Here is a 57,671-nt window from a genome sequence, read left to right on the forward strand (position 1 = left end):
AAAATTCACACCATTCAGTTGAAACTGATTGAAATCAGTGGAAATGATTAACGTTGAAAACTCAAGAAAACCATGATATTAAAGCTTATTGAAACTTACATAAAAGTATGTTTTTGAAAGCTGGTCTTAAAAAAGCCCGTAAAGCAAGTCAATTTTCTAAACGTTAATATTTACCGATATTTACAATTTGGACATCTCGCACATTTTGCGGGGTGTTTTTTTGAAAAATTTACACCAGTCATGTTTAGAATGACTTTAGATAAGTGTTGCGTCTGTCTGTCTTTTGACACGAATAGCACGTCAGACACAATACAATAGAAGTGAGATGCTTATGACCTACCGGACATTTTTAGAATTGGTCGAAATTAGAACCAAGTTAGCCAGTTTATTTCCATTTATCATAGGCGTTTTATTTGCCATGACTTATTTTGGTGAGGTTCAGTGGTTAAATACCTTTATCTTTTTCATCGGGATGACGATTTTTGATATGGTAACAACGATGATTAACAACTATATGGACTTCAAAAAAGCTAAATCCAAAACCTATCAAATGACAGAAAACATCATTGGGCAATCAGGCATCCCACTCAAGCTTGTGCGTCATCTCATTTTTATCATGCTCTTGATGACGATGGGCATTGGCATTTATTTAACCAGTCAAAATGGCTGGGTATTCATGTTAATAGGAGGGATTTGCTGTTTAGTTGGTGTTTTCTATACTTGGGGGCCTATTCCACTCTCAAGAATGCCTTTAGGTGAGATATTTAGCGGGCTGTCAATGGGACTAGGTATTTTTATCTTAACGATTTTGACCAATGTCACGCATCACCCACCGATCTATCTACAGCTTAATTTTAGCAGTGGACTATTTCAGCTTGAGGGCAACATTTACGCGCTTGTGGCGATCGTTTTAGCGTCATTGCCCCTGATCAGCTCAATTTCTAATATCATGTTGGCTAACAATTTAAGAGATTTAACGATGGATATCGAAAATCACCGTTATACCCTAATCTACTATATCGGACGTCCAACGGGTGTAATCCTCTTTGAATTTCTTGCTTTGCTTGGTTATGGGAGTATTATTATTGGCTTACTGGCGGGTATTTATCATTGGCCAATTTTAGTAACCTTGGTTTCATTTCCGATTGTTTTGAAAAATACGCAAGCATTTGAGCAGACATTGCCGCATCCCAAATGCTTTCAATATGCGATTAAAAATTTAGTGACTTTTAATACGCTATATGCGCTGGGATTGGCTCTTAGTCTGCACGTTACTGATGTGAACTTCTAATATTCGTACGCCCAAGTCGGTTTTTACTAAAAATACTTGACATCTTTAACTTGCTTTGGTTTAATGACTTAATAAGTAGGAAAATTGTATTTTGTAGTGAGAATCCACAGGATAACTGGAATAGAGGATAACAATGCTTACATCTCGAAAAAAAATGAATGCTGTTGAACTAGAATTTCTGAATATGCTGTATGATTACTGTCTTAATCCTCATTTAACAGAACGTGAAAGAAAGATTGGACTTATGGCTAAACAGGATTTGGAAAAGGGAAGATACTCTGTAGCTGTCCTTAATCAAGTTGTTTCAAGTTTGCAGCAAGAGGCGATCATGCATCATTTAACAGCTGATGCGTCTATTTTTTATAAAAAATTAAATCCAATCATGGATAAACTCGTCCCTATTGGGACAAATCGAGGTTCTATGATGCTTAATCGTAGTTATTTAGACTAGATATCAAGTCATAGAGAAGTGATGAGAACTCATCGTAGGAGTTAACTCGAGTTATATATTTTTAGGCTAGCAATTTTACAACAAAAAAGAGGATGGGATAAAAGTCCTCAAAAAATTAGGCTATAAGCAATCTTCAATATTAATTGAAATTGCCGATAGCCTATTTTTGTATAGCTTTTTATACATTGTCAAGCAGCATAATCATGTTGTAATAAACAGTACGAAATTGGTGAAAAAATTGCTGATTATTTACCAAATCGGCATTCTTTTGCCAAAACAATGCGAAATCGGTAAATTATTTGCTAATTCTATATCAAATTGGTATTCCTTCTGCAAAACCATAAGAAAAAAGAGAAAAGCAAACTGGCAGTTTTGACATCATTGTCTAGTTTGCTTTTCTCTTATAGTGACTGAGGATTTTTGTCCCAGCCTCATTTTTTTGTGTTAAGCACGATAAAACTCAGGCAAGATAAACTTATCCTGATCTTCAAATTGTAACGCGAGTTGGAGCATCAAAATTTCGGAGTTTTTTCTGCCCCAAAGTTGAATGCCTTGTGGTAGATTGGTTTCAGTTTCTAGGTAAACTGGAAGTGAGAGTGCAGGTTGTCCGGTTAGATTGCTGATGAAAGTATAGGGTGAAAAAGTTAGGAAGGTTTCAAAAGCTTGTTCGATGATGTCAATCTGTTCTGGAAAGTCATATCGGCTAATGTCTGTCATTTTCTCTAATAGCTCAGGGGTGATGAAAGTTTCCCCAATTTTAGGTGCTGTCTTTGCTGTTGTAGGTGTCAATAAAAAATCATAGTGTTTAAAAACCTTGTCGTCAAAAGTCGCGCAAGTAGCATCCCACGCGTTCAAGACTTGAACATAAGAGGCGGCATCTGCTTTTCTGCCAGCCTCTAGGAGGGCATAGGTTAAGGGTTCGACGTCTTCCAGACTGATTTTTCTGCCTTGCGCTGTCTCCCAGGGTTTGAGCATGGTGTAGGTTTCAGCTGCGTTCATCTGGTAGTAGGTTTGAATCAGGGGGCGGGCATCTAGCGGGAAGGCGATTTCCGTGAGCTGATGGCCTTGTGCTTTCAGGAAGTCGACGGTTTTTTGGAGGGCTGCTTTCGCCGTGTCGGAGATGTCAATGCCGGCGATTGGCGAGGCTGTCGAAAATGCGATGTTTAGTGGCTTGTCGCTTGCGGTCAAATGATGCAGGGTGTTTTGGTCTAGCAAGGGTGCTTGATAGGGGTCGGTTTCTTGTTGTCGCTGCATTTCCGCTAAAAAGCTAGCTGTATCACGAACGGAGATTGTCAAAGCGCCTGAGGTGGATGCGCCTTGCCAACTTCGGTAGTTGTTGGGTCCTTGCGGCATGAGGCCTCGTGTCATTTTTAAGCCGATGAGTCCAGAAAATGAGGCGGGGATTCGGATAGAACCGCCACCGTCTGATGCTCCTGCCATGGGGAAAATACCTGAGGCTACAGCAGTGGCTGCGCCACCAGAAGAACCGCCAGAGTAGTAGGCGCTGTTCCAAACGTTGCGTGTGTTGCCATAAAGTTCGGCATCTGAGATGTTTTTAAAGCCAAATTCAGGTGCATTTGTTTGACCAAAGGGGGTTAAGCCAGCTGCTAGCAAGGCTTTGACGTAGTTATCGTCTGAGTGGGCTATGTTGTCTTTGAAAAGTTTAGAGCAAGCAGTTGCAGGGAGATTTGCGTGGTCTTGTCCCAACATTTTTAGAGGGAAAGGGAGACCTGAAAAGTAACCATTTTGGGTTTGGGGGAGGTCTTTTTTGGCTTGATTTATATCATAAGCGACGAGGGCATTGTATTGTGGATTGAGGTTTTCGATTTTTTTCTCGGCTAATATTAATAACTCAATTGGGGTGGTTTCGCCTTTACGAATTTGTTCTGCCCAATAGGTCGCATCTTTAATTTTCGTCATCTTTCATCTCTTTCTCCTTGGGTGTAAAATCACCACCTAAGTATTTTTCTGAAAGTTTGCTCATGGTGCCGTCTTTTTTGAGTTTGATTAAGATGGTATCAACTTTTTTCTGTAAGGCTTTATCTTTTGTATCTTTGCCAAAAATGAAGTAATTAAAACCAGTATGCTTGTCTGTTTCTCCTAAATCAATAGGCGTTACTTTGAGTTGATAACCATTTTGCTGAATGATTTGAGTCAATGAAATTTGGTCATAAATGACAAAATCACTCTTGCCAGATGCTACATCCGCAACATAAGATGTCAAAGGATAGCTGGCATCCATATAGTTTAGGGTCATGGCTTGGTCAGGATGTGCTTTGTTCCATGTTTCGAGCATGGTTGCGACTTGAACACCAGGCAAGACTTCGGTTGTTTTACCTGCTAAGTCAGACAAGGTTTTGACTTTTAAGTCAGGCTTAACCGCGACGGATGTTGCTGATTTTGAAAGTGGTAGTGAGTAATTATATTTTTCCGCGCGTTCAGGTGTCCAAGATAAGGCATTGGCAGCCATTTGAAAACGGCCATTATCAACGCCAGATAAAACAGAGTTGAAGTCGATTACTTGAAATTTTATCTTGTACTCGGGAAGTTGTTTAAAAACTGCGCGTGCTAATTCAATGTCAAAGCCAGTTAATTTATCATCAACCATATAAGTGTTGGGCTTGGAATTCGCATTTGTTGCGATGGTAATTTCTTTTTGTTCAGATTTGAGGCTTTCTTTTTTGCCGCAGGCGGTTAAAACCCCAAAAGAAGTGAGAGAAAATAAAGCTAGTCCTAAAAATATTTTTTTATTCATGTCTATATCACGGGTTTTGTAAACCCTTCCTTTCTGTATAGTTTAATTTTAGCAAAAATTAAAAAACTACCAGCATGTCTTGTTTATAAATTTTGGATGTCTTTAAAATCATCAGATTATATTTGAGGCTATCACACTAATTTTATCAACCAGATGTCGAAATGCTTGTAGCAGATGAATTAAGCATCCTACGATTATGGGATGTTTTTTTGCCATAAATTGATGGCAAATTCTGTTACCATATAAGATGTGGATAAAATATTTTTAAACATGTGTATAGATTCGGCGAAGTTATTCGTTATATTTATGAAACCGATGAAAAACCGCAAACAACGACGCTCGGACAGAGCGCTAGTGTAGGTTAACTTTCAAGATTTCATGAAATAAAATCGTAGAAAGGAGGTAGCAAAACTTGAAATTAGATGGATTTGAGCAAATGTTAGTAGAACTTGCGCGCGAAGTTTCCTACAATCTGCGCAAAAATGGCGCCAGTTATGAAGATGCGGAATATATTGCGCAAGATGCTCTGGTTAAAATTATCGAAACGAGTCATGTGCTACCACCGGACACGATGAGAGCTTGGCTTTATAAGGTGGCGATTAATCAGTTTCGAGATTTATATCGGCGAAAACAACGCTATGCTGAGATTCTAGAAGTTCAGTTTGCGACCTTTGATGCACATGTTACAGCATTTGAGATGGAAAATCTGGAAGATGTTTACGTGAGTCGAGCCTTGCATTTACTCAAACCGAGATATACGGAGCTGTTACTCTTGCGATATGATGAGACATTGAGCCATGAGGAGATTGGTTTCCTCTTGGATATGAAATTAGACACGGTCAATACGACACTATACCGTGCTAGAAAAGCGTTTAAGAAAATTTATTTGGAGGTAAAAGAAAATGACGAAATTTGATGCGGATAAATTTGAAGAAGTGGTGAAAAAAAGTAAGCAGAAAAATCGGAAGAAAAGTATTTTGATGGTGGTGATTTCTGTTGTTTTGTCAATTATCTTTGTTTTGGGGATATTGTTCGGTATTTTTTGGATGAACGATCGTCATGGTTATGAAAATGCTAAATATCTTGAGGTGAAAACACGATTCATGACACCAAATGTGCAGACACGTAACTTGCCTCAATCAGATATTGGGTTATTTAACGGTAAAAATACAGCAGAAGTCCAAAAAGATGTTGATGGTTATCCATTAGAGTGGGGAGATATAACAGGGACTTATAATATTTTAAGTAAGTTAGGAAAGGTAGACATTTATAGTATGGGTGGTAAATCCTATCCAGAAGGTCGAAGAATGAACTTTTTCAATCCGAATATCACTTACAAATATATTACGGCTGATATTCAGGATAAAGCCATTAAAGAAAAAAATTATACAAAGAAAAAAGGAAAGAACGGGTCATCATGGACGAGATTTCCAGAAGATTTGTATGAAAAAATCACTTACCCGAATGATTTAGAAAATATTGTCAAAACAGAAAATCGTGTGGTTGAAGTCGGTATCTCTTTTGACAAACCCTATACTTATGAAGAAGTCCAAAAGATGTTACCTGATAATCTGACACAAGCATGGTATTGGGTGAGTGAAGGCGAGCAAGCGAGTAAGAAAACAGAACATATCCATTTGAATGATGCAGATGAGGATATATTTACCCCGACAGTGACCTTTGGCTACTCAAATAGTAGTGATTTTAAATATGGAGATCTTCAATTAGGCGACTACTGGAAAGGTGACAATGGTCTTAATACAGTTATTGAAATGCTGAAAACGGATTGTTCACTCAAAATGGAGAAGGATGAACAGAAAATTTTGGACGGTATTTTGAAGAATAACAGATTAGAGAATAAAAAAGATATGTTACTCAATGGGATTGTTTTAACAGGCAGAAGTGAAAACTTTAAACAATTAGAAGGTAAATCTTGGATACAAGCCGCCTCAGCTGGTGCGAGTGCGGAGATAGTCCCTTATATCAAACCAACGAAATAATAGCAATAGTATCTTTAATTGATAGAAATGTCCCACTTTACAAAATGAAACAGGAAAACTATTTTTGAAAAGCATCCTTTTAAAAATAGTTTTTTTATTCCCTTGACCCTAACGCAAGGTCATAGTTTATAATAGAGCTATAGTCAGGAGGAACACATGAACATCAAAGAAGTAGCCAAACTAGCTGGCATCAGTGTCCGCACCTTACACCATTACGATAAGATTGGTCTTCTGGTACCAACTCGAAATGTGTGGAATGACTACCGCGATTACTCAGACGATGATTTGGATAAACTCCAGCAAATTTGTTTTTTCAAGGCTTGTGGTTTTCCCTTGACCGAAATCCAGCACCTACTTGAAAGCTCAAATTTTGATAAAAATCAGGCATTTGAGTTGCAACGAACCTATTTATTGCACGAAAAAGACCGCATCACAACGCTTTTAGACACACTAGAGCGCTCAATGCAAGACATGAAAGGAAGTCTAAACATGACACAAGCAGAAAAATTTAAAGGTTTTGACTTTACAAAAGAAAATCCCTATGAAAAAGAAGCGATAAAACGCTTTGGAACAAAGGCTGTCGCGCAAACCAAGGAAAAAATCGACAACCTCTCTAATGATGGCAAGCAAAAAATATCTGATCAAATGAATCAGTTATTTCACGATTTGGTAAAGTTAAAGGACGAAAAACCAGCGGCTACCATTGCACAAGCAGCCATTGCCAACATGTATCATACTTTCAACGACACCTTGGGCTATCACTATACCTTAGAAGCCTTTGGAGGCCTAGGGCAAATGTATCTGCAAGACGAGCGTTTTACTGAAAACTTGAGACAGTATGGTGAGGGATTCCCAGAATTTTTAGCGGCAGCGATGACATATTACGCCCAAAAGGCTTAGCGCTAGTCTTTGCAAATTCTCCCTAGATACGCTATACTTTGAATTAAGAAAGCGTATTCAAATAGAGGGAGAAAGACAAAATGTCAATCAAATTAATCGCTACAGATATGGACGGGACTTTTTTAAATAGTCAAAAAGACTATAATCGCGAGCGTTTTGCTGACTTATATGCTGAGATGAAAAAACGCGACATCAAATTTGTCGTTGCCAGTGGCAATCAATCTTTTCAACTCAAGTCCTTTTTTCCAGACATTTCAGATGAACTGACTTTTGCAGCTGAAAATGGGGCACATATCATTAGCAGAGGAAAAGAATTATTTTCAGCAGACATGCCACGTCCTGCTTTTGAAAAGCCTTGGCTATTTTAGCAGCTGATCATCAAGGAGAAGGTATTATTTGTGGGAAAAAATCAGCCTATATTTTAGAAACAGCACCCGAAACATTTTACAACTATACCCACCAATATTATCATCGGTTGGCAATAGTGCCAGACTTATCAGCCATGTTTGAAAAAGATACGATTGTCAAAATGGCTTTCAACTTTCCAGAACATCTTGTCGATGAAAAAATAGCGCAATTAACTGGAGCCTTACAAGGTGTGTTATTCCCAGTCTCTACTGGCGAGGGTGACATTGACATTTTAGTACCAGGTGTGACTAAAGCGAGTGCCCTAGCAGATCTTGGCAATTTGTGGGACATTCAACCAGAAGAAATGGTTGCTTTTGGTGATGGCGGTAATGATCTTGAAATGTTACAATTTGTCGGTCACGGTTATGCCATGAGCAATGCCATACCAAGTATCAAAGCCATAGCAGACCAAGTCATCGACAGCAATGAAGAAGAAAGTGTCCTCACGCAAATCGAGAAAATACTTGCTACAAATTCATATCAAAAACTCTCATCCAAAAAGATGAGAGTTTTATTTGCTTATTTTTACGCTTAATCCTGTTGCTGATAAACCTGCTCGCAAACCCAAGCGGTGCGTAAGGCAGATTCGATGGTAGACGGACAGCTCCCTTGACCGTTTAATTCATCCACAATCGTCTGAATCAAATTTTGGTGCACATGTTCAATCGTGCCTACTGGAATGGCTGTTTCTTGTTCTGCTGTTTTAAGCTGAATAGGGTCGTTGGTAAAACAGCCAAAGTTAATTTCACCTTTTGAGCCTACGATTTGGATATTATCCGTAGCAGTATTTGTTATGAAACACCAATTCCCTGTACCGATGATACGATTGCCAAAAGCAAAGGATAGGGCAACATTATCTTCTGGCTCATAATAGCCTGCTTGATTCACGCTAAAGGCTGCCACTTTTTCAATGGCGCCAAAGAAAAAGTCCAGAATATCAAGTGTATGCACAGCCATATCCATAAAAATGCCACCACCAGAAATCTCAGGTTGGACGTGCCAATGCGTGCCATTGATCTCATCTTTAGCAGCCGGCCGGTAGTAGGCAACATTGACAAACCGCACATCACCGATAGTGCCAGCGTCTAATAGCGATTTGACCTCAGTAAAGCGTGGTAAAGTCCGGCGATAGTAGGCGACAAAGGCCTTAACATTTGCTTTTTTAAAGGCATCTGAAATGTCTAATGCCTCGTCATAAGTGAGTGCAATCGGCTTTTCAATATAGCAGACTTTGCCAGCAGCAGCACAACGAAGGGCATATTCCTTGTGAGAGCCAGGAGGTGTCGCGATATAGACAGCGTCCACTTTAGGGTCTGCTAGCAAATCATCGACTGAGGCGAAGACCTTCTCGACCTTGTGGCGTTTGGCGTAATCCTCTGCTTTAGCTATCGTTCGATTGGTAACGCCATATAAAACAGAATTTTTCGCCTTGTAAAAGCCAGGCCCGCTTTTCTTTTCTGTGACATCACCCGTACCAATCATGCCCCAATGTATTGTTTTCATATTAATCTTCCTTTCGGCAATTTCACGTTATGAAATCTTGAAACTGAACTTTGTAAGTGTTTTCATGTTTCATTATACCATGACAACTAAAAAAGAAAGGACCAAAAGTCATTTCTTTTTGAAGGTTTTGTAAGTATCGTAGCGTTTTCGCAAACTTTCCAAGGCACTCTTTTCAGTCTGATGTTTCGCATTTGGAAAGGCCTTGAGAATCCGTGCCCGTATCCTCTTTTGATGCGCCATGAGGGTCTCAATCTCTGTCGACAGAGTTTCAGTCAGCTCATCTTTATGAGTATCAAATTTCTCAGATGCATCTACAGCGAAATTGCCGAGATTCTCGGCCAAGGTATCACTGCCACGGCGGATCATGCGTGAGAGTTCATGCACCTGCTGTAAATCGCGGTTGAGGTGAGCGATGGCAACTACTGTGATGATGACATCAGTGAGCAAAATGAGGTAAAAAATGCTGATGATAATGGTGACCGGCAGGGTCGGCAAGTGTTCCAAAATCTTAGCGATAATCGGCTGGATGATTTTAATCAGAAAGACCCCCGCAAGGCCCCACATCAAAGAAAATTTCAGGCAAATAAAGCCACCGATATTAAAAGGTTCTTGGGAGTAATCCCACCACCTCATGTGGAACAATTTTTCTAAGACATAGCCACCGACAAGCTCTAGCAAGCTTGCGATGATGACTGATGCCAAGAAAAGTAGGGGGAGATTGTCCGCAATCGGGTTTAAAAATAGAATAAAGAGTACTGCACCAAAACCATAAATGGGACAAACTGCACCGTTTAGAAAGCCTCGATTGACAAATTTTCCAGTATTGACTGAGGCATAAACGACTTCGAGGCACCAGCCAAGAAAGGCATAGGCAGGGAAGTAGGTTAGAAAAGTTAGCACGATATGTTCAGATAACATGACTACTCCTTTATTTTTTTATTTAGCTGAATCATTAGATAATTTATAGGCTTTATCTTTATCTTAGCACATTGTCTAGAAAATTGTGTGCTAGAAAAAGTTTATGGTAAACTAAGGATAAAACCAAAACTATCTTTAGGGTCACCTGAAGGTCAAAGGAAGAAGTGAAATACGATGAAAATAAGACGTGCCCAATCAGCAGATGCCAACTCAGTTGTTGCACTCTATCAATCTTTAGTAGGAACACCCGGTTGTCCCTGGCACGAAGACTATCCAACACTTGAAAATGCCCAATCAGATATTAGTAGCAGCTCGCTCTACCTCATAGAAGATGAAACAGACAAGATTTTAGCGGTCGCATCAGCAGTAGAAGAGACAGATTTAGATGCTTTTGAGTGTTGGAATAAGCAAGTGACTAATTGGCGTAGTCTTTCGAGAGTTGCTGTGTGTCAAGCTGCCCAAGGTCGAGGGCTTGCCCAAACGCTGATTTCAGCTATTATTGATGCGTTGAGTGAAAGAGACAGTGCGGGATTACGCCTACTTGTCTCTCAGGATAATTTGTCTGCTCTAGCTTTATATAAAAAATTAGGCTTTAAACAGGTCGGTCAATGCTTTGCCTATGGTGCAGACTGGGACTGCTATGAGCTGATTTTATCGAAATAATTTAAAAAATAATAGGCTGGGAAGAAAATACTCAGTCCACCCAAAGACAAAAAATGCTTTCTTTACCAATTTGGAATTGTTTTGCCAAAAGAATTCCAAATTGGTAAAGAAATTAGCTTTTTTTTAACCAAATTCGTATTGTTTTGCCAAAACAATACGAATTTCGCATAAAGATTGAAAAGAGTCATAGCTTATTTTTAAAAGTTCTTTGTCTTAGTTTCATCTTTCTGAGCATATCGGTGCATTAATTTTGGAATTTCAGCAGAGATTTGTGTTGGTACCACGACATAGCGTTCCCGCGCCAAGTCGTCTGCAATCGCTGAATGGGCATAGACGGCAGCTAAGACCGCTTGTTCAAGAGAGACATGAAATTGACCAGCGAACCCAGCGATCATACCAGCAAGGGTATCACCCATACCGCCAGTTGCTTGATACGGGCCGCCAATGGTGAGTTGGAAAATTTGATCAGCAGTGTAAATTTCTGTCTGGAATTTTTTCAAAACAAGAATGGGGTTCGGAGTGAAGGTAGCAAGTGCTGCCAAATTTTTAGCCGGCGTCTGTTCAGCAATCTCAATCTGGCTCAAACGCTGCCATTCCATCTCGTGTGGTGTCAAAACAATCCGCGCATTTGGCAAGTCGAGCTGGTGTTCAGCCAGTAAAGTCAAGGCTGAACCATCTAGAATTAAAATCTGTTCAGTTTTGACCTTGCTTAATGTCGCAGTCAAAATCGCCAATTCCTCCCCCAGACCTGATCCGATGAGGATGACATCAGCTGACGTGATGAAAGGTGTCAAATCTTTCGCGTAGTCTGTAACCATGGCCTCGGGAAGGTGGCTGTGGAGGGCTGTAAAATTACTGGGGTGGGTCGCGACGGTGACGAGACCAGCACCGCTATTGACGGCAGCGAGGGCGTTCATGATGACGGCGCCGCCGTACTGCTCAGTGCCACCAATGATTAGAATCCGACCATAGTCGCCTTTATGTGTGGCATTAGCACGCTTGGTAATCGTTTGCTTGAGAATCTCCTGTGTCAATTTGTGCATCATCGCTTTATTCACAATTTTCACGGAACCAGGCCTTATCGCTGCCTTCGTTTTCGGTTAAAATCTTATGCATAGTCCGTTGCGCCTGTGGCACAAACATTTGAGGCTCTGGTGAGACGGGTAGCCATTTGACTTCAAGGGTTTCATCACCATCTGCCTGAATGCGCCCACCTACTAATTGCACTTCAAAGCCAATCGCGATATTTTCCTGCGCGTCACCCCAAGTATTTTTATCTGTGATATGCGTGGAAAGCCCTAAAACTCGAACGACTTCGACATCAAGACCTGTTTCTTCCTTAAATTCACGCACGACCGCCTGCATGGGCGATTCCCCGTAATCCAAGAAACCGCCAGGAAATCCCCAGCCACTATCAGGTGAATCTGCCCGACGCTCCAGTAAAATCTCCGTCCGGTCAGCGCTCCAAAGCACACCAAAAGCTGTCACGAAAATCATCCCTTGATGCCCTACCAGCGCCCGCATATCTGCAATGTAATTTTTTTCTGTCATGTCTAACGTCCTTTAAGGTTTTGAACTTCAAGCTAACTTCTTATCAACGCCTAAGTGATAAATCACTAAGGCACGTTGCCTTTGGCTTTTCCGTACGCCGCTAAAGCGACAACTGCAATGCCATAGGAAAATAGATAATTTGTGAACCTGCGCAAGCGCAGAAGTTTCACCAGCGACGAGTAATCGCAGGAGTACACCCAAATTCGTAATTTTCTACAGAAGTTTATGTCTGCGGTTACTCGCCACAGAAAAACCATGTGTGACATAGTCGCACCGCTTTCAGTATCATGTTATTGATAACATAAATCTTATCATAATTTTCGGCGATTTTGTTATAATAAAAGGATGAACTCAGAATCTTTACTCAAACCCAACGAAAGAATCGACCAGCTGGCGACGAATGACGTGAAAATCATCCAGTCTCGGGATGTTTTTTCCTATTCAGTCGATGCCGTGCTCCTCAGCCGTTTCCCCAACATCCCCAAGCGAGGGCAAATCGTTGATTTGTGCGCGGGAAATGGTGCAGTCGGCCTGTTTGCAAGCAGCAGTACAAATGCAAGCATCGTTGCAATTGAAATCCAAGAACGCTTGGCAGACATGGCCATGAGAAGTGTGCAGTTGAACGGGCTAGAGCAGCAAGTGCGCGTGATTCAGGATGATTTAGCTAATACCTTAGACCATCTCAATCCTTCCAGTACAGACTTGATTTTCTGCAATCCGCCATATTTTAAGCTAGATGAAAACTCACGAATCAATGAGAGTGAGCATTATCTGTTAGCCCGACATGAACTCGCAACCAATCTCGATGACATCTGTCGCATCAGTCAACAATTGCTCAAAACTAATGGTCATCTGGCCATGGTCCACCGACCAGATCGCTTTTTTGAAATTATTCAAACCATGACGCAATACAATCTAGTCCCGAAACGCATTCAGTTTGTCTATCCAAAAGCAGACCGAGATGCTAACATTCTACTGATTGATGCTATCAAAGACGGCAAAGCTGGTGGCGAGAAATTCCTACCACCCTTGGTTTTGCACAAGCCAGACGGCAGCTATACAGACGAGGTACATCACATCTACTATGGCTAACTATTATTTTTATGTGCTCCTGTGTGCCGACCAGTCGCTCTATGCGGGTTATACCAATGACTTAGAAAAACGAATCAAGACCCACAATGCCGGTCAAGGTGCCAAATACACCAAAGCCAGACGACCAGTCAAGCTAATTTATTCTGAAACTTTCCCAGATAAATCACAAGCCTTGAAACGGGAGTACTGGTTTAAGAAAACCTTGAGAACACGTCCAAAAAAAAATGCCTTTCTCCGTGAAAAAGGCATTGTGATAACAGAAGGATAAGTGACATCTCTATAAAATGTTATAATCAAAAACCAGCCCAAGTCACAAATGACTTGGGCTGGTTTTAAAATATTAGTAAATCAAGTCAAAGATTTCCATCGCCACAAGGTCGATGCTATCGAAATCAGAAGTTTCCTTGATTTTAGGATATTTTACGATGAAGACTTGGTTTTCACCATCAAAGCTGACAGTGATTTGAACTTCTTCGTCTTTTTCAAAGTTAAACGTGTCTTTTGGATCACCTGATGCGACAAGTTTTTCCAATCGGTTGAGAATAGCAGAGAGATGAGATTTCATTTTATACAGATTCCTTTATTATGTAAGATATTAAAACGATTCAATGAATCGTCCTAACTTTTATTATTTTAACTTTATTTTACCATATTTATTGAGAATTTTGGCGTGTTTAATCGCTTTTTTCGCAAAATAGGCGACTTTTTTAGGTGTTCTAACAACGGTTTTAACCGTTTTAGCTGGTGCTTGGCGAACGATTCGAGCTGTTCTTCGAGGGATAGATTCACCTTTTTGAGCTAGAAACTGGTCATTTGAGATGATTTTATCCAGATAGAACTCGTAGACGCGTAAAGCAAAGTTTTCTGCTGAAATTTCGTAGAGTTTTTGATCATAGCGGACTTGATCAAAGTCAGGTGTTTCTGTAATCGCGGCTAAAATAGTCGCTGCAATGGCATCATCACTAGAAAAAAGACGACCAAAGACAGGTTCGGTGATCAGACTTTTGAGATAGGCATTATCTGTCGCTAAGACTGGCGTGCCAGATGCCAACGACTCAATATAAGTCAAGCCTTGTGTCTCACTAGTTGAGGCTGAGATGAAGAAGTCCGCTGCTTTATAGTAATAAGCTGTTTGATTATTATCAACAAGACCAGTGAAAATGACGATGTCATCAAGTGCTAAGTCCTTGACCAGCTTTTTGAGTTTATCTTCATAAGGACCACTCCCGACAATCACAAGTTTGACCTTGATTTGCTCTCGTACTGTTACTAAGCTCTTGATAATTGACTGGATATTTTTTTCTTCAGCAATGCGGGATAATGACAGTAACATCGTTTCATCAGGTAGAATGCCAAGGCTTGTCCGCAATTCAGCACAATCAGCCGCTGAAATTTCAGGACGTACAAACTTATTGAGCTCAATCCCAGTTGGAATCACACGTTTTTCAAGGTTGACACCATATCGATTAACAATATCTAAGACGATTGCGCTAGGAACAATAATGCCATCCACCCCGAATAAATAACTCTTGATGATGTACTTGACCATACCTGGTCGAAGAATTTTTCCCTTAGCAATATAATGAACATAGTCTTCATACTTGGTGTGCAAGGTATGAATGACAGGAATTTTGAGTTGCCGTGCGACAAGTTTTCCTAATATGCCGACACCAAATTCGGTTTGTGTATGAATAATATCAAGATGATAGGTTTGGGCAACCTGATAGGCTGCCACGACACCTTTTAGCACAATTCGACGCTCAGCCAGTGAAATCAAAGGAATACTGCTCAACCTGATGACATTGTTCTGATCATTTTCAGGATCAGCATGCGGGTCCGTTGTCGTAAAAATAAAAACCTGATGCCCCATTTTGGTGAGCTGATTGGATAAGGTTTCGATTGATGTGGCAACGCCCGAAACCTGAGGTAAATAAGAGTCAGTAAAAAGACCAATTCTCATAAGAACTCCTTCAGAGATTGAAAACGACACATGACCCGCAGTCATGACAGTCATGGCTGAGAAGTGTTTGTCGTTAGCAGATGCCTCAAAGGCACATTAATTGTCTAAAACATATTGGTAGGCAGCGACGAGTTGCGTTGAGATGCTCTCAATTGAACGGCTCTCAGCAACACGATGTCCTGCCTCACGCTTGTCTATCTTGCCGTCTAACACATCCCTAAGGGCAGAGACAAATTCCTTATTCGTTGATACAAGAGTTGCTGCGCTATTATCAAGCCAGCCACCATAGACAGGAATATCGCGCGCGACAACATTCTGACCTGATGCGAGAGCCTCTAAGACGACGATTCCCTCAGTTTCCTCATGCGACGGGAAGAAAAAGACATCACTAGCAGTCATTGCCCCCTCATAAATATCGCCCTTGATATAGCCAGGAAACTCGACATTGGCAGGGTGGTTTTTCTTGACCAGACGTCGTACCCAACCAGGAACGGTCCAAAGGTTGGTCTCACCAAACCAAATAAAGCGCACATCAGGCATCATTTCAGCTACCTTGACGAAATCATCGATACCCTTGCGTTTAAAGTAAAGTGCCGCACACATGACGATCTTTTGCTCGGGTAATACTTGAAAATGATTTTTAAAAGCCTGCTCTTTTTCGGGAGACTGGCAATATTTGCTCAGGTCAATGCCGTTTGAGATGGCAATAACAGGGACATCCACACCATAAGAAATGATGAGCTGTTTTGAATATTCTGTTGGTGTGATAACCAAGTCAGCATGTCGATATAAAAAAGTCAGGTATTTTTTGACAAACGGTGCCAATAAATTTGAACCGATAAATGAATTTCTGAAATCTTCCTTTGTCGAATGACCGTGGTAGACAACTTTTTTGCCCATTCGTTTCGCACGAAAAAGCAGCATGATACTTTTAATGCCGTAAGTATTGATATGTGCGATGTCAAAATCCTCGTGGGGATTTGTCGTATAGTCAATGCCAGCAATGTCTAATGCTCGCTTTTGATGGTAGATGGCGCGGCCAATGCCAGATTTTCGTAAAAACTTTTCGGCTTCTAAATAGAGTAAAATTTTCATAACTTATTTCTATTATATCAGAAAATCAACGGGAAACATCATTCTTATGGCGTAAAATCAATAAAAAGCAAATATTGATGAAAAAAATGTGTTTTTTTTCAAAAAAAGGGTTGACCGATTTTCAATTTTACGATATAATTATTTATGTTGCTGAGGAAATCAGTAACAATTAATCACCTAGGTCCGTTGGTCAAGGGGTTAAGACACCGCCTTTTCACGGCGGTATCACGGGTTCGAATCCCGTACGGACTATCCCAAACTTTCGTCAGAATGGACGGAAGTTTTTTTTGTAACTTTTTATGAAAATAAGTGTATAATCATTTTCATAAAGGAGAAATGATATGTTTGGACAAAAAGAAAAAGACAAAAATGACATATTAATTGAAAATTTTGCTTGTTTATTGTCGCAAGCAATCAATGCCAAGGATGTGACACCTGAGATTAAAGAGATTTTGGTGAGACATTATATGCGTTTCCAAAAATCACATAATATCGATAGAGAGTGGGCGCAGATTTCATCAGAGCTTAGACCTTATGCCTTAAAAATGACTTTGCCGCGCTCGACAGGTGAACTTTATCTGGCTCTTAACAATCGACATTTAACTTTAAATGAAATTGTGGGCGGTCAAGCACTATTAACTGGTCTTTTGATGAAAATTTGAACAATCAAAAAAATCACGCCAAAAGCGTGATTTTTGATTGCTTATTTACTTTCGTCTGTTTTAGCAGAATCTGCTGATTCAGTATCTTTAAAATCTAACTTGTCAGAGGATGCAGCGAGCTTAATGGTCGCTGTTTTTTCTTTACCGTCGCGATAATAAGTGACTTTCATATCGTCGCCAATATTATATTTGTAAAGCGCGCTTTGAAGTTCTGTACTTGTTGTCACTTTTGTATCACCGATTTTCGTAATCACATCGTATTTTTTAAGACCTGCAGAGTTAGCTGGAAGGCCTTTTTGGACTGCAGCAATCACGACACCTGCTGTAACAGAGTCAGGAAGTTTGAGCTTATCAATATAGCGTGAGTTGATACCAGTGAGATCGACCATTTGTACCCCAAGGGCTGGGCGTTTGATTTCACCGTCTTTTTCGAGTTTGTTGATAATTTCTACAACGTCATTAGATGGAATCGCAAAGCCCATACCTTCGACAGAAACATCTTGAGAAGATGAGCCAGTTGCAGAGATTTTGCTTGAGTTGATACCGATGACTTGCCCTTCAACATTAATCAAGGCGCCGCCTGAGTTACCAGGGTTAATTGCTGCATCTGTTTGGATGGCATTAATATTGACTGTTTCATTATTATCATTTCGCATGATAACCTTGCGTGATAGGCTAGAGATGATACCTTCAGTGGCAGAGTTGGCATATTCGCTACCTAGAGGAGAACCGATAGCAATCGCAGGTTCACCGACGGTGAGTTTAGACGAGTCTCCAAATTCAGCGACTTTTGTGACTTCTTTTGATGGAATTTTAATGACCGCTAAATCACTGTAAGCATCTTTCCCGACTAGGGTGCCTTTGACTTTATCGCCATTTGAAAGCATAACTTCGAGTGAAGTTGCGCCGTCAACGACGTGGTTATTGGTCACGACATATGCGTCGTCACCGTCTTTTTTATAGATGACGCCAGAGCCTTCGCCTGCAGGTTGCTCAGTAGCGCTATCTTTGCTGTCAGATGCGCTGTCGCCAAAAAGGTCGTCTAATGAACTATTTGAGGATGCTTTTTGATAGTTAATAACAGAGACAACAGCATCTGAGACTTTGGAGATTGCTTTGGTTGTACCACTTGATACTTTATAAGACACGTTAGACACTTTGCTTGTGCCTGTTTGATTGGTAGCGGTAGGTGTAACACCAGTAAAATGGTCATAGGCGATATTCCCACCTAGCGAAACAGCACCGCCGATAATGCCAGCAGCTACTAATTTTGCAACAGTTTTCTTATTATTTTTCATATGTCACTTCCTTTATTTAATTTAGTCACTTTTAAGTTTAGTACTTACCACTTAATCATACCTTAAAATCAAGTATTTGTTAAATATTAAGTCGGTGTGTGGCGTGGGTTTGGGAAGTTATACACATTTTTGTGGAAAAACCAATAAATTTGTGAACAAGTGTGTAAAAAACCATGAGTTTTCCACAAAAATGTGGAAACTTTTGTGAAAATGTGGATAAATAAAGTTTTCACAGCCTTACATTTCTTTTCTGTTGTGGAAAAAATGATTTTGATTTTTTGGTATAATAAAACCATGAGAATTAAAATCATTAGTGTCGGAAAATTAAAAGAAAAGTATCTCACAGCTGGGATTGCAGAGTATGTCAAGCGTTTATCGCGTTTTGGTCAGGTGGAAATTGTTGAATTAGCAGATGAAAAAACGCCTGACAAAGCCTCGGAAAAGGAAAATGCACAAATTTTATCCAAAGAAGGCGACCGAATTTTGGCAAAACTCACAGACCGTGATTTTGTTTTTTCAATGGCAATTGAAGGGAAACTCATCTCATCAGAAGAGTTATCCACAAGTCTTGAGCAAGCCATGCAACAGGCCTCAACCCTTGTCTTTATCATCGGCGGCAGTCTTGGCTTGGACCCACGTGTTAAAAAACGAGCCAATGCTCTGATCAGCTTTGGCCGCATCACCTTACCTCATCAATTAATGCGGCTCGTTCTAACTGAACAAATCTACCGTGCCTTCATGATTCGAGAGGGGAGTCCTTACCATAAATGACAGACTCATTTCATACAGCCTAGCTCTCAATTGAATGGTCAAGCGATGATCTTGCGCTTATTACGACGAGTGGTAGGGACAATCAAACTTATCAGTATGAATTTAATGCTAGTAAAAAACAATTTGAGCAGGTAAAAAATGACAATCATTGAGACGTTTCTAACCCACGAAAATCCGGAAAATGCGTCAGGCATGAAGCGATACATGAAAAATCACTTTGAATTTCTGGGGATTAAAACACCCGAACGCAGAGCATTATCTAAGGATTTTTTGCGGGAAAAAGCCAAGGAAGGGTGTGTTGACTGGTCCCTTGTGGATAAGTTGTGGGCCCAAGACTATCGCGAATTTCAATATCTAGCTGGAGACTATCTAAAAAAAGTTCAAAAGTGGCTAACTTTAGCCGATTTGGATAAGCTTTATGCCTTGGCTATTCAAAAATCTTGGTGGGATTCGATTGATTTTCTGGATGAACACGTGGGCAGTATTGTGAGACGTTTTCCACAGGCTAAGGCGACCATGCTAGTCTGGTCACAAGATGATAATTTTTGGATTCGCAGACTTGCGATTGATCATCAACTAGGCTTTAAACTTGAAACGGATGCTGACTTATTAGCGACAATCATCAAAAATAACTTAGGCTCAGACGAGTTCTTCATTAATAAAGCGATTGGTTGGAGTTTGCGTGAGTATTCTAAAGTTGCACCAGACTGGGTGCGTGAGTTTATTGCCAAACATGATGCTGACCTTAGCAATTTATCGATTAGAGAAGGCTTGAAAGTTTTAAACCGTAGCCACGCTTAACCAGAGTTGAGGTGCGTTATCGGTTAAATAAGTGTAAAGTTTGATAGGATAAACTAGATTGGAGTGATGATTTGTGAAAAAGAAAGATTATCGAATTTTTGAGCGCGTGCGTGTAGCAGTGCTAATTACATTTATTAGTGGATTTTTGGATGCTTATACTTTTGTGACACAGGGCAAACGGTTTGCTGGGTTGCAAACAGGAAATTTCATCTATCTAATGAAGAATTTGGCTGAAGGCAATCTTGCAGAGGTGGCTAATTACCTACTCCCGATTTTTGCTTTTATGTTAGGTGCTATATTTACATATTTTGCGCGGAAATTTGCTGTATCGCATCAGCATTTGCGTTGGCATGCTTTGGCTGCCTTGATTATTTTTATAGGGGTCTTAATCACTGCAGTTATGGCCCAGTTTGTTGCCTCAAAATGGACGGTGCTGTCGCTTTCTTTTATTGCTGCGGTTCAGTTGGAATCTTTCAAACGAATGCGTGGGGTGCCTTATACCAATACCATGATGACCGGTAATCTGAAAAATATGTCTGTCTTCATCGTACAGGGCTTAGTTGAGCGAAAACCAGAGATTTTAAAACGTGGTGGCTATACTTTTTTAATCATCACAGGATTTTGCTTAGGCGTTTTTATCTCGACTGTTTTAGCACATCAATTTGATGAAAATGCCCTCTATGCTCTTCTGCCTATTATCTTTGGTTTTAATCTGGTGTTGTATTTTGAGAAAGTTAATGGTTTTGATTAAGAAAAAATAAGGTGATGCAATATAATGAAGTAACATCAACTGAAAAAAAAGGCATGACTTATCGAGTTGTGCCTATTTTTGAACGTTCAATCATATTTCAAACATCAGTTAATGCAAATGTATTGACAAAGTCAGATAGCGTGATAAAATAGTAACAATATCTAAACACAAAGCAAGTATTTGCTTACTTATAAATAAGAAAGAAGGAACTATTTCAATGTCAAATTGGGACACTAAATTTCTGAAAAAAGGCTACACATTCGATGACGTATTGCTCATTCCTGCTGAAAGTCATGTACTACCAAACGAGGTAAACATGAGGACACAGCTTGCCCCCAACTTGATTTTGAATATTCCCGTTATTTCAGCGGCCATGGATACAGTCACTGACAGTGCGATGGCTATTTCGATGGCGCGTCAAGGTGGTATGGGTGTAGTCCACAAAAACATGAGTGTTGCTGAGCAAGCTGATGAAGTGCGTAAAGTTAAACGCTCAGAGTCTGGTGTTATCACTGACCCGTTTTTCTTGACACCGACACACACAATTCAAGAAGCAGAAGACTTGATGTCAATGTACCGTATTTCTGGTGTGCCAATCGTTGAAACACTAGAAAACCGCAAATTGGTCGGTATTTTGACTAACCGTGATTTACGTTTTGTCGAAGATTACAACCAAGAAATCAAAAATGTCATGACATCTGAAGATTTAGTGACAGCGCAAGTCGGTACAACTTTGAAAGAGGCTGAGTCTCTTCTTCAAAAGCATAAAATTGAAAAATTACCACTTGTAGATGGTGAAGGTCGTTTGTCAGGCTTGATTACGATTAAAGACATCGAGCGTGTGATTGAGTTTCCAAATGCTGCTAAAGATGCACAAGGTCGCTTAATTGTAGCCGGTGCTGTTGGTGTCAGCTCTGATACATTTGAACGTGCTGAGGCTTTGTTCGAAGCTGGTGCTGATGCTATTGTTATCGATACAGCTCACGGTCATTCAGCAGGTGTTTTACGTAAAATCGCTGAAATCCGTGAACATTTCCCAGACCGTACTTTGATTGCTGGTAACATTGCGACATCTGAAGGTGCGCGTGCCCTTTATGAAGCAGGCGTTGACGTGGTCAAAGTCGGAATTGGACCAGGTTCAATCTGTACGACACGTGTTGTGGCAGGTGTTGGTGTGCCACAAATCACAGCTATTTATGATGCAGCAGCTGTTGCGCGTGAATATGGTAAAACAATCATCGCTGATGGTGGGATTAAGTATTCAGGCGACATCGTTAAAGCCCTTGCAGCAGGTGGTAATGCTGTCATGCTTGGCTCAATGTTAGCCGGAACAGATGAATCACCAGGCGAATTTGAAATTTACCAAGGCCGTAAATATAAAACTTACCGTGGTATGGGTAGCTTGTCAGCCATGAAAAAAGGCTCATCAGACCGTTACTTCCAAGGTGGTGTCAATGAGGCCAATAAACTTGTACCAGAAGGTATTGAAGGGCGTGTTGCTTATAAAGGCTCTGCCACAGATATCGTTTTCCAAATGATTGGTGGCTTGAAAGCCGGTATGGGTTATACAGGTGCTGCGACAATTGATGCCTTGCATGAAAATGCACAGTTTATCGAAATGTCAGGCGCTGGTTTGAAAGAAAGCCACCCACATGATGTCCAAATTACTAAAGAAGCACCTAACTATTCAGTACATTAAGCTTGTATTTGACTAAAAAACTTCTAATCCTTTCGGGTTAGAAGTTTTTTTGAGGTAAAATTCTTTATAATGTAATAAAAAAATAACATTTTTAGCATTTAAGTGTTGATAGCGCTTTCAGCAAGTGATAAGATAGAGGTAAGCAGAATAAGGGTAGTTATTATTAAGTTAAGCTAGACCAAAAATGGATGGGTGATGCTATCGTTTTTGGTCTATTTTTTTATCCGTTTAAAAAAGATGGAGTTGGGTTATGCAAATCAGTAAAATTCTGAATAATAATGTCGTTATCACTGAAAAAGACCAAGCAGAAGTTGTTGCTATGGGACGTGGACTGGCATTTGGCAAGAAGATTGGCGATAAAATTGCAGTTGAAAAGATTGAAAAATGTTATACACTGCAAGGTGATGAAAGTAGTCGCATTGACGAACTACTCGCCGAAATTCCGGATGAAATTTTTGTGATTACAGATAAAGTCATTACTTTAGCCAAGGATAAAATTCCTGGCAAGATTAATGATTCCCTTTTCTTGTCGCTAGCTGACCATATTAATGCAACCCAACTCAGAGCTAAGGAGGGTTTTGTAGTTAAGAATTTCTTGCTTTGGGACATTAAGCGTTTTTTTCCAACAGAATTTACCATTGGAAAAAAAGCAGTTGCTGATATTGCAAAGAAGTTTGGCTTACCCGACTTACTAGATACAGATGATGAGGCGGGTTTCATTGCCATGCATATCGTTAATAGCGAGCTTGGTCGAGGAGACTCTAGTGCATCAGAATTGACCAAATTAATGGAAGAGATGTTGACGATTGTCAAGTATAGTTTGCAAGTCGCGATTAATGAAGAAGATATTTTCTTTCAACGCTTTGTAACGCATCTTAAATTTTTCAGTGAACGAGTCTTGCTTGATGATGCTACGACCTTACCTAGCAGTGATGATAGTCTCTTTCAGATGATCATTGAGCGCTTTCCTGAAAGTTATGAAACGACACTCAAAATTGTCGGTTTCCTATCCAAGACGCGTGGTTATCAGGTTTCAAAAGATGAACAGACCTATATCACGATTCATCTGGCACGGATTGTGCAAAAAAATGTGTAAATATGTTAATTCAAGGCTTTGCCCTTGAAAATATAGATTGACTTGCTTGATAGTGGTTAATCGCCTAATACAGACAGAAAGAGGTCAAAATTGTCGTGTCTGAGGAAGAGACACAAGTGCTTGGGTCGTTACATTAAGTTGGCGAAACCTCCAGTATAAAATTTAAATATTTTTTGGAGGAAAAATCATGGGTAAATACGAAGAACTGGCGGAAAAAATCGTCAAAGAAGTGGGTGGCAAGGAAAATGTCAACTCGTTAACCAACTGTATCACGAGACTGCGTTTTAAATTGAAAGACGAGTCTAAGGCAAACACGGAAACTTTAAAAAACATGGATGGCGTCGTAACTGTTATGCAAGCAGGCGGGCAATATCAGGTGGTTATTGGTAACCACGTGCCTGATGTGCGTAAAGATGTGGATGCTGTCTTGGGTGTTTTAGACCCTGTAACTGATGATGGACCAAAAGGTAATCTATTTGACCGGTTTGTCGACATGGTTTCGGGTATTTTCCAACCTATCTTACCAACACTAGCAGCAGCAGCAGGTATGCTAAAAGGTGTCACGGCGATTTTGAGTTTTTCTATGGGGCCAAGCTTTGCAGCAGGCTCGACTTATGCGATTTTTAATGCCATGGGAGATGGGCTCTTTCTATTCTTACCAATCTTCCTTGGCTATACGGCTATGAAAAAATTTGGTGGCTCACCATTCTTAGGAATGATGATTGCAGCCGCTTTAGTCTATAAAGGTTTTATTGACGGCTCGGCTGCCAAACAATTCGCAGAAACGGGTGGCATGCACTTCTTCGGCATTCCATTCTCAATTCCATTAGCGGGTTATGGCTCAACAGTTATGCCAATTATCGGGTCAACGGCATTCGCTGCTTTTGTTGAAAAAACACTTAGAAAAGTCATTCCAGATGTTGTTAAGCTTTTCCTAGTACCATTTTTTACAACTTTAATCGTTGTACCATTGACTTTCTTAGTTATTGGTCCAGTCATGAATTTAGCTGCAGATTTATTAGGAAATGGTTTGCTTGCTGTTCAAAACTTTAACCCAATTATTTTTGGTGCGATTATCGGTTTCGGTTGGCAAGTTTTGGTTATGTTTGGGATGCACTGGGCGCTTATTCCGTTTGTTCTTATTGCACTTGCATCAGGTCAACCAACTTCTCTCTTGGTTGGTAGCGGTAGCGTTTCCTTTGCACAAACAGGTGCAGTGCTTGCCGTATTGTTGAAAACCAAAAACATGAAATTAAAAGAATTGTCTATCCCAGCCTTTATCTCAGGTATCTTTGGGGTGACAGAACCAGCAATTTACGGGATTACCTTACCTAAGAAAAAACCATTCTGGGCATCATGTATTGTTGGTGCTGTCACAGGTGCCATTGCTATGGGCTTAGGTATTGAAGTCTATAATAATGGTGGTTTAGGTATTTTCAGATATACGACAATGATTGCCCCAGACGGCTCAATGAAATTTGTGATTTATAGTGTTATCTTGGATGCGGCAGCTTTAGTTGCAGGTTTTGCTTTAGCATATGCTTTAGGATTTGATGATGATACAGAGACAGTAGCACTCACAAAAGAAGAGGCTAAAAAAGCAGCAACAGGTCTAAAAAATAGTAAATTAACCAAAGAAATTTTAGTGACACCTGTAGCGGGAGACGTATTACCACTCAGTGAGGCAGGAGATGCTGCTTTTGCAGAAGGCATCATGGGACATGGTGTGGTTGTCTTGCCAAGTAAAGGTGAAGTAGTAGCGCCTGCTGATGGTGTCGTGATGACTTTATTCCCTACAAAACACGCCATTGGTATATTGACAGATGCGGGTGCAGAAGTTTTAATCCATGTTGGTATTGATACCGTTCAGCTTGACGGAAAATATTTTGAGGCATTTGTCGAACAAGGTGATGTTGTGAAAAAAGGTCAGAAACTATTAGCCTTTGATATTGACGCAATTGAGGCAGCTGGTTATAGCACACAAACACCAGTCATTGTGATGAATACACCAAGTTACGAGCAAATCAATGTCACGGACCAACAAACGGTTTCAGGACAAGATATGTTGCTAGTGACAGTTTAATTGATTAGACGACTTGAGCTTTCATCTATTCGACTCTTTTACTAAACATGATGTAAATGCTTGATGAGTAGATGAGTAAAGGGGTATAGATGAAGAAATTATGTTTGAAACTAGCGATGATGGCGGTTGCCTTGACGATTATAACTGGCTGTAAAGAAAATGTATCCAGCAAAACCTCGAAAGTTGATAAAAATGCTGAGGTCACAATTTACTTGACGCGACACGGTAAAACGATGTTGAATACGACTGACCGCTCACAGGGATGGATTGATGCGCCGTTGACACCAGCTGGTGTTGAAATCGCAGAATATCTCGGTAAAGGTTTGAAAGCTGAAAAAGTGACCTTTGATGCCGTTTATTCGAGTGATAGTGGTCGTGCTGTTGAAACAGCCAACATTGCTCTTAAAAACAGTGGTCAAGAAGACTTACTGAAAAATTTAAAAACGGATAAACGGTTGCGCGAGGTTAATTTTGGTACCTATGAAGGGATGCCAAATGAAGAAATGTGGACGGCCATTGCTGAGAAACAAGGCAAGACACTCGATGCCTTTCAAGCAGGTATGGCTAAAGACGGGTTTGTTAATACGATTAAAGGTTTTGCTGACACATTGCATGAGCTAGACAAGTCTAAACTTGAGGAACTCGCTCAGAAAAATAAAGTTCCAGCAGCAGATGTCAGCTGGCAAGCAGAAGATTATCAAACAGTCATTGCGCGTTCGAAATCAGCGCTTGATGATATTGTCAAAGATGCGCAAAAAAATGGTCAGAAAAATATTCTTGTGACATCACACGGTATGACCATTGCAGCCTTGGTCTCATCACTTGATGAAAAAGCACCGGTTCCTGCTACAGGCCTTAAAAATGCAAGTGTTTCAAAAATCACTTATAAAGATGGTCAATACAAAGTAGCGACGGTCAATGACTTAACCTATGTCGAAAAAGGCAAATAACATGACAAGTAGATAGTACGCTTAGGCGTACTATTTGCACAAGTAGGTGTAAATAATCTATTAAATTAAATACAAGATAGGAGTAATATGACATTTCCAAAAGATTTTCTATGGGGCGGTGCCACGGCTGCCAATCAATTTGAAGGTGGGTACGACCAGGGCGGTAAAGGTCTGGCAGTTCCGGATTTAAAAACAGTCGGTGGTGTTAAACTTGCGCGTCGCTTTACACCAACAGTTGAACCAGGGGTTTATTATCCTAGCCACAAAGCGATTGATTTTTATCATCACTACAAAGAGGACATTAAACTTTTTGGTGAGATGAACTTTAATATCTTCCGCATGAGTATTTCATGGTCGCGTATTTTCCCTATGGGTGATGAGTTAGAACCCAATGAGGCAGGTTTAGCATTTTATGATGATGTCATTGATGAACTGATTAAAAATGGCATGACACCATTAATTACCCTATCACATTTTGAATTGCCAATGGGCATTGTAGAAAAATATAATGGCTTTTCAGATAGGCGCGTGATTGACCTATTTGTCCGCTATGCTGAAACCGTCATGACACGCTACAAATCCAAAGTTAAATACTGGATTACCTTTAATGAAATGAATTTTGGTGCCATGGACCATGGCGAGTTAACCGTTTTAGGCATGAATCCAAACGATGAAACGATCTATCCAAACGGTGCTAAAACTAACGAAAAAGTCCGTTTCCAAGCCTTACACAATGCTTTAGTTGCTAGTGCAAAAGTGGTAGAATTAGGCCATAACATTAATCCAGACTTCATGATTGGCTGTATGATTTGTCATATTACCAGCTATCCATTGACACCAAAACCAGAAGATGTCCTCAAGCGCAAAGAGTTTGACCTCTTATTTGCCAAGTTTGTCGGTGACGTGCAAACTCGTGGTGTTTATCCGGCTTACATGACAACTTACCTGAAAAACAAAGACATTTTCCCAGTTTTTGAGGCTGGCGATGCCGAAATTCTCAAAGCTGGCACAGTCGATATGTACACTTTTTCTTACTACATGACGATTTGTATCACGACAGATGAAAATGCCGATGAAACCGGCGGTAACCTCATGGGCGGCAAAGCTAACCCCTATCTCAAAGCAAGCGAGTGGGGCTGGCAAGTTGACCCAGTCGGTCTGGAATATACCTTGATTGACCTGCAAGACCGTTATAATATGCCACTGATGGTCGTAGAAAATGGTCTAGGCTTTGCAGATGAGTTGCAAGCGGACGGAACGATAGTGGATGATTACCGTATTGATTATATGCGTGACCATATCAAAGCCATGGATTCAGCCATTGAAAAAGGTGCTAATCTGATTGGTTACACGATGTGGGGGCCGATTGACCTTGTTTCAGCTGGCACAGGTGAGATGACCAAACGTTACGGTTTTATCTATGTTGATATGAATAATGACGGTAGCGGCAGCCTCAAACGCTATAAGAAAAAATCCTTCGATTGGTACAAAGAAGTGATTACAAGTAATGGGGAAAAACTTTAAAGTAGAAAAATCAGGCTAAAAAAATAATTTGATATTCAAATCTTGAAGGTTAAATAAGGGGGACAAGATGATATTTCCAAAAGGATTTTTATGGGGTGGCGCAACAGCTGCTAATCAGTTAGAAGGGGCATATAATGTAGACGGTAAAGGTCTTTCAGTTTCAGATGCGATGCCAGGAGGTAAAATTCGATGGGGCATCTTAAACTCAGAAGACTTTGATTGGTCTATTGATGAGACAAAATACACTTATCCCAATCACAAAGGCATTGACCATTATCATCGCTATAAAGAAGATATTGCCTTGTTTGCAGAAATGGGTTTTAAATGTTACCGTTTCTCGATTGCTTGGACACGCATTTTTCCACAAGGAGATGAGCTAGAGCCGAATGAAAAAGGTTTGATGTTTTATGATAATTTGATTGATGAATGTCTTAAATATGGCATTGAACCAGTTATCACGATTTCCCACTATGAGATGCCTTTACATCTCGCTAAAGAATATGGGGGTTGGAAAAATCGCAAACTAGTTGATTTTTATGAAAATTTTGCAAGCGTGGTCTTGACACGTTTTCATCAAAAAGTTAAGTATTGGATGACTTTCAATGAAATCAATAGTGCTTGTGAAATTCCAGCTTTATCTCAAGGAATGGTAGGTGCAACGGGCGGTTCTGACAAGCAAAATGTTTTCCAGGCTTGGCATCATCAATTTGTTGCAAGTTCACTTGCCGTTAAAATTGGGCATGAATTAAATCCCAACTTGAAAATTGGTTGCATGATTGTCTATGCAACAACTTATAGTTTTGATTCAAATCCGATTAACCAACTGGCAGCGATGCAGTATAATCAAGCCTTTAATTATTTTTGTACAGACGTGCAAGTTCGGGGTGAGTATCCAGCTTATACAGCACGCTTGTTTAAAGAAAATGGTGTCCAACCTCTTGAAATGGCAGAAGGTGATTTGGCATTACTCAAAGCATATCCTGTAGATTATATCGGCTTTAGCTATTATATGTCTGGCGTGCAAAATATTACATCAGAAGATAGCGAAACAGTTGAAGGTAATATTCTGGGTGGTGTTAAAAATCCATTTCTTGAGGCAAGTGATTGGGGCTGGCAAATTGACCCAATGGGCTTACGCCTTGCTTTGAATGAACTTTATGGTCGTTATCAAGTGCCACTTTTCATTGTTGAAAATGGTTTAGGTGCTTATGACACGGTTGAGGCAGATGGCACAATCAGTGATGATTATCGCATTGACTATTTAGCGAAACATATCACAGCGATGGCAAACGCGATTAAAGATGGTGTTGATTTGATGGGCTACACACCTTGGGGCTGTATTGATTTAGTCTCTGCCTCAACTGGTGAAATGGCGAAACGCTATGGCTTTATCTATGTTGAAAAACATGACGACGGTTCAGGTGACCTTTCAAGACGTCGGAAAAAATCATTTGATTGGTACAAAACAGTCATTGCGACAAATGGTGAGAAACTTTAATTCAGTTTCTCACTTAATAAAAGGAGGAAAGAAAACATGACTAAAATAGCTTTTTTTGATGTGGACGGCACATTGGTAGGAGACTCGAGCGTGCCAACACAAGCCACGATTGATACTGTTCATCGGTTTCAAGAGTTGGGCAACCTAGCATTTATCTGCACAGGACGCTCTAAACCAGAAATATTGCCAGATATTATGGCAATTGGCTTTGATGGGATTATTGGCGCTGGTGGTGGCTACATTTCCTACGTCGATGAAATCCTTCATCACCATACCATGCCAGAAAAAGCTGTTCGAGAAATTATCGATTTTTTCGATGCACACAAAATTGGTTATTATTTGGAGTCCAATAGCGGATTGTTTGGCAGCAAGTACTATAAAGATACCATTCAGGAAACGATTGAGGCGTATTGTCAGGGAGATGAAGAAAAAATAGCCCAGCTTACTACCGCGAATCAATGGTTTTATGACCTGATTGATAGTTTTGCTGCAAGCGAAATTGATTACGCTGATGTCAACAAAATTTCCTTTATTAATCGTGAAGTGGCCTATCAAGAAATCGCTGATAAATTTGGTCAACAGTTTGAAATGTTCCACATGACCGTACCATTTTTCGGCAAAGAAAGTGGTGAAATTGCGGTCAAAGGCAATGATAAGCAAACCGCAATTGAGCTTGTTCTTAACAAACTCAACATGACAAAAGCAGATACCATTTCAATTGGCGATGCCAATAACGACCTCGCCATGTTCCGCGCTTGCGGCTACAACATCGCCATGGGCAATGGCACAGACGAACTAAAAGCAGCAGCAAATGAAATCACAACAGACGTCGACCACGACGGCATTGCAGAAAGCTTTAAAAAGAATCATTATTTTGCCTAAAAGGTGTAAACGAGCGTTCAGCACCATTTGAAAATAGGCAAATACACGGTTCGACGCTTGCGTCGGTTCTGTATTTTATCTTTTTCACAAGGTGTTGCTCGTTATAAACCGGATTGCCTAAAAGGTGTAAGCGAGCGTTCAGCACCATTTGAAAATAGGAAAATACACGGTTCGACGCTCGCGTCGGTTCTGTATTTTATCTTTTTCATAAGGTGTTGCTCGTTATAAACCGGATTGCCTAAAAGGTGTAAACGAGCGCTCAGCACCATTTGAAAATAGGCATGCCTATGATAAACAATTAAAATAAATAATAAGGAGAAATAAAAAATGGGTTTTCCAAAAGGATTTTTATGGGGTGGCGCTACTGCCGCTAACCAATGTGAAGGTGGCTATGATGCAGATGGCCGTGGACTAGCTAATGTTGATGTCGTGCCACTCGGTAAGGACCGTTTTCCGATTATTACAGGGGAAATGAAACATTTAGCATTTGATGATGCGCATTTTTATCCAGCAAAAGAGGCGATTGATATGTATCATCATTTCAAAGAAGACATCAAATTGTTTGGCGAAATGGGTTTTAAAACTTACCGTTTATCAATCGCTTGGTCACGTATTTTTCCAAAGGGTGATGAAACTGAGCCAAATGAGGCGGGTCTTAAATTCTATGAAGATTTATTCAAAGAATGTCATAAATATGGGATTGAGCCATTAGTAACCATTACGCATTTTGATTGTCCGATTCATTTGATTACAGAATATGGTGGTTGGAAAAATCGCAAGCTCGTGGACTTCTACGAAAACTTGGTTCGTGTACTTTTCACACGTTACAAAGGCTTGGTTAAGTATTGGTTGACCTTTAATGAAATCAATATGATTCTTCATGCACCATTTATGGGGGCTGGCCTGACTTTTGAAGACGGTGAAGACAAAGACCTTGCTAAGTACACAGCAGCACACCATGAGTTGCTAGCCAGCGCTAAAGCGACGCAAATCGCCCACGAAATTGATCCTGAAAACAAGGTCGGCTGTATGATGGCAGGCGCGGTCTACTATCCGTATTCTTGCCGTCCGGGTGATGTCTGGGCAGCCTATGAAGATGCGCGTGACGAGTACTACTTGATTGACGTGCAGGCGCGTGGCGAATATCCGAACTACTTCTTGAAACGTTTGGCGCGTAAAGGCATCCAATTGCCGATTGAGGACGGCGATCTTGAATTCCTCAAAGCCAACACGGTCGACTTCGTATCCTTTAGTTACTACGCAACGCGCGTGTCTATCGGCGCTGATAATGATGAGGTCGAATTCACAGCATCCAACATTTTCGACTCTGTCAAAAATCCTTACCTCGAATCAAGCGAGTGGGGCTGGCAGATTGACCCTCTCGGATTCCGGACAACCTTGAATAGTCTTTATGACCGTTATCAAAAACCGCTTTTCGTGGTTGAAAATGGTCTAGGCGCAGTTGATGTGCCGGATGAAAATGGTTATGTGGCAGATGACTACCGCATTGACTATATGGCACAGCATGTGGATGCCATGCGTGATGCTATTGAGCTTGACGGTGTGGACGTGCTTGGCTATACGTCTTGGGGCTGTATTGATTTGGTGTCTGCGGGAACGGGTGAGATGAAAAAACGCTACGGTTTCATTTATGTCGACCGCGATAATGAAGGCAACGGCACGCTCAAACGGACGCCTAAGAAGTCTTTCAACTGGTACAAGCAAGTCATTGCAAGCAATGGTGCTGACACGAGTTGGGAAAAAGAATAAATCATATGGGCACCTCTAAAAACTGCTTTTGATAACTTTTGAGATAAATTTTTCTAGCGCTAGGCATTGCGACAAAGCATACTACTGTAAGGTGCGGAGCAATAACGACGCGATAGGTAAATTTAGCCAAAAGTGGCAAATCTGAGTTTTTAGAGGTGCTCATACAGCAGAAAAGTCGACCTCGGTTGGCTTTTTTGATGCAGTCAAAAGGGGGTGGGACAAAAGATCTCTAAAAAATAGGCTATGAACGATTTCCGTGTTAATCGAAAGTGGTCATAGTCTATTTTGTGCTGCTTTTTGAAAAATTGTCAAGCTACATGATGAATCACTAAAGAGAATACGAAAATGATAAAAAAGTGGAGGTTGCGTGGTTGAGCAATTCTTGAACTTATTTTTCGGTAATTTCCTACTTTTTCAGCAGCCTCAAGAAAAGAGCTGATTTTGTGTGAAATCGGTCATCTTTCTAGGAAAGATGTCGAAATTAGCAAGAAAAGAGCTGTTTTTGTGTGAAATTGGTCATCTTTCTGGGAAAGATGTCGAAATTAGCAAGGAAAGAGCTGTTTTTGTGTGAAATCGGTCATCTTTCTGGGAAAGATGTCGAAATTAGCAATAAAAGAGCTGTTTTTGTGTGAAATCGGTCATCTTTCTAGGAAAGATGTCGAAATTAGCAATAAAAGAGCTGTTTTTGTGTAAAATTGGTCATCTTTCTAGGAAAGATGTCGAAATTAGCAAGGAAAGAGCTGATTTTGTGTGAAATTGGTAAAATAATGAAACTGGACATTTCAAATTGAGTCGTTATCTCAAACCATTCAAAAAAATCGAGGTTAAATCATCGGTCATGCTAAAAAGTTTGTCTGGGGTATCGCTAAAGATTTTCATGCCTTCGTTGTAGATGCGGAAGATGCTTAGAATCGTTTCATCATTATAGCGTGGATTGATAAAGTTATCTGCACGCCCTTTTTTGACCAAGGCTAGAATGAGTTGGTCGGATTTATCTTGGGCAACTTGGTCATAAAAATTAGGGTCAGAGGCGTAGAGGGTCATGATATTTTGGTTGAGCGTGCCTGAATTTTTTTGCATCTCGGTCAACTCAAACTGGGTCAAGCGACGATAGGCAGCCTCGAAAGATAAATCTGACTGGACAATCGCCTCATACTGGTCATAAATCGTTTGAAAATGATCAAAAATGACTTTTTTAATCAAGGCTTGCTTAGTCTCATAATAATTAAAAATCGTGACTTTGGAAACGCCAGCAGTTTTTGAAATATCAGTCACAGCAATCTTTTTAATCGGCAAAGTACTGAGCAGGTCAAAAGTCACCTGCTCGATTTTCGCCATTTTATCTAATTTGTTTTTGGTATAGCCATTCATAGTTTTATCATAGAACTTTTGAACTCATTTGTCAATGAAAGTACAAAATCAGTTGACAATTAACAGTAAAAGCGTAAAATATGAACTATACAGCATAGGAGAGTTCAAAATGTCAGAAATTATTAAAATTGAAAATCTAAAGAAATCCTTTGGCAAGTTTCAGGCTCTGAAAGATGTTACCTTTACCGTTAATGCCGGTGAAGTCGTTGGTTTTCTTGGGCCTAATGGTGCAGGAAAGTCAACGACAATCAGAACCCTACTTGGTTTACTGAAAAGAGATGGCGGTACCGTCACAATTTTTAATCAAGATGTGTTCACCGCAGCTGATACTATTCACGAAAAAATCGCCTACGTCCCAGGTGAAACCAATGTCTGGGATAATATGCGAGGCGGCGATATTTTAGCTCTTTTTGCCAAACTTCGCAAAAATGTCAACCTTGATAAACAGGCTGAGCTCATCAAAGCCTTTCATTTTGATGTTAACAAAAAAGCCAAAGCCTATTCTAAAGGTAACAAGCAGAAAATCGCTCTGATTTCTGCGCTTGCGACCGAGGCAGACCTCTATATCTTTGATGAACCCACGAGCGGGCTTGACCCGCTCATGGAAAATGTCTTTCAAAATGAAGTCAAACGCTTGAAAAAAGCCGGTAAGGCGATTCTACTCTCCTCGCATATCTTATCAGAAGTTGAAAAACTGGCTGATACCATTGTCATCATTAAAAATGGCGAAATTATCGAGCGCGGCAGTTTGCAAGAGTTGAAGTCGATTACTCAGTCTAAAATGTCGGTGACAACAAAGTCTGAACTTACGGGCTTACGTGAGTTTTCAAGCGTGAGTCAACTTCAAATCTCTGGCAATACGGCGACGTTCCTACTTGATGATGCAGGAGTTGCAGCGGTCATGAGCTATCTAGCTACGCAAGAAATTATCAAAATCGCCACCCAAAAACCGACGCTTGATGAATTGTTCATGGATAAGTATGAAGGCGGTGAGCAGGCATGACAAATTTTGCGCTCATTTTCAGAAATTTAATCAAAAAAGACTGGAAAAAACTGAGTGTTACCCTGCTTGGTCTAGTCTATTTTGCTATTTTTTATGCGCCAATGATGACAAATATTTATAGCACCAAGACCGAACTCCTGGCAATATTTGAGACCTTGAAAAATCCAGCCATGATTGCCCTCGTTGGCCCAACCGAGGCGACGACACAAACCGTGACCCTCGCCAGTTTTTATTTTCAGGAAATGACCCTATTTACAGCGCTAATTTTTATCATCGTAGGCATTCTGCACGTCCTATCCAGAACGCGGGCAGAGGAAGAAGAAGGCCTGAGCGAACTCGTCCTCAGCTTTCCAGTCGGCAAATTGACACAGCCAGTCGCCGTCTTGTTAGAAATGACAGGCTTTTATCTGACAAGCGCCCTACTCATCACAGCAGGCTTAACCATTCTGACCCAAAAAATCGCAGGCTTTTCCCTTGCGACAAACGCAGTTTACGGCTTTTCCCTCGCCCTGAGCGGCCTACTCTTTTCAGCCTTAGCCTTGCTCGCAGCCCAACTCTTTGCCACAGCCAGCGCCGCCAGAAACGCAACATTCAGCCTAGTTTACGCCCTCTACATCGCCCGCGCCTTCACCGATTTATCCAACCACACACTGTCTCGCCTCAACCCCCTCGCCTGGGTTTATCTAAGCAGCCCTTCCGTTGGGAACCATTGGCTTTATCTGCTAGCAACGCTGCTTTTGGTAGGGTGTCTAAGCCTCATCACTCTGAATTTACAGACCCGTCGTGACATATCAGGTAGCATTTTCAGCGAGAAGGAAAAACCCCACCGCGCCAGTCGATTTTACAGCAGCACACTAGGATTCGTTGCCAAAAATGCGCAAGGCCAGCTGATGATTTGGGGGCTAGGTCTGCTGCTGATGGGCGCGACCTACGGCTCGATTTTTGGTGATATTGATAAGTTCGTCGAGACCAATGCGACGATTAAGGCCATGTTTGTCGAGAATCCCAAGTTTAATCTGGCGGCGCAGTTCATGGGCACGATTTTGATGATTCTCGTCGTTTTAGCCACCGTGACGGTTATCAGTTTGATTGGTCGCCTCGGCAAAGATGAACGCCTAGGTCGCTTGGACTTGCTGTTGCTGAAAACCTCGCGCACCAAGCTCCTTTGGTCGACTTGGTGCCTCGCCGTTTTAGTCGGCATTATCGTCGCAGAACTTGGTGGCATAGGCCTTTATCTGGCATCCGCCGCCGTCATGGCGCACCCAATCGCAGTCACCACCGTCATGAGCGCCACCACAGCCTACCTGCCCACCCTCCTCGTTTTCGCAAGCCTCACCACACTTCTCATCGCCGTCAACCGCAAACTCCTCGACCTAGCCTGGCTCTATCTCATCGCAAGCTTTATCGCTGACTACCTCGGCAGCCTTCTGAACCTCAGCAAAATCTACCACCAACTCACCCCCTTTTACTGGGTACCAAGGTTGCCAGTCGATCAGATGGACTGGCGCTATGTATGTGTCATGGGGATAATATCTCTGGCTTTGCTGGGGATGAGCAGCTTGATCTATCAAAAAAGAGATATTTAGAGTCTGAACGTGATAGATAAGAGACAAAAATACTATAATCGACGATAGATTATAGTATTTTTGTACTTTATGAAGGTGGGGTGTGTTACCGATTTCGCACAAAATCGTCACTTTTGTTACCAATTTCGCATTGTTTTGGCAAAAGAATACCGATTTCGCACAAAATCGTCACTTGTGTTACCAATTTCGCATTGTTTTGGCAAAAGAATACCGATTTCGCACAAAATCGTCACTTGTGTTACCAATTTCGCATTGTTTTGGCAAAAGAATGCCGATTTCGCACAAAATCGTTACTTTTGTTACCGATTTCGTATTGTTTTGGCAAAAGAATGCCGATTTCGCACAAAATCATCACTTTTGTTACCAATTTCGCATTTAAACATCATGTTTTCAGTTTGTATATCCGTAAAGAATGACTTCTCCTGACACATATTCCCCTAAATAAATATCTTTCAAGCTATTATACCCTTGAGAGGTTACTTGATATTCTAACCACTCAATATCGTTGTCAATTATTTCTAACACATCATAGTTTGGTTGTCCGTCGTTAATGAGAGGATATTTAATATTATCCTCGCCAAATTCGATTAGGGTCAGCTGACCATTTTGTTCTAAAATCGCACGTTTTACTTTTTTGATTTCATAGATACCATTTGCTCTTAGTTTCATCATTAAGTCGCTGGCAGAAATACCGTTTTTCAAACACTCATCAACAATCACTTTGCCGTTATGTATTAAAGTTAACGGTTTGCCGTCAATGACTAATTTTATATAGCGATTATGCTCTTTTAAAAATTTTAAAACGAGTACTAGGAGAGTCCAAATAATTAAGACCAAAACAAACTGTAAGACAGTGATTGAACTAGTATAGATAACACCACCAATAATGCCACCTAAAACATAATTTTGAACTTGGTCCATTGCTGATGAAGGCGCTAAATTTCCTTTTCCCATAATGTTGATTTGGGCAATTAAGCATATAATACCTAAAGCTAATTTAATGATGATAGGGCTGTAAATCTGCATGACATCTCCTTTATTTATTTATGATATTGACTTTGTTGTCAAAGATATAAGCATCCGTTAAAGTATATGATTTTTGGTCAGGGTTTATCGTAACTTTGTAATACTTATCATCTATCAGAACAATAATACCGTCACTATACTGAGTTGAATTAACGTAAATATTATTGATGCTAGTCTCCTTTGATTGCGCTAAGGATTGCATAAATAAAACCATTTGAGATGATTGAGATTGTCTTGATTGATACATCTTGTAATTAGAGTATTGAATCCCTAGCGAAAACATCAATAGTAGCAAGACAATAAGACTCAACTCCCTATATTTTGTTTTCATACGATGTTTAAGCGCCAACCCAAAAACGAATAATAAAATAATCAATAACCCAAAAATGAGAATATACCAGATATAGTCTATTAAGCCTGAGTGTTCCTTCAAAAATTCTATGCCAAAAAAGTCCATGGTTTCCTCTTTCTTAATTTGTGTTCATAAGAAAAGATTATATCACAAAATACAGAATTTTTTAGAAATGAGGCTCTAAAGGCGCACAAGTTGCAAGAATACCTACAAGCCATATTCCTGAGTTCTATTGACTTGCCTTACCGTAATGTATTAGAATAAGAACATGATACAAGCCTATTTCAACATATTCGCGATATTCGCCATGATGTTTGTCGGGTATTTCCTATCCTACAAAAAATGGTTCGACCGCCATACAGCTGACACTTTCTCAAAAATGGTACTCGGACTCGCCCTACCATTCGAAATGTTCATCACCATTACGCAAAAATTCTCGCGCACCGAATTCCTCCAACTCATCGGCGGCATCATCGTGCCAATTTTGTCCATGGTACTAGCCTATTTTGCCTCGAAAGTGCTAGCGCAACTTTTAAACGTTGACACACAGCGCCGAGGGACTTTTTCGACCATGTTTACCTGCAGTAATACCATATTTATTGGTCTGCCGATTAACATGGCTATTTTTGGTAGTCGCGCAGTACCTTATGTCCTCATCTACTATATCGCTAACACAACCTTTTTCTGGACCTGGGGAGTCTATAAGATTTCCCAAGATTCCCAAACTTTTGTAGGACTCGATGATATCCCCCAAAAATTTGGTGTCATGGACGGTCTTAAAAAAGTACTCAATCCAGCCATGCTAGGCTTTATCGTAGGGATTTGCTGGCTATTGACAGGGGTGAAAGTACCTCTCGCCCTCGTCAATTTCTCAACTTACATCGGTAGTCTAACCACCCCTCTATCCATGTTTATCATCGGCATCACTGTCTATTTCCTTGGGCTACGGACGCTCAAGTTAAACAAGGCCATTGTCGGCGTGTTAATGGGGCGGTTTATCATCTCGCCTTTGATTATCATCTTGATAACGCGCGTGATTACGATTCCGGATATCATGGTCAAGGTTTTTTTCATTCAGTCGTCTATGCCGATTCAGAATTCGGTGCCGATTTTGGCTCGGATGTACCATGCGGATGTTGAGTTTTCGACGGCGACGCTGGGCTATACCGTGCTGTCCTATCTGGCTGTTGTGCCGGTTTTGCTCGCTGTCATGCAGCTGATTTAAGTGTTAACTAGTTATCAAAAAAAACGCCTGAAATGTCGATGTGACATCTCGGGCGTTTTTGATTTATAGTTTGTCATTCACGAATCGAACGAAGTGGTTCCACATCACCTTGACGGCATTGCTGCGCGGGACAGCCTTGGTTGCGGTCAGGTAGAAGGTGTTACCGTCAGAGCCTGGCAGGTAGCCGAGCTTATCCTTGATTTGAAAGCTCACTTTTACCAGTTTCTGGTTTTTCTCGATTGCTGCAGTGACTGGTGCGTCTTGCTTTTTGTCGAAAGTAATTGTCGTTTTTGTATCGTTGTCGACCATTGGCACGACAGCTGAGAAGTCGTCGTTTGGCAGGACTTTGACGCTGTTTTGCTTGCCGTCAATTACTGTCATCTTAGTCGGTGCATCGGGATTTTCCATTTTGATGCCTTTAGTCGCGATAGTTTTGGCTTGCCAGTTGCCGTAGACTTCGTTCATCAGTCCACCGGTAGCGGTAAAGCGCGCATAGTCGTCGGTTTCGGCATTGTCTGCATGAAGGATAACCGTGATGATTCGGAAGTTATTCTGCACGGTTGTGCCGACAAAACAAGCTCCAGCAAACTCAGTCGTACCAGTCTTTAAACCGTCCACGCCATTACGAACAGCGGGCAGTCCTTGGAGCATATAGTTATAAGTCGCAAGCGTCTGCTCAGACGCACCGCCTTTATCAAAAGTCGCGATGGTCTGCTTGGTCACATCCAAAACTTCTGGAAAATCACGAATCAAATGCTGAGAAATAATCGCCAAATCTTTAGCAGACAGCATATTCTCATCCGTCTCAGATGAGCCGGGATAGATGTTCTTGCCTAGCACGCTATTATTCAGCCCAGACGCATTTACGAGCTTGCCGTCTGTAATGCCCCAATAAGCCAGCTGCGTTTTCATCATATCCACAAACTTAGGCTCAGAACCACCAATCTTTTCAGCAAGCGTAATCGCCGCCGAGTTCGCCGATTGAATCATCGCCGCATTAAACAAATCACGAATCGAAAACGCCTCAGTTGGGTCCTTAACCGCGATATTAGACGCCTGCGGATCCTGTGTTAAGGCATAGGCGTACTCACTCATCTCGACCTTATCATCCCAATGCAGCGTCCCTTTCTTAATTGCATCTAGGGTCATGTAGGCAGTGATTAATTTCGTCGTAGAGGCGATGCCAAGAGGTTCGTCAGCATTCTTAGCATAGAGGATTTTACCACTGTCCGGATCAATTGCAATAGCAGCCTTTGCAGGGGCGTCATAGGGATCATCAGCCATAACCTGCAAGGGTTGTATCACAGGTAAAAGCAAGACCAGTCCTAGCATCACACGCGATACAACCTGTTTTATTTTCTTCGTCATTGTCATATTCTTCATAAGTCAAATTATATCAAAATTTCAAATATTCTCAACTCTGTTAGAGAAAAGTAAAGCCTTTGAGCATGAACGAGGGCCAAATACACCAAAAGTTTATATTTTAGGGTTTACATCAGTTTTTGTGTGATATTGGACATCTTTCTGGGAAAGATGACGAAAATGGTAAACAATGTGCATTTTTTGTGTCTATTTGGTAATCTTTCTGGGAAAGATGACGAAAATGGTAAACAATGTACATTTTTTGTGTGATATTGGACATCTTTCTGGGAAAGATGACGAAAATGGTGCACAATGTACATTTTTCGTGTGAATTTGGACATCTTTCTGGGAAAGATGACGAAAATGGTGAGTAAACGTTTAAGACGGTAACATTCTTAATTCTCAAATACCAGAGTAATTGAAATAGTTAGTAGACAAGTTAATTATCATGATAATTTTCATCAAAATCATGTACTTTTTTCTGATGATGTGCTATCATTAAGGTATAAAAAAGAACGTGCGCTAACACGTTCCCTGTAGACCCGTTTAAGACGGTAGCAAAGTTTTAAATTAAATTATAATTGTCCCCTTGCTAAAGAAAAGACAATTATTTTTTTTTGTCATTATTAAGCAACTTAACAATTAAGCCAATTAAACCAATGGTAAACATACCAAAGCCTAAAATAACTTGAATTGTCTCATACGCTGACAAATAGGCATCCCCTTTCTATAGATTTTGATGTTTACTTTCATAAGCATCACCACCTTTCAAAGATAGCCACCGTCTTAACTTTTCTACTAGTTTATTATAACATAATAATGTCGTAAAACACGTGTTGTATCATTGGATAAGTTATCAAATGACATGGCTGGGTGTGAGGCGCAATGCGAAATTCGAATTCTTTTGGCAAAACAATGCGAAAATGGTCAGAAAAGTGCTGATTTTGTGCGAAATTGGTATTGTTTTACCAAAACAATGCCAAATCGGTAAATTCTTCTGATTTTCGCTAGGGTTATCTGTATTTAAAAAACGATTAGATAAAATATCTAATCGTTTTTTTGTGCGCTCGCTGATTGTCAGTCACTTACTTAGGGCTATTTATTTTCGTGTTTTATTTTGGTCTAAAGCGCGTTATTAAGATGTTAATGAGTATAAAATGAGCTAACGATTACAAAACTTTTAAAAAAGGTTTATTTATTGTTTTGTTTTAACAAAAAATGGTGGTATAATAATATTGTGATAAATATATTAAAAGAAAGTTTAGCAAATTTCTTGACAAGGAGTTGGTAGTATGATAAATAAAAGTTTCACCGCACATGAGGTGCACCAGAAACACAGTAAAAGTGGGCGTTTTCAGTCCATAGAAAGGAGAGGGGGTAAAAAGAATGATTAGATTAAAAAATAAGCGTGACATGAGAAAAGACGTAGGTCGTCTTTTTCGTAGTGTCATGGTGGGAGCGCTACTGCTGAATTATACCCAATCGTCAGCCTGACGGGCACTCAGCAGATTCAGGTTGCCGACAGCACGCCAGCGGCAGCGCCAGATATTCAAAAGGACATGGCCCACACCAGTCGTTACATTCAGAGTGGCGGCACGTATTCCCGTGGTCTGCGCGAGTACGTCACGGCAGCCAGTACAGACGGTGGCGTGCTGAGCTATGCGTGGTTTATTAACACGGAAGATAAATACCTCGACGACTCGGATGATGCCAGCAGCGCGATAGCGACGGATGCCAAGTTCGGCGCTCATACGTTTGGGGACGGAAACTATGACTATAAGGGGAGCTTTGGGACGCAGTCGTCGACTAGTAATATCCTCATCGCAACAACCCCAGAAACCGTCGGTACCTACTATACCTTTGTCGAAATCACCAACACGAAACAGGACGGAACACCGACAACGATACGCTCAAAACGTGCTAAACTAGACATTCGAAATGAGAATAAATTAGATAAACCCGCTGCGGCTGCCAATGTCAAAATCGCGCCTCAATTCAATTTTTCAACAGGTGCAGTAAGTAATTCTCTCGTTGGTTCAAGGAACCATTTGTGGTTTGGCGCATTTGATTCAACCTTGTTTTACTCTCAACGCTCCCTACGGTCAACTGGACAATTTGGTAATACTCTCAACTGGAATATGGAAAGCACTTTCAACGCACAACTTGAAGGACCAGGGATTTCAATGGAGTTTCAGAAAAGTTCCTATACGAATAATGAGATTGTTATAGATACGTTTTGTGTTGGACAATCATCTACTTATCAGGATATCTCGACTGTACCTGGTGCAATTTATGAAACTAGCTTTAATCATTATAGTATCGGTGATGCCGCAAGTGACGGTGATGTCTTAGCTATGACGATTGCTCCTGCTAAAATGTCTGCTGCTGATTATCCGACAGATATTCCTAATCGTTATTGGGACGGCTCATTAGGTATTAAGGAGGCGCAAGGTCTAAACAATAACCAAACTAATTTTTACTTTAATGTTAACAATGATATTGGTGATAAATTTAAAGGGACTAAAGATTTATCAACAGTTAATGCAGGGAAATATCCTTACGGTCTTAATCCAGCCTCTGAGGGGCTAGGCAATAATAGTGATTATGTCGTTCAAAATGGCATTGCTGGTAATAACTATGGGACGGATTATTTCTTTGATTTGGCAAGGTATTCTCTGTTAGGCCTCTACAAAGGAGATAGTAATCAGGTTTATCAGTATGATAAGGCCAACGCTGTTAATGAGTTGTATAATAAAACTGCTATTGTAACGAAAGCTAAGTTAACAGATAATGCCAATACTAAAAAAGTATTTACCTATGGTGGTGAAGATATCATTCAGTTCTATTCTCGTGATAATCTCAACCAAGCAGGACAAACAAGTCCTAATAAAAAACAGTTCTATTACACCGTTCCCGAAGGACAAGGGATGACTGTAGAGGCTTTCACATCCTTAGCGGTTACTAACCAAGCGAATGATAACGGGATTAACAATGTTCAGTTTAAAAAGATTGATAAACCGAATATTAGTACTGAGCAAGCATATGATGGTGGAAATACAATTACAGTCAATTCAGCTAAGGCTGACTATGCTTATGCTTTAGTTGATGTGTCTCAAGGTTATGTGGTTATCGCAAAACCGGAAATGTTTTTCAACTTCGACTATGAAGATGCAACCTATTCACCAACGGAAGTCTATAAGACGGGTGATACGCGTCCAGATGGATTTAATGTCGGTGACCCCGTCATGGTCGGCACGCCCGTGACGATTAAGAACGTAGATAACTTCCTGTCTCTAGGTGTGACTGAAGTCGCTCGAGAGCCTCACCCTACTGACCCTACTCTGGATAACATTACGATTACTTATAAATCGGATTATCGGGGTGGTGGTACGCAATTCCCAGATAATACTACTGCGATTGCTTATGATAAGGCACAGGGGACATCGGCAGGTCTTGCTAATACCGGTGGTGCAGACGGTAAAGCTGACCTGAGTGATAAAGCTACAGCAACCTTTACAGTGCCGGCTGGGACTGACTATGAAGTGGTACTACAGGTTGACACGAGTTTTGGTCTGTCAATCTCAGCTCTGGCTGCACCTGAACTTCTTAAAGTTGATTATGAGAATGAAGGTGTACTGGCTGATACTGATGATAGCTATGCTAGGCTTAACGCTATCGACTATAACTTGATGAGTGGCGGTCACTACTATGTTGGTGGTTTGAAGACGTTGGTTCAGGCGTCCAATACGCAGGCGATTAGTTTAACATCGGCTTTGGATGATACATCTTACCCTTATAATGTCGATGGTAAGCTCACCTATACCAAACACCTTGCGGATGCAACACGTATGGTCGGTGTGTCACGGACATTAGACATCAAGAAACGTCGTGACGCTTTGACGCATGGTACGACGACTGGAGATGTTCAGGTCGACTATCTTACTGAAGTTGTGAATAATGCGAGTGGTGGTAAGATTTTACTGACGACGGCTAGCGGCACTGTGGCTGTTGAGGCTAGTAATCCTATTACCTCTACTACCTTTGCTAGTCTAGGCTGGACGGGTAATGCGGATTTGGCTTTGTCTAGTCGACTTGCTGCGACAAGTGGTGATTTCAAGGGTAAAGTCAGGACGACGACGCTTGTTAAGCGTCCGGCTGCGCCGGTTCGTGCCGAGAATGAGGGTGTGAGTGTTAAGATTTCAGGTGCGGACGCTAAGTTTTCGAATAATTATAGCACAGGAACGCTTATCGTTACTGGTAAGAATGATTCCGGTCAAGCTTTGACATTATCTGAAGAAATTACTGCTAGAAGTGATTTCGATTTTAATAGTCATGCTGATGGTAATATTTATAGCTTTGTTTTTAAGGCAACGACTGATGCACCGCGCTCTCAAGTATTAGAATATGCGACACCGCTTGTCGTGTCTAAAGTTGACTTTGGTGATGTGCCTTATGGTGAGTTGGGTCCTAAGACTGCTCAGACGGGCGATACTGGTACGACAAAAAAAGCGCTGAGACTAGAAAATACAGGTGAGAATACTTATTACTTTGATGCCGTTTATGATAATAATAAGATGAAGTTTAATAACCTTGGTCTCTTTGGTTTCACGAATAAAGATTCATTTATTGGCTATGGTGGTCTTTTAGAGAAATCTTCGAGTAATGAATTTAACACTTTAGCTGGTAAGACTTCTATTGCCAAGGAAGAGGTAAATGAAAACTTTACTATCGTCTTAGGGGATGTCCTAGATTCGTCAGGGAATTGGACACCGGTGCTAACTGAAGATAATAATGATGATGTAACACCCGGGAAGTCAAATTTATCGGGTAATATTAATAAAGCGCCCGTTGGGACTTATACTTCTCGACTTAATCTTGCTTATAGTACAAGTAATGACTTGTCAGGCGCTACGACGATTTCATCTGAAGTCAAGATTAATATCGTTAAAGCCAAGTGGGCTACGCCGGTCGTTGCGACACAAGATCCGACAGTAGCGATTGGTAGTGATGCTGATAGTTATAACTATACAGTGACTAAAAATAGTTTGTCGTTTGATGTCTTGCTTGATGAAGAAGTGAGTGCGTCAACGCTAGAAGTATCAACTAATGGCACCGCTTGGGTGAAACCAACTTTGGAAAATGGTACAGGTAGCGTTTCAGTCCCTGCAGGAAAAGTGCTGAAACGTATCACTTTGACACAGGGTAGTGACGGTGCAGATATTCAGCCTGGGACGACTTATAATGTGCAGTTCCGTGTGGTTGGGGATTCAAACCATAACCAGAGTGACGTTGTGGCTAAGACTTTCTATACACGGATGGCTGAGCCGACGACTCTAAATGCTTTTGTCAATTATACGCTAGAAACACTAGTAGTCGATACTGCACATAGTGTGAAGATTGGGTCAGATACCGCAGTCTCACCAACTGGTACAAGTGTTACAGCTGCCTTTGAGCCACAAGCACTTGCGACACCAAAACTGACCTTGCATGTGACAACTTTGGCACAAGGAAATTATCCTGCGAGTGTCGCGGCTGACTTCGAGTATAGCCGTCAAGCTAAACCAACGCTATCAGTGACTGATGAGACAGTCTACAATAACCACTCGGGTGCGATTAGTGGCACAGCTACCATTGATGTTAAAAATACAAGCGGTAGTTATGGTACTTACACACCAGGTAACACGATAAACAATCTCTACTCTGGTGAATATCTTGCGAGAACGCCAGCAAGCAGTACTGCATTTGCCTCGGAAGAAGTGAAAGTCTTACTTGTGCCGGATGCTTACAATGTGCGCGTGAAATCGGCGGCTGTTCTGGACGCCTCTATTGGTAATTCGAACTATGCGCGTGAATCTGATAGTAGTCTCTACTTCAAGAAAACTGCCCCACAGGATTATAAACAAGCTTTTACTGATGCAACTTTCTCACGGATTGGCTACAACTCTCAGGCATCTGTCGCAGTTGGTTCACCGACCTTTACAACTGGTGGTGACTCAGTTGTTATGACGGATTCAGCAAGTCCGAGTGCGTACAATACAGCGCTAGATGCTTATAACAAATTCCTAGCGAGTATTGACACGGATGCAAAAGCTTTGACCCGTAAAATCACTTGGAAAATTCATGAGGCACCGACTTATACGGTTACAATTCCAGCGCTTATCAACGGCACCCTCGAGGGATCTAGCAATGATGTAACGATTAAAGCTTGGAACGGTACTAATCGGACGATTCCACTTAACAGTGTGATTAAGGTGAGTGTAGCAAGTGGTAACAGTACAGTATTAACAAATGCTGGTACGAACATGGCTTACAACTTGAAACTGGGTACTAGTGGTCCGGCACTTACTGGTAATAGTCTCGTGAAATCAATCACGTCATCAGATGCCGATGGCTTGGCAAAGACCACTGATCCTGCTGCGCAAGCATTCACAACAACCGTCACGGGTACACCGCAAGTCGCAGGTAACTATACAGGGGCGATTACATTCGAAGTTGGCTTGACTTTGCCTACGGACGAAGAATAAAGATAAAAAGTCAACTACTAACTCAAATGCAACTTAGAAAAGAAATGAAGGGGGCAGGATTTGGAAAATAAACCTGAAAACACAGACACGCTGGTTGAAACAGCGACACCAACGGGTGACAAGCGCAAGAAAAAACGCGGCTTGTTGCTACTTATCACACTACTCGTTTTACTGATTGCTGGGGGGAGCGCATTTTTCGTGAAACACCCACAGAAGTTACCTCAAACACTACAAAACGCGCTGAATTTAGACAGCGCACAAAGCGACACGAAGAAAGAAAAAGCCAGCACGCCCGGCAAACAGGAGAGCATCCAAATCAGAGGCTATCCGGATGTTCAGCTCAAGGTGAATGAGTTTTGAACACTTGGCGACTGAGAAACAGTATCTGCAAGTGACGGTGGATGCGCTCCTTCAAGAGGATGAGCAAATTCAGCTGTTGGCGATGAATGCCACCCCTGATGGGCTAGTCGGCTTGACAAATGGTAAAGATACTTTAAAGATAGAGCATCGACGTGCTGACGATGATAGTAAAATCACAACATCTAACTCAGTTATCGACATGTTCAGGTCGGGCAAAACAACGCACACTTCGGTGGTGCAGGCGTCTGACTGGGACAGCGTGTTGTCTGGTGGTGCTTTCAAGGGCAATTTCAGCTATGCTGTTAGGCTCGTGAAGGGAGGGTAGGCGATGAAGAAGAAAATCATGACTTTTCTGCTGATTCTCGCGACTTTCCTGGTGGCGGGTTTGGCGTCGGCTGATACGCTCGATGAGGGGAACGCGAACAAGATTGCTGACCTCACGGTTGAGACGGTGGTGCCTGAGAAGGTGACGGTTAAGGTCGTCATGGCAGGTGGTACTTTCAAAATCGGGGATAAGACATATCAGGAGCAAGGTTCGGTCGTTTTGCCCTATGCGAGTGACTTGACGGTAACGCCTGTCAATGAGGAAGTGACGAAAGCGGACTTAGACTTTGCCAAGGTGACACCGGTTTATCAGATAGACGCGGGTGACTTGAAGGTGTCGAAAATCCGGACGGATGGCACAATCACGCTGACTTATAAAAATGTTTTAGCCGATACACAAGAGGCAGGAGCTGCAAAAGCAATGCCTAAGACGTCGGACACAGAGCGTGTCTGGATCAGTTTAGTCGGTCTAGCGCTTGTCGTGAGCTTGTTTATTATCGCAAGCAAACGCCGTCGCTCAGATAAAGACGAGTGATAATAAAATCTGCCCCGCATGGTGTGGGCAGATTTTTTTGTTGGTTGAGTGTGGGTGTGGTGGTGGTGATGTGGTGTGGTGGTGATTGTGCTTGCCCACGTATAAGCAGTGATTTTGATACCAATTTCGCACAAAAATACGATGCGAAAACGGTAATCTTTCTGAGAAACAATACGAGATTGGTAAAAAAAAGCCGTTTGTTGTGTGAAAACGGTAATCTTTCTGAGAAACAATACGAAATTGGTAAAAAAAGCCGTTTGATGTGTGAAATCGGTAATCTTTCTGAGAAACAATACGAGATTCGTATAAAAAAGCCGTTTGATGTGCGAAAACGGTAATCTTTCTGAGAAAGAATACGAAATTGGTAAAAAAAAGCCGTTTGATGTGTGAAAACGGTAATCTTTCTGAGAAACAATACGAACTTGGTAAAAAAAAGCCGTTTGTTGTGTGAAAACGGTAATCTTTCTGAGAAAGAATACGAAATTGGTAAAAAAGCCGTTTGATGTGCGAAATCGGTAATCTTTCTGAGAAACAATACGAAATTGGTAAAAAAATGCTGTTTTTTGTGCGAAAACGGTAATCTTTCTGAGAAACAATACGAATTTCGCACACAGAATTTAAAAGCGTACTTTATGGCTGTCTTGAGTTGACATGGCGATGTATTATGGTACAATAAGGTTATATCTTAGATACAAAATCTAACACAAAGAGCTATGTAGTGGTATACATAGCTCTTTTTTTGCACTTATTTAAAGCGTGTGTCAAGGCAACTGGTCTAGATTAGTCGTCCTTGTTTGTCATCATCCTAATGATGATGCTGAGCAATACACCAGCTATGATGTCTGCTAGTATCTTAGATATAAAATCTAACATTTGAAACACCTCCTTTCTAGACCAAGAGGTGCCAAATGACATTATAACATAATAAAATCATAAAAGTTTTGTGGATATGTCAAGCGCTAAGCGATATAATAACGAAATAAACATTAAACTATATATAAAAACCACTGGAATATTTGTTTCGGTGGTTTTTGGTTTGAAAGGTTGTTTTAAAGGTTTTTTGGTCAATTTGAGGATAGGATTAGGGGTGGAATAATGAGCAAATAGGTGATTGTTGATTATTTAATTAAATGTGCAAAAAAAAGAAAAACAGGAAACAAAGTCCTGAAATTACAAGTATTTGTCCTGTTTATCTATTTTTCAAACTATATGTTTTTGGTAAAGTGGACAAGTAAGAGTTTAGATATTAGTCATAATATCATAATTTGAGTAACTATTATGGGTTATACGAGGAGGAGGTGAGATTAGATGAAAAGGTCAATTTTGGTTTTGTTATCCTCCGTGTTGTTATGCAGTTCATTACTCGTTAATGCTGAAACGACAAGTGAAGGGAAGACTGGAGCGGGTATAGAATTTTCTCAAAAGAAAATAATAAGTACACCGCGCGATCCAAGAGATCCAAGTAAGCCGTTTCCAGGGAAAAAGGGAGCCCTGACTGCTTATGAAGAAGATAATGAGCAAAATTATTCAAAAGCAACTGCAGAGAACCCCAAGCTTTTAAGCATAAATGAGGAAACAGACTTTGGTTTAAGTCATGTCCCTGCAAAGTTGTCTTTTGGACAGATTAGTGATTCAGATGGTGTTTCAGTTTACCATTCACGTGGGGATGCGGCTTTCTACGAAGATGAACTCTATCATTTGCAAATGATGGATAATCGTAGCACAGACGGCGCAAGTTGGCACATTAGTGTTCAACTCAAAGATAAAATTACTTCTGCTAGTGGGGCACACAAAGTAGAAGGCGCCATGCTCTGGATGCCGAAAGGCGAGGCGAGAAATGAGTTGAATCAAGACAGTGCGGCAGTCGACACAACAAATTTTGAAACTTTTGATGGTTATATCACAGATACAACCCCGCTAGAAATTTGGCGGACAAAAGGAAAAGCAGACACACGTGGTAAAGCAATTTCATCTTATAGCTGGGCTGCGAATGGGATGGAGCTACATATTCCCGACTACACAGATTTTTTAAATGAGAGTTATTCATTTAGCGTCATCTGGACAGCAGCAATATCACCAGAAATGTAATCGTTAATCACAATTACACATGCTTTTAAAAAGAAAAGGGAGTCATGACAAAAATAAAATTACTTTCAGCACTGGCATTAGCAGTGTTTGCAGCAAACGCAGCAACTGTTGTTGTTAGCGCAGATCCACTTTTGGATCGCTCAACAGCAGGTAGCATTGAGTTTGACAATGATACAACAACACCTGTAACACCAACAAATCCACAAAAACCAGGAACGCCATTGCCAATTGATCCAAAAGATCCAGACTATCCTAATGAACAAATTACGGGTCCTACTGGGGGGTTGTTCTTGGCTTATGCTCCAAAAAACTTCAGCTTTGGTAAGCATGAAGTAGGCGCAGCAGATATTTTTTCAGGTAAAGTATTGACCATGGAACAAATTGCAACACCATGGAATACAACAGCCTATTCTCAAGCAATAGAAGTTCATGATGGTCGGATTGATAAACATGACTGGACACTTTTAGCACAATTATCAACGTTTGACTCTGGTAAATTGACTGGCACAACAATTACAATTGAAAATGCTAAGACATCATCGGAATTCGCAAATCAAGAACCAAAATTAGTTCAAGGTGCAATAACTACGATTTCGCAAACATCATCTGTTGAATTCTTAACAGCGAATCCTCAATCAAAAGGGGACACGTCAGCTGTGTGGTATAATCCTTCTGATGTAAAAATCCATGTCCCTGCAAAAGAGATTACTAAAGGCACACACAAAGCGACAGTTGACTGGACTTTAGTAGCAGGCGCTAACTAATTTTTAAGACGAAAATATCTATTTAAAGAAAGAGGATAACAATTGTTTTTAATGCAGGACTTGTTCTTGAACTCAGTCAACGTTTGAGTGTTAATAGCCCTCCTATTCAAGTCTCAAGTGGTACGATTCGCTTTATTTCACCAAAAAAATTGCACGCAGAGATTCTAGATGCAAGTGGTAATGTTAAAAATAAAGCAACAGCAGTATTCAATACGTCTGACCAAATGGGTGGGAGAATGCGCTTTACGAACGCTACTATCCGAGGTTGGACGGATACTAATGATTCAAGATATAATCCAAACTTTACCAAAACCTTTAAGGTGCTAGAGATAAGGGAAAATAGTAGTATAGCTGATAACTCTGGTAGACTAGATAAAAATGTCTTTCCTAATACGACACGTGAATTCAAGCTGGAAGGTTCAGGTGTTGGTGAGGTCAAGATTAACTATATCGACCAGAATGGTAACAAGGTAGGCGATACCGATATGACCTTGGTCGACAATGTCAATTTCGTGGGTCAGAGTTTCAACCTTGCGACCAAAGAATTTGCCATTGATAAGATGCCCGCAGGTTATAAATGGGCGATTGATGAGCAGGTTTACTCGGGTGCGCCCCAAGGTAGTAATGGTCAGCCTGATGGCGATAGTGCTACCGACAATGATAATGGGGATAGTTTCGGTCAGGCGAATTACGCCATTGTACCAATGGATAATGAAACCTATACCTATAACATCTATGTCTATACGGATGCCAACCCAAATGTGACTTATACTTATGTTGACCCGTTTACAGGCGCAGAGATTGCATCTGATAAGGCGACGATTGGTAGTGAGCAAGTTGGTAAATTGACCCCAGCACATATTGGGAATACAATTGATTGGACGGATGCATTTTATACCCAAACGAATATCCCAACTGGTTATACTTACGTTCCAAGTAATTTATTGCCGTCAACAGTGACACAGCCTACAAAGACAACGATTACGGATGCAACAACGCCTATCGATGTGCCTATCTACATTTATGACCTGAGTTATAAGGGCGCGGTGGCGCTATCTAGTGTGCCAGACATTAACTTTGGCAGTCAGTTAATTTCGCCTAAAAGTAGAGGGAAGATGTATGCTGCTGCTTTTACAAATGAGTTAGTTGTCAATGATTACCGCCGAGCGACTAAAGATGGCTGGAATTTAACTGTTCAGCAGTCTCAGCCGTTAACTTCAACGGATAAAAAGACGGTATTAAAAGATACGCTTTTCTTCCGTGAAAAGGATGGTGGTGTATTGGCGTCATTGGAAAGTGGCGCGCCACAACTTGTCTATGAGCATCAGTCTCAATCTGGTAAAGGAATGTTGGAAACAGTCAAACCGACCAGTAATTGGTATAAGGCAGTAGACGGTGCAGGGTTCTACCTTCAAGACAATGGTAAACTTAAAGAAGGCGATTATGAAACTGTTTTAACCTGGACGCTAACAGCGGGTCCTAAGATTTAAAAAGGTGTGGGGGTGAAAATCCTCATTAATCAAAAGAGCCAAGTAAACTGGCAAGGTTTACTTGACTCTTTTTTTTCGTATTATTCGCTGCATGAATCCGAGTTTTTTCACATCAGATTTTTTTACCAAATCGGTATTCTTTTGGCAAAACAATGCGAAATTGGTAAGAAAAAGGTCGTTTTTGTGCGAAATTCGTATTGTTTTGCCAAAACAATACGAAATCGGTAAGAATCATAATGTTGTTTTACAATTTTGTGGAGAGATTTTCCTCATGGAGCGTACTCTTGGTAGAACAGTATGAGTTTGTCGGGATATATGATCGTTGTAGTTTGAGATAATACCGAGGAGTGAGCTTGAGATGTTAATCGCTCTATCAATAATATGCTTGTTCAATAGACTTTTTGATATGACAAAAAATAGTATGATTATCAATATTTTAGCACTAAGGATGATTGTTTGACTACTGCACTTGAGTAATTTTCAACTGCAAGTTTAACGCAATGGGGGTGTTTTTGTTTGATTTGAAATTTAACTAGCCCTTAAATATTTACACAAACCATACGGAACCAAAAAACTTGACAGACTATCCTAGATATGATAAACTGATAAACGATACTTTTTCATTTGGTCAAACAAAAGGAGCATGTTTTTGAGTAACTGAACCTCGGACTAACTTTCTATGGAAGTTTGCGCTAGGCGCACCGTCCTCAGTCTCTTAACATGTAGTATCCAAACTTCTTGTCGGAACTTGGCATAAGCGACCATATACCGACACACCCAAAACGAAAAAACGAAAGGAATGCTTTCAAGTTTATTATCGCTTGTTGACGTCAGTCAAAATAAACTTCTGAAAGCAAGCAAGAAATGCCTACTATTAACCAATTGGTTCGCAAACCACGTAAATCAAAAGTTGTTAAATCAACTGCTCCAGCATTGAACGTTGGTTTCAACAGCCGTAAAAAAGTTCAAACGAAAACAAACTCACCACAAAAACGTGGGGTTGCTACTCGTGTTGGTACAATGACACCTAAGAAACCCAACTCAGCTTTGCGTAAATTCGCACGTGTGCGTTTGTCAAACCTGATTGAAGTAACAGCTTATATCCCAGGTATCGGTCACAACTTACAAGAACACAGCGTGGTATTACTTCGTGGTGGACGTGTAAAAGACCTTCCAGGGGTACGTTACCATATCGTTCGTGGTGCACTTGATACTGCAGGTGTAACAGATCGTAAACAAGGCCGTTCTAAATACGGTACTAAAAAACCAAAAGCATAATCTGAAAGGAGATAAGATAAATGCGTAAAAATCGTGCACCAAAACGTGAAGTTTTGGCAGATCCACTTTATAACTCAGTCGTAGTCACTCGCCTTATCAACCGCGTTATGCTTGATGGTAAACGTGGTACTTCAGCGAGCATCGTTTACGGCGCTTTCGAACAAATCAAAGAAGCTACTGGAACAGAAGCTATCGAAGTATTTGAACAAGCAATGGAAAACATCATGCCAGTTCTTGAAGTTCGCGCTCGCCGTGTTGGTGGGTCAAACTACCAAGTCCCAGTTGAAGTACGTCCAGAACGTCGTGTAACACTTGGTTTGCGTTGGTTGGTAACAATCGCTCGCAAACGTGGTGAGCATACAATGCAAGACCGTTTAGCTAAAGAAATCATGGACGCAGCTAACAACACTGGTGCTGCAGTTAAAAAACGTGAAGACACACATAAAATGGCTGAAGCCAACCGTGCCTTCGCTCACTTCCGTTGGTAATTTCGATTTTGCGTCGGCTATGCACTCGCTTTTCTTCACTTGCGTACCTCAGTACGCGGCGATCAGAAAATCAAGCACCTAGCTCTAGCAAAATCAAAATTGCGGTAAACTTTGTCATTTCGTCAGAACAGCAAGGCGCACCAGCAATTTCTCACAAAACATCATTTAACCACGATAACATTGTGAGAACCCAACTGGGAAAAATTAAACAAAGTAACTCAAGAAAAATACTAGGTGGGCGACCTGCCTTCCTAGTATTTTTCACTCAAACATATATATTAGGAGACCTATACAATGGCACGCGAATTTTCACTTGAAAACACTCGTAACATCGGTATCATGGCTCACGTCGACGCTGGTAAAACAACAACGACTGAGCGTGTACTTTACTATACTGGTAAAATCCACAAAATTGGTGAAACCCACGAAGGGGCATCACAAATGGACTGGATGGCCCAAGAGCAAGAACGTGGTATCACAATCACATCAGCTGCAACAACAGCTGCATGGCATGACACACGTATCAACATCATCGACACACCAGGTCACGTGGACTTCACAATCGAAGTACAACGTTCACTCCGTGTTTTGGATGGTGCAGTAACTGTATTGGATGCCCAATCAGGTGTTGAACCACAAACTGAAACAGTTTGGCGTCAAGCAACTGAATATGGTGTACCACGTATCGTATTTGCCAACAAAATGGATAAAATCGGTGCAGACTTCTTCTACTCATTGTCTACACTTCATGACCGTTTGAACGCAAACGCTCACCCAATCCAAATTCCAATCGGAGCTGAAGAAGACTTCGAAGGAATCATTGACTTGGTAACAATGCGTGCCGAAGTTTATACAAATGACCTTGGTACAGATATTCTTGACGAAGAAATTCCAGAAGAATACCGTGAGCAAGCTGAAGAATGGCGTGCTAAATTGATTGAAGCTGTTGCTGATACTGATGAAGACATCATGATGAAATATCTTGAAGGCGAAGAAATCAGCGAAGCTGAATTGAAAGCTGCTATTCGTAAAGCGACAATCAACGTTGAATTCTACCCAATGCTTGCAGGTTCTGCCTTCAAGAACAAAGGTGTTCAAATGATGCTTGATGCGGTTGTTGACTACTTGCCAAGCCCAGTTGACGTGCCAGCTATCAAAGGTGTAACACCTGACGGTGAAGACACAGAACGTCCAGCTGACGATTCTGCACCATTTGCAGCTCTTGCCTTTAAAGTAATGACTGACCCGTTTGTAGGTCGTTTGACATTCTTCCGTGTTTATTCAGGTGTTTTGTCAGCTGGTTCATACGTATTAAATGCCTCAAAAGGCAAACGCGAACGTATCGGACGTATCCTTCAAATGCACGCTAACACACGTAATGAAATCAACGATGTTTACTCAGGTGACATCGCTGCCGCTGTTGGTCTGAAAGACACAACGACTGGTGACTCATTGACAGACGAAAAGAATCCAGTTATTCTTGAATCTATCGAATTCCCAGAACCAGTTATCCAAGTCATGGTTGAGCCTAAATCTAAAGCTGACCAAGATAAAATGGGTGTTGCCCTTCAAAAACTTGCTGAAGAAGATCCGTCATTCCGCGTTGAAACAAACATCGAAACTGGTGAAACACTGATCGCTGGTATGGGTGAACTTCACTTGGATATCCTTGTTGACCGTATGCGTCGTGAGTTCAACGTTGATGCCAACGTTGGTGCGCCACAAGTATCATACCGTGAAACATTCCGTGCGCCTGTCACTCAAGCCGAAGGTAAATTCGTTCGTCAATCAGGTGGTAAAGGTCAATACGGTCACGTTTGGGTTGAGTTCACACCAAATGAAGAAGGTAAAGGTTTCGAATTCGAAAACGCTATCGTTGGTGGTGTGGTACCTCGTGAATACATCCCAGCCGTTGAAAAAGGTTTGGAAGAAGCAATGCAAAATGGTGTCCTTGCTGGTTACCCACTTGTAGACGTTAAAGCAAAACTTTACGATGGTTCATACCATGATGTCGATTCGAATGAAACGGCCTTCCGTGTGGCAGCATCTTACGCTTTGAAAGCTGCAGCACCTAAAGCGAACCCAGTTATCCTTGAACCAATGATGAAAGTAACAGTTACTGTTCCTGAAGAAAATCTTGGGGATATCATGGGCCACGTAACAGCTCGTCGTGGACGTGTTGAAGGTATGGAAGCACATGGTAACAGCCAAATCGTTCATGCATTTGTACCACTTGCTGAGATGTTTGGTTATGCTACAACACTTCGTTCATCTACACAAGGACGTGGTACTTTCATGATGGTATTTGACCACTATGAAGATGTGCCTAAATCAGTACAAGAAGCAATCATCAAGAAAAATCAAGGTTAATTTTAACCAGAAAGCACGAACAATTTTAATTGTTCGTGTTTTTTTGATATAATAGAAGATGTAAGCGATGTAATGCGCAGTAACATACATTACAGATAGCTATCGCGTCAGAATTTGTTAGGAACTAACAGATTAAGTTCGGAAATGTTGGCAAACCAGAAAAACAAATCCAAAAAATGACCTGATAAATTATAGTTAGTGAAAGAGGTTGCAGTATGAAAAGAAGTGAACGATTGGTGGATTTCACCAACTATTTGTTGAATCACCCGAGACAACTCACGACCCTATCTTTTTTTAGTGAGCGATACGGTGCAGCAAAATCATCTATTTCTGAAGATTTAGTCATCATCAAACGCATATTTGATGAAACAGAAGTCGGAACAGTTGAAACATTTGCAGGAGTTTCAGGTGGGGTCATTTTCACACCAGCTATTTCTGATGACAATTCCCGCGTCATCGCAACAGAAATTGCTGACCTCATGACAGAAAGCAATCGCATTTTGCCTGGGGGGTATATCTACCTCTCGGACATCTTAGGCAGCCCAAAAAATCTCGATAAAATCGGCAAAATCATCGCCCACGAATACGTCGGCAAACAAATCGATGCGATAATGACCATTGCCACAAAGGGCATCCCCATTGCACAAGCAGTTAGTAGCATCCTAGATGTCCCGTTCGTCATCGTCAGACGCGACCCTAAAGTCACAGAAGGTGCGACCCTCAACGTCAACTATATGTCAGGCTCAAGCTCTAAAGTAGAGAATATGACCCTTTCTAAGCGCTCTCTTGCCCCAGGGCAACGCGTGCTGATTGTTGATGATTTCATGAAGGGCGGCGGTACATTGAATGGGATGAAGTCTCTGGTCCATGAGTTCGACTGTCTCCTTGCAGGGGTTGCAGTATTTGCAGAAGGACCATTTAAAGGTGAGCGCCTGATTTCTGACTATAAATCAATTTTAAAAATTGAGAGCATAGACGTCGAAAATAGATCGATTTATGTCACATTAGGGAATATTTATACAGAAAAAAACTAAAAGACAGAGCAAAAAGCTCTGTTTTTTGCTATAAATAGACATAAATAAACGTTAAAAACAGGACAAAAAAGTGTAATTTTAAGAAAAAGAGAAAAATAAACAAAAAAGTGTTGACATGT

53 protein-coding genes and 1 tRNA gene are annotated in these 57,671 nt (G+C 41.0%); 39 read left to right on the top strand and 15 right to left on the bottom strand.

The window, feature by feature from the left end; all coding sequences use genetic code 11:
* Window positions 1-331 precede the first annotated feature (331 nt).
* Both menA and HZR21_RS07610 read left to right on the top strand, forming a co-directional pair.
* Window positions 332-1,291, top strand: coding sequence for a 1,4-dihydroxy-2-naphthoate polyprenyltransferase (menA, locus tag HZR21_RS07605; RefSeq protein ID WP_180747130.1), 960 nt, complete (start codon window positions 332-334; stop codon window positions 1,289-1,291).
* A 133-nt stretch (window positions 1,292-1,424) separates the two neighbouring features.
* A complete protein-coding gene (locus HZR21_RS07610) occupies window positions 1,425-1,742 on the top strand; it encodes a bacteriocin immunity family protein (RefSeq protein WP_180747131.1) in 318 nt (105 codons plus the stop codon).
* Window positions 1,743-2,186: 444 nt separating this feature from the next.
* Here the strand turns inward: HZR21_RS07610 and HZR21_RS07615 are convergent, their stop codons facing one another.
* Together HZR21_RS07615 and HZR21_RS07620 are read right to left on the bottom strand one after the other, a co-directional pair.
* Window positions 2,187-3,662, bottom strand: coding sequence for an amidase family protein (locus tag HZR21_RS07615; RefSeq protein WP_180747132.1), 1,476 nt, complete (start codon window positions 3,660-3,662; stop codon window positions 2,187-2,189).
* Window positions 3,649-4,497, bottom strand: a complete 849-nt coding sequence (locus tag HZR21_RS07620) for a transporter substrate-binding domain-containing protein (RefSeq protein WP_180747133.1) — start codon at window positions 4,495-4,497, stop codon at window positions 3,649-3,651. Before HZR21_RS07620 ends, HZR21_RS07615 begins: the two co-directional genes overlap by 14 nt.
* A 412-nt stretch (window positions 4,498-4,909) precedes the next feature.
* Between HZR21_RS07620 and HZR21_RS07625 the strand changes: the two genes are divergently transcribed.
* From HZR21_RS07625 to HZR21_RS07640, 5 genes are all read left to right on the top strand, one after another.
* Entirely contained in the window at window positions 4,910-5,413 is a 504-nt protein-coding gene (locus HZR21_RS07625; RefSeq protein ID WP_180747134.1) for an RNA polymerase sigma factor, read from the top strand.
* Window positions 5,400-6,497, top strand: coding sequence for an anti sigma factor C-terminal domain-containing protein (locus HZR21_RS07630; RefSeq protein WP_180747135.1), 1,098 nt, complete (start codon window positions 5,400-5,402; stop codon window positions 6,495-6,497). The genes HZR21_RS07625 and HZR21_RS07630 overlap by 14 nt, the downstream gene beginning before the upstream one ends.
* A 156-nt stretch (window positions 6,498-6,653) precedes the next feature.
* Window positions 6,654-7,397 carry a MerR family transcriptional regulator gene (locus tag HZR21_RS07635; RefSeq protein ID WP_180747136.1) on the top strand — a complete coding sequence of 248 codons (744 nt, stop codon included), beginning with the start codon at window positions 6,654-6,656 and terminating at the stop codon, window positions 7,395-7,397.
* Between the two features lie 80 nt (window positions 7,398-7,477).
* Complete coding sequence (locus HZR21_RS11950) at window positions 7,478-7,765, top strand: HAD hydrolase family protein (RefSeq protein ID WP_259276401.1); 288 nt, start codon at window positions 7,478-7,480, stop codon at window positions 7,763-7,765.
* On the top strand, window positions 7,753-8,340 hold the full coding sequence (locus tag HZR21_RS07640) for an HAD-IIB family hydrolase (protein WP_259276402.1): 588 nt from the start codon (window positions 7,753-7,755) through the stop codon (window positions 8,338-8,340). The genes HZR21_RS11950 and HZR21_RS07640 overlap by 13 nt, the downstream gene beginning before the upstream one ends.
* On the opposite strand, the gene HZR21_RS07645 is transcribed toward HZR21_RS07640, so the two are convergent.
* Both HZR21_RS07645 and HZR21_RS07650 read right to left on the bottom strand, forming a co-directional pair.
* Window positions 8,337-9,308, bottom strand: coding sequence for a Gfo/Idh/MocA family protein (locus tag HZR21_RS07645; protein ID WP_180747137.1), 972 nt, complete (start codon window positions 9,306-9,308; stop codon window positions 8,337-8,339). The two genes, HZR21_RS07640 and HZR21_RS07645, sit on opposite strands and share 4 nt — an antisense overlap.
* A gap of 108 nt (window positions 9,309-9,416) precedes the next feature.
* Window positions 9,417-10,226, bottom strand: coding sequence for a putative ABC transporter permease (locus tag HZR21_RS07650; RefSeq protein ID WP_180747138.1), 810 nt, complete (start codon window positions 10,224-10,226; stop codon window positions 9,417-9,419).
* A gap of 174 nt (window positions 10,227-10,400) precedes the next feature.
* Between HZR21_RS07650 and HZR21_RS07655 the strand changes: the two genes are divergently transcribed.
* Window positions 10,401-10,889: a GNAT family N-acetyltransferase gene (locus HZR21_RS07655; RefSeq protein ID WP_180747139.1), complete on the top strand. Its 489-nt coding sequence runs from the start codon at window positions 10,401-10,403 to the stop codon at window positions 10,887-10,889.
* A 197-nt stretch (window positions 10,890-11,086) separates the two neighbouring features.
* On the opposite strand, the gene HZR21_RS07660 is transcribed toward HZR21_RS07655, so the two are convergent.
* Window positions 11,087-11,932, bottom strand: a complete 846-nt coding sequence (locus tag HZR21_RS07660; protein WP_180747175.1) for an NAD(P)H-hydrate dehydratase — start codon at window positions 11,930-11,932, stop codon at window positions 11,087-11,089.
* A gap of 7 nt (window positions 11,933-11,939) precedes the next feature.
* Window positions 11,940-12,440 carry an NUDIX domain-containing protein gene (locus tag HZR21_RS07665; RefSeq protein WP_180747140.1) on the bottom strand — a complete coding sequence of 167 codons (501 nt, stop codon included), beginning with the start codon at window positions 12,438-12,440 and terminating at the stop codon, window positions 11,940-11,942.
* Window positions 12,441-12,785: 345 nt separating this feature from the next.
* Here HZR21_RS07665 and HZR21_RS07670 point away from each other — a divergent pair, with 345 nt between their 5' ends.
* Window positions 12,786-13,532 carry a tRNA1(Val) (adenine(37)-N6)-methyltransferase gene (locus HZR21_RS07670; RefSeq protein ID WP_180747141.1) on the top strand — a complete coding sequence of 249 codons (747 nt, stop codon included), beginning with the start codon at window positions 12,786-12,788 and terminating at the stop codon, window positions 13,530-13,532.
* Window positions 13,525-13,800, top strand: coding sequence for a GIY-YIG nuclease family protein (locus HZR21_RS07675; RefSeq protein ID WP_180747142.1), 276 nt, complete (start codon window positions 13,525-13,527; stop codon window positions 13,798-13,800). Before HZR21_RS07670 ends, HZR21_RS07675 begins: the two co-directional genes overlap by 8 nt.
* 72 nt (window positions 13,801-13,872) lie before the next feature.
* Here the strand turns inward: HZR21_RS07675 and HZR21_RS07680 are convergent, their stop codons facing one another.
* The 3 genes from HZR21_RS07680 to HZR21_RS07690 form a co-directional block, all read right to left on the bottom strand.
* Window positions 13,873-14,097 (bottom strand): DUF1797 family protein, encoded by a 225-nt coding sequence (locus tag HZR21_RS07680; RefSeq protein WP_003140041.1) that lies wholly within the window; start codon window positions 14,095-14,097, stop codon window positions 13,873-13,875.
* Window positions 14,098-14,160: 63 nt separating this feature from the next.
* A complete protein-coding gene (locus tag HZR21_RS07685; RefSeq protein WP_180747143.1) occupies window positions 14,161-15,492 on the bottom strand; it encodes a glycosyltransferase family 4 protein in 1,332 nt (443 codons plus the stop codon).
* Between the two features lie 96 nt (window positions 15,493-15,588).
* The gene (locus tag HZR21_RS07690) at window positions 15,589-16,587 is read right to left on the bottom strand and encodes an LTA glycolipid anchor biosynthesis glycosyltransferase, IagA/BgsA family (RefSeq protein ID WP_180747144.1); all 999 of its coding nucleotides are present in this window, start codon (window positions 16,585-16,587) and stop codon (window positions 15,589-15,591) included.
* A 180-nt stretch (window positions 16,588-16,767) separates the two neighbouring features.
* On the opposite strand from HZR21_RS07690, the gene HZR21_RS07695 reads away from it, so the two are divergent.
* Together HZR21_RS07695 and HZR21_RS07700 are read left to right on the top strand one after the other, a co-directional pair.
* Window positions 16,768-16,839: transfer RNA gene (locus HZR21_RS07695), tRNA-Glu, on the top strand.
* A gap of 89 nt (window positions 16,840-16,928) precedes the next feature.
* Window positions 16,929-17,249 carry a hypothetical protein gene (locus HZR21_RS07700; protein ID WP_180747145.1) on the top strand — a complete coding sequence of 107 codons (321 nt, stop codon included), beginning with the start codon at window positions 16,929-16,931 and terminating at the stop codon, window positions 17,247-17,249.
* A gap of 41 nt (window positions 17,250-17,290) precedes the next feature.
* Here the strand turns inward: HZR21_RS07700 and HZR21_RS07705 are convergent, their stop codons facing one another.
* On the bottom strand, window positions 17,291-18,547 hold the full coding sequence (locus HZR21_RS07705; RefSeq protein WP_180747146.1) for a S1C family serine protease: 1,257 nt from the start codon (window positions 18,545-18,547) through the stop codon (window positions 17,291-17,293).
* Window positions 18,548-18,841: 294 nt separating this feature from the next.
* Here HZR21_RS07705 and rlmH point away from each other — a divergent pair, with 294 nt between their 5' ends.
* The 12 genes from rlmH (at window position 18,842) to HZR21_RS07765 (ending at window position 32,372) form a co-directional block, all read left to right on the top strand.
* The gene (rlmH, locus tag HZR21_RS07710) at window positions 18,842-19,318 is read left to right on the top strand and encodes a 23S rRNA (pseudouridine(1915)-N(3))-methyltransferase RlmH (protein ID WP_180747147.1); all 477 of its coding nucleotides are present in this window, start codon (window positions 18,842-18,844) and stop codon (window positions 19,316-19,318) included.
* Between the two features lie 138 nt (window positions 19,319-19,456).
* Entirely contained in the window at window positions 19,457-20,119 is a 663-nt protein-coding gene (locus HZR21_RS07715; protein ID WP_180747148.1) for a DNA alkylation repair protein, read from the top strand.
* A gap of 73 nt (window positions 20,120-20,192) precedes the next feature.
* The gene (locus HZR21_RS07720) at window positions 20,193-20,870 is read left to right on the top strand and encodes a YoaK family protein (RefSeq protein ID WP_180747149.1); all 678 of its coding nucleotides are present in this window, start codon (window positions 20,193-20,195) and stop codon (window positions 20,868-20,870) included.
* A 14-nt stretch (window positions 20,871-20,884) separates the two neighbouring features.
* A complete protein-coding gene (locus HZR21_RS07725; protein ID WP_180747150.1) occupies window positions 20,885-21,022 on the top strand; it encodes a hypothetical protein in 138 nt (45 codons plus the stop codon).
* Between the two features lie 65 nt (window positions 21,023-21,087).
* Window positions 21,088-22,569, top strand: a complete 1,482-nt coding sequence (gene guaB, locus HZR21_RS07730; RefSeq protein ID WP_180747151.1) for an IMP dehydrogenase — start codon at window positions 21,088-21,090, stop codon at window positions 22,567-22,569.
* A 250-nt stretch (window positions 22,570-22,819) separates the two neighbouring features.
* Window positions 22,820-23,665, top strand: a complete 846-nt coding sequence (locus HZR21_RS07735) for a PRD domain-containing protein (RefSeq protein ID WP_180747152.1) — start codon at window positions 22,820-22,822, stop codon at window positions 23,663-23,665.
* Between the two features lie 187 nt (window positions 23,666-23,852).
* On the top strand, window positions 23,853-25,748 hold the full coding sequence (locus tag HZR21_RS07740) for a beta-glucoside-specific PTS transporter subunit IIABC (protein WP_180747153.1): 1,896 nt from the start codon (window positions 23,853-23,855) through the stop codon (window positions 25,746-25,748).
* An 89-nt stretch (window positions 25,749-25,837) separates the two neighbouring features.
* Complete coding sequence (locus HZR21_RS07745) at window positions 25,838-26,698, top strand: histidine phosphatase family protein (RefSeq protein WP_180747154.1); 861 nt, start codon at window positions 25,838-25,840, stop codon at window positions 26,696-26,698.
* A gap of 87 nt (window positions 26,699-26,785) precedes the next feature.
* A complete protein-coding gene (locus HZR21_RS07750) occupies window positions 26,786-28,222 on the top strand; it encodes a glycoside hydrolase family 1 protein (RefSeq protein WP_180747155.1) in 1,437 nt (478 codons plus the stop codon).
* Between the two features lie 67 nt (window positions 28,223-28,289).
* Window positions 28,290-29,720, top strand: a complete 1,431-nt coding sequence (locus HZR21_RS07755; RefSeq protein WP_180747156.1) for a glycoside hydrolase family 1 protein — start codon at window positions 28,290-28,292, stop codon at window positions 29,718-29,720.
* 36 nt (window positions 29,721-29,756) lie between these two features.
* Window positions 29,757-30,602, top strand: a complete 846-nt coding sequence (locus HZR21_RS07760) for a Cof-type HAD-IIB family hydrolase (protein WP_180747157.1) — start codon at window positions 29,757-29,759, stop codon at window positions 30,600-30,602.
* 327 nt (window positions 30,603-30,929) lie between these two features.
* Entirely contained in the window at window positions 30,930-32,372 is a 1,443-nt protein-coding gene (locus HZR21_RS07765; protein WP_180747158.1) for a 6-phospho-beta-glucosidase, read from the top strand.
* A gap of 795 nt (window positions 32,373-33,167) precedes the next feature.
* On the opposite strand, the gene HZR21_RS07770 is transcribed toward HZR21_RS07765, so the two are convergent.
* On the bottom strand, window positions 33,168-33,743 hold the full coding sequence (locus tag HZR21_RS07770; protein ID WP_180747159.1) for a TetR/AcrR family transcriptional regulator: 576 nt from the start codon (window positions 33,741-33,743) through the stop codon (window positions 33,168-33,170).
* Window positions 33,744-33,852: 109 nt separating this feature from the next.
* On the opposite strand from HZR21_RS07770, the gene HZR21_RS07775 reads away from it, so the two are divergent.
* A complete protein-coding gene (locus HZR21_RS07775) occupies window positions 33,853-34,746 on the top strand; it encodes an ABC transporter ATP-binding protein (protein ID WP_180747160.1) in 894 nt (297 codons plus the stop codon).
* On the top strand, window positions 34,743-36,332 hold the full coding sequence (locus HZR21_RS07780) for an ABC transporter permease (RefSeq protein WP_180747161.1): 1,590 nt from the start codon (window positions 34,743-34,745) through the stop codon (window positions 36,330-36,332). The genes HZR21_RS07775 and HZR21_RS07780 overlap by 4 nt, the downstream gene beginning before the upstream one ends.
* Before the next feature lie 390 nt (window positions 36,333-36,722).
* On the opposite strand, the gene HZR21_RS07785 is transcribed toward HZR21_RS07780, so the two are convergent.
* Window positions 36,723-37,358, bottom strand: a complete 636-nt coding sequence (locus tag HZR21_RS07785) for a DUF421 domain-containing protein (protein ID WP_180747162.1) — start codon at window positions 37,356-37,358, stop codon at window positions 36,723-36,725.
* A 10-nt stretch (window positions 37,359-37,368) separates the two neighbouring features.
* Window positions 37,369-37,815, bottom strand: a complete 447-nt coding sequence (locus HZR21_RS07790; RefSeq protein WP_040525706.1) for a DUF3290 family protein — start codon at window positions 37,813-37,815, stop codon at window positions 37,369-37,371.
* Window positions 37,816-37,978: 163 nt separating this feature from the next.
* Between HZR21_RS07790 and HZR21_RS07795 the strand changes: the two genes are divergently transcribed.
* Window positions 37,979-38,935, top strand: a complete 957-nt coding sequence (locus tag HZR21_RS07795; RefSeq protein ID WP_180747163.1) for an AEC family transporter — start codon at window positions 37,979-37,981, stop codon at window positions 38,933-38,935.
* A gap of 63 nt (window positions 38,936-38,998) precedes the next feature.
* Here the strand turns inward: HZR21_RS07795 and pbp3 are convergent, their stop codons facing one another.
* Both pbp3 and HZR21_RS07805 read right to left on the bottom strand, forming a co-directional pair.
* Window positions 38,999-40,318, bottom strand: coding sequence for a D-alanyl-D-alanine carboxypeptidase PBP3 (gene pbp3 / locus HZR21_RS07800; protein ID WP_246307834.1), 1,320 nt, complete (start codon window positions 40,316-40,318; stop codon window positions 38,999-39,001).
* Between the two features lie 586 nt (window positions 40,319-40,904).
* The gene (locus HZR21_RS07805; protein ID WP_180747164.1) at window positions 40,905-41,009 is read right to left on the bottom strand and encodes a putative holin-like toxin; all 105 of its coding nucleotides are present in this window, start codon (window positions 41,007-41,009) and stop codon (window positions 40,905-40,907) included.
* Between the two features lie 847 nt (window positions 41,010-41,856).
* Here HZR21_RS07805 and HZR21_RS07810 point away from each other — a divergent pair.
* From HZR21_RS07810 to purR, 12 genes are all read left to right on the top strand, one after another.
* Window positions 41,857-46,821: a hypothetical protein gene (locus HZR21_RS07810; RefSeq protein ID WP_180747165.1), complete on the top strand. Its 4,965-nt coding sequence runs from the start codon at window positions 41,857-41,859 to the stop codon at window positions 46,819-46,821.
* 60 nt (window positions 46,822-46,881) lie between these two features.
* On the top strand, window positions 46,882-47,181 hold the full coding sequence (locus tag HZR21_RS07815; protein WP_180747166.1) for a hypothetical protein: 300 nt from the start codon (window positions 46,882-46,884) through the stop codon (window positions 47,179-47,181).
* A complete protein-coding gene (locus HZR21_RS07820; protein ID WP_180747167.1) occupies window positions 47,171-47,506 on the top strand; it encodes a hypothetical protein in 336 nt (111 codons plus the stop codon). The genes HZR21_RS07815 and HZR21_RS07820 overlap by 11 nt, the downstream gene beginning before the upstream one ends.
* Window positions 47,507-47,509: 3 nt before the next feature.
* The gene (locus HZR21_RS07825; protein WP_180747168.1) at window positions 47,510-48,040 is read left to right on the top strand and encodes an LPXTG cell wall anchor domain-containing protein; all 531 of its coding nucleotides are present in this window, start codon (window positions 47,510-47,512) and stop codon (window positions 48,038-48,040) included.
* Between the two features lie 44 nt (window positions 48,041-48,084).
* Window positions 48,085-48,378: a hypothetical protein gene (locus tag HZR21_RS07830; RefSeq protein WP_180747169.1), complete on the top strand. Its 294-nt coding sequence runs from the start codon at window positions 48,085-48,087 to the stop codon at window positions 48,376-48,378.
* A 970-nt stretch (window positions 48,379-49,348) separates the two neighbouring features.
* Entirely contained in the window at window positions 49,349-50,128 is a 780-nt protein-coding gene (locus tag HZR21_RS07835) for a WxL domain-containing protein (RefSeq protein WP_180747170.1), read from the top strand.
* A 44-nt stretch (window positions 50,129-50,172) separates the two neighbouring features.
* Window positions 50,173-50,892 carry a WxL domain-containing protein gene (locus HZR21_RS07840; protein ID WP_180747171.1) on the top strand — a complete coding sequence of 240 codons (720 nt, stop codon included), beginning with the start codon at window positions 50,173-50,175 and terminating at the stop codon, window positions 50,890-50,892.
* Window positions 50,893-50,975: 83 nt separating this feature from the next.
* Complete coding sequence (locus HZR21_RS07845) at window positions 50,976-52,382, top strand: WxL domain-containing protein (protein WP_180747172.1); 1,407 nt, start codon at window positions 50,976-50,978, stop codon at window positions 52,380-52,382.
* An 864-nt stretch (window positions 52,383-53,246) separates the two neighbouring features.
* Window positions 53,247-53,660, top strand: coding sequence for a 30S ribosomal protein S12 (gene rpsL, locus HZR21_RS07850; protein ID WP_003140270.1), 414 nt, complete (start codon window positions 53,247-53,249; stop codon window positions 53,658-53,660).
* Between the two features lie 20 nt (window positions 53,661-53,680).
* Window positions 53,681-54,148, top strand: coding sequence for a 30S ribosomal protein S7 (gene rpsG / locus HZR21_RS07855; RefSeq protein ID WP_003140269.1), 468 nt, complete (start codon window positions 53,681-53,683; stop codon window positions 54,146-54,148).
* Window positions 54,149-54,442: 294 nt separating this feature from the next.
* Complete coding sequence (gene fusA, locus HZR21_RS07860) at window positions 54,443-56,518, top strand: elongation factor G (protein WP_180747173.1); 2,076 nt, start codon at window positions 54,443-54,445, stop codon at window positions 56,516-56,518.
* Between the two features lie 215 nt (window positions 56,519-56,733).
* Window positions 56,734-57,552 carry a pur operon repressor gene (purR, locus tag HZR21_RS07865; protein WP_180747174.1) on the top strand — a complete coding sequence of 273 codons (819 nt, stop codon included), beginning with the start codon at window positions 56,734-56,736 and terminating at the stop codon, window positions 57,550-57,552.
* Window positions 57,553-57,671: the final 119 nt, after the last annotated feature.

This window comes from Pseudolactococcus laudensis (assembly GCF_013449735.1).
GTDB classification, from domain to species: Bacteria; Bacillota; Bacilli; order Lactobacillales; family Streptococcaceae; genus Pseudolactococcus; species Pseudolactococcus laudensis.

What these genes read in the sequence shown, in the direction of transcription:
- HZR21_RS07620 (WP_180747133.1), bottom strand. Translation starts at nt 4,497, where the DNA reads ATGAATAAAAAAATATTTTTAGGACTAGCTTTATTTTCTCTCACTTCT.
- HZR21_RS07715 (WP_180747148.1), top strand. Translation starts at nt 19,457, where the DNA reads ATGACAATCATTGAGACGTTTCTAACCCACGAAAATCCGGAAAATGCG.
- HZR21_RS07700 (WP_180747145.1), top strand. Translation starts at nt 16,929, where the DNA reads ATGTTTGGACAAAAAGAAAAAGACAAAAATGACATATTAATTGAAAAT.
- menA (WP_180747130.1), top strand. Translation starts at nt 332, where the DNA reads ATGACCTACCGGACATTTTTAGAATTGGTCGAAATTAGAACCAAGTTA.
- pbp3 (WP_246307834.1), bottom strand. Translation starts at nt 40,318, where the DNA reads ATGAAGAATATGACAATGACGAAGAAAATAAAACAGGTTGTATCGCGT.
- rpsL (WP_003140270.1), top strand. Translation starts at nt 53,247, where the DNA reads ATGCCTACTATTAACCAATTGGTTCGCAAACCACGTAAATCAAAAGTT.
- HZR21_RS07670 (WP_180747141.1), top strand. Translation starts at nt 12,786, where the DNA reads ATGAACTCAGAATCTTTACTCAAACCCAACGAAAGAATCGACCAGCTG.
- HZR21_RS07735 (WP_180747152.1), top strand. Translation starts at nt 22,820, where the DNA reads ATGCAAATCAGTAAAATTCTGAATAATAATGTCGTTATCACTGAAAAA.
- HZR21_RS07650 (WP_180747138.1), bottom strand. Translation starts at nt 10,226, where the DNA reads ATGTTATCTGAACATATCGTGCTAACTTTTCTAACCTACTTCCCTGCC.
- HZR21_RS07825 (WP_180747168.1), top strand. Translation starts at nt 47,510, where the DNA reads ATGAAGAAGAAAATCATGACTTTTCTGCTGATTCTCGCGACTTTCCTG.
- HZR21_RS07745 (WP_180747154.1), top strand. Translation starts at nt 25,838, where the DNA reads ATGAAGAAATTATGTTTGAAACTAGCGATGATGGCGGTTGCCTTGACG.
- HZR21_RS07655 (WP_180747139.1), top strand. Translation starts at nt 10,401, where the DNA reads ATGAAAATAAGACGTGCCCAATCAGCAGATGCCAACTCAGTTGTTGCA.
- HZR21_RS07680 (WP_003140041.1), bottom strand. Translation starts at nt 14,097, where the DNA reads ATGAAATCTCATCTCTCTGCTATTCTCAACCGATTGGAAAAACTTGTC.
- HZR21_RS07770 (WP_180747159.1), bottom strand. Translation starts at nt 33,743, where the DNA reads ATGAATGGCTATACCAAAAACAAATTAGATAAAATGGCGAAAATCGAG.
- HZR21_RS07835 (WP_180747170.1), top strand. Translation starts at nt 49,349, where the DNA reads ATGAAAAGGTCAATTTTGGTTTTGTTATCCTCCGTGTTGTTATGCAGT.
- HZR21_RS07685 (WP_180747143.1), bottom strand. Translation starts at nt 15,492, where the DNA reads ATGAGAATTGGTCTTTTTACTGACTCTTATTTACCTCAGGTTTCGGGC.
- HZR21_RS11950 (WP_259276401.1), top strand. Translation starts at nt 7,478, where the DNA reads ATGTCAATCAAATTAATCGCTACAGATATGGACGGGACTTTTTTAAAT.
- HZR21_RS07785 (WP_180747162.1), bottom strand. Translation starts at nt 37,358, where the DNA reads ATGCAGATTTACAGCCCTATCATCATTAAATTAGCTTTAGGTATTATA.
- HZR21_RS07615 (WP_180747132.1), bottom strand. Translation starts at nt 3,662, where the DNA reads ATGACGAAAATTAAAGATGCGACCTATTGGGCAGAACAAATTCGTAAA.
- HZR21_RS07705 (WP_180747146.1), bottom strand. Translation starts at nt 18,547, where the DNA reads ATGAAAAATAATAAGAAAACTGTTGCAAAATTAGTAGCTGCTGGCATT.
- fusA (WP_180747173.1), top strand. Translation starts at nt 54,443, where the DNA reads ATGGCACGCGAATTTTCACTTGAAAACACTCGTAACATCGGTATCATG.
- purR (WP_180747174.1), top strand. Translation starts at nt 56,734, where the DNA reads ATGAAAAGAAGTGAACGATTGGTGGATTTCACCAACTATTTGTTGAAT.
- HZR21_RS07630 (WP_180747135.1), top strand. Translation starts at nt 5,400, where the DNA reads ATGACGAAATTTGATGCGGATAAATTTGAAGAAGTGGTGAAAAAAAGT.
- HZR21_RS07810 (WP_180747165.1), top strand. Translation starts at nt 41,857, where the DNA reads ATGGCCCACACCAGTCGTTACATTCAGAGTGGCGGCACGTATTCCCGT.
- HZR21_RS07765 (WP_180747158.1), top strand. Translation starts at nt 30,930, where the DNA reads ATGGGTTTTCCAAAAGGATTTTTATGGGGTGGCGCTACTGCCGCTAAC.
- HZR21_RS07635 (WP_180747136.1), top strand. Translation starts at nt 6,654, where the DNA reads ATGAACATCAAAGAAGTAGCCAAACTAGCTGGCATCAGTGTCCGCACC.
- HZR21_RS07840 (WP_180747171.1), top strand. Translation starts at nt 50,173, where the DNA reads ATGACAAAAATAAAATTACTTTCAGCACTGGCATTAGCAGTGTTTGCA.
- HZR21_RS07775 (WP_180747160.1), top strand. Translation starts at nt 33,853, where the DNA reads ATGTCAGAAATTATTAAAATTGAAAATCTAAAGAAATCCTTTGGCAAG.
- HZR21_RS07690 (WP_180747144.1), bottom strand. Translation starts at nt 16,587, where the DNA reads ATGAAAATTTTACTCTATTTAGAAGCCGAAAAGTTTTTACGAAAATCT.
- HZR21_RS07755 (WP_180747156.1), top strand. Translation starts at nt 28,290, where the DNA reads ATGATATTTCCAAAAGGATTTTTATGGGGTGGCGCAACAGCTGCTAAT.
- HZR21_RS07645 (WP_180747137.1), bottom strand. Translation starts at nt 9,308, where the DNA reads ATGAAAACAATACATTGGGGCATGATTGGTACGGGTGATGTCACAGAA.
- HZR21_RS07610 (WP_180747131.1), top strand. Translation starts at nt 1,425, where the DNA reads ATGCTTACATCTCGAAAAAAAATGAATGCTGTTGAACTAGAATTTCTG.
- HZR21_RS07660 (WP_180747175.1), bottom strand. Translation starts at nt 11,932, where the DNA reads ATGCACAAATTGACACAGGAGATTCTCAAGCAAACGATTACCAAGCGT.
- HZR21_RS07750 (WP_180747155.1), top strand. Translation starts at nt 26,786, where the DNA reads ATGACATTTCCAAAAGATTTTCTATGGGGCGGTGCCACGGCTGCCAAT.
- rlmH (WP_180747147.1), top strand. Translation starts at nt 18,842, where the DNA reads ATGAGAATTAAAATCATTAGTGTCGGAAAATTAAAAGAAAAGTATCTC.
- HZR21_RS07790 (WP_040525706.1), bottom strand. Translation starts at nt 37,815, where the DNA reads ATGGACTTTTTTGGCATAGAATTTTTGAAGGAACACTCAGGCTTAATA.
- guaB (WP_180747151.1), top strand. Translation starts at nt 21,088, where the DNA reads ATGTCAAATTGGGACACTAAATTTCTGAAAAAAGGCTACACATTCGAT.
- HZR21_RS07760 (WP_180747157.1), top strand. Translation starts at nt 29,757, where the DNA reads ATGACTAAAATAGCTTTTTTTGATGTGGACGGCACATTGGTAGGAGAC.
- HZR21_RS07665 (WP_180747140.1), bottom strand. Translation starts at nt 12,440, where the DNA reads ATGACAGAAAAAAATTACATTGCAGATATGCGGGCGCTGGTAGGGCAT.
- HZR21_RS07675 (WP_180747142.1), top strand. Translation starts at nt 13,525, where the DNA reads ATGGCTAACTATTATTTTTATGTGCTCCTGTGTGCCGACCAGTCGCTC.
- HZR21_RS07740 (WP_180747153.1), top strand. Translation starts at nt 23,853, where the DNA reads ATGGGTAAATACGAAGAACTGGCGGAAAAAATCGTCAAAGAAGTGGGT.
- HZR21_RS07725 (WP_180747150.1), top strand. Translation starts at nt 20,885, where the DNA reads ATGCAATATAATGAAGTAACATCAACTGAAAAAAAAGGCATGACTTAT.
- rpsG (WP_003140269.1), top strand. Translation starts at nt 53,681, where the DNA reads ATGCGTAAAAATCGTGCACCAAAACGTGAAGTTTTGGCAGATCCACTT.
- HZR21_RS07820 (WP_180747167.1), top strand. Translation starts at nt 47,171, where the DNA reads ATGAGTTTTGAACACTTGGCGACTGAGAAACAGTATCTGCAAGTGACG.
- HZR21_RS07780 (WP_180747161.1), top strand. Translation starts at nt 34,743, where the DNA reads ATGACAAATTTTGCGCTCATTTTCAGAAATTTAATCAAAAAAGACTGG.
- HZR21_RS07795 (WP_180747163.1), top strand. Translation starts at nt 37,979, where the DNA reads ATGATACAAGCCTATTTCAACATATTCGCGATATTCGCCATGATGTTT.